The organism is Aliiroseovarius sp. S253 (assembly GCF_049800855.1).
Lineage (GTDB): Bacteria > Pseudomonadota > Alphaproteobacteria > Rhodobacterales > Rhodobacteraceae > Aliiroseovarius.
Window position 1 is genome coordinate 677,640 of sequence record NZ_JBNAFW010000001.1, and the last position, 56,651, is coordinate 734,290.

Here is a 56,651-nt window from a genome sequence, read left to right on the forward strand (position 1 = left end):
CTGGAAGCCTTGATGTGACCGTGACGCAAATTGCCAAGCGCGCTGGAGTATCCAGCGCCTTGGCGCATCACTATTTCGGTGGGAAGGATCAGATTTTTCTGGCTGCGATGCGTCACATCTTGTCGGTCTATGGTGCGCAGGTGCGCGCCGCCGTGTTGGGGGACAAGACCCCGCGCGAGCGGGTCGAGGCGATCATTCGCGCCAACTTTGAAGCGGGCAACTTTCGCCCCGAGGTGATCAGTGCGTGGCTGAATTTTTATGTAATGTCGCAAAGCAATGATGGTGCGCGGCGGCTTCTGCGCGTCTATCAGCACCGGCTGCATTCGAACCTTGTGCATGATCTGCGCCCTCTGGTGGGCGAGGATGCGCACGAGGTTGCCGACACGCTCGCTTCGATGATCGACGGGCTCTATATCCGCCACGCACTGCGCGAAGAAACCCCAAGTGGCAAACGCGCCTGTGACCGTGTTTTGGCCTGCCTTGATATCATTCTGGAGACCCACGCATGACGAACCCAAATATCCTGATCATCATGGTGGATCAGTTGAACGGGACGCTTTTCCCGGATGGGCCGGCGGATTGGCTGCATGCACCAAACTTGAAAAAACTGGCCGAACGCTCGGTTCGATTTAAGAACGCCTATACTGCCAGCCCGCTTTGCGCGCCGGGGCGGGCCAGCTTCATGTCGGGTCTGCTACCGCGCCGGACCAAGGTCTATGACAATGCGGCAGAGTTCGCGTCGGACATTCCGACCTATGCGCACCACCTGCGCCGTGCGGGCTATCAGACCGCGCTGTCGGGTAAGATGCACTTTGTCGGCCCTGACCAAATGCACGGGTTTGAAGAGCGTTTGACCACCGATATTTACCCCGCCGATTTCGGCTGGACGCCAGATTATCGCAAGCCCGGCGAGCGAATTGATTGGTGGTATCACAATATGGGCTCCGTCACTGGGGCAGGGGTCGCCGAGATCTCGAACCAGATGGAGTATGATGACGAGGTGGCGTATAACGCCTGCGCCAAGCTTTACGATCTGGCGCGCGGCCATGACGACCGCCCATGGTGCCTGACCGTCAGCTTCACCCACCCGCATGACCCCTATGTGGCACGCCGCAAGTACTGGGACCTGTACGAGGATTGCGACCACCTGCTGCCCGAGGTGCCTGCCAAAGCGTACGAGGATCACGACCCTCACGCACAGCGGATTTTTGACGCAAATGACTGGCGCAATTTCGACATCACCGAAGACGACATCCGCAAGTCCCGCCGTGCCTATTTCGCCAATATCTCGTATCTGGACGACAAGGTTGGCGAGATGTTGGATATTCTGGAAAGCACCCGCCAAGAGGCGACCATTCTGTTCGTCTCGGATCATGGCGACATGCTGGGCGAGCGCGGGTTGTGGTTCAAAATGAACTTCTATGAAGGCTCGGCGCGCGTGCCGTTGATGATCTCGGCGCCGGAGCTTGAGCCGGGCTTGGTCGAGACGCCCGTTTCGACGCTAGACGTTACCCCCACCATGGCCGATCTGGCCGGGATTTCGCTGGACGAGGTCAAGCCGTGGGTCGATGGCGAAAGCCTTGTGCCGCTGGCAAATGGCGAAGAACGCGCAAGCCCTGTGGCGATGGAATACGCAGCCGAGGCGTCCTATGCGCCGCTCGTGTCACTGCGCTATGGCAAGTGGAAATACAATCGCTGCGCACTGGACCCTGATCAGCTGTTTGATCTGGAGGCCGACCCACATGAGTTGGTGAATTTGGCTGAGGATCCAGACCATCAGGGCACGCTGAACTCGCTGCGCGCGAAATCCGAAGCGCGCTGGGATCTGGACGCCTATGACAATGAAGTGCGCGAAAGTCAGGCCCGCCGTTGGGTGGTCTACGAAGCGCTGCGCAATGGCGCCTATTTCCCGTGGGATTACCAGCCGCTGCGAAAGGCCTCCGAGCGCTATATGCGCAACCACATGAACCTCGACAATGTTGAAGAAAACGCTCGCTTCCCCCGTGGCGAGTAACCCCTGATCTGACGGAAAGACAATGCAAGCAGAATACATCATCGTTGGCGCTGGCAGCGCAGGCTGTGCAATGGCCTATCGGCTGGCTGAGGCCGGAAAACGGGTTTTGGTGATCGAACATGGCGGCACCGATGCCGGGCCGTTCATCCAGATGCCCGCGGCACTGAGCTATCCCATGAATATGAAGACCTATGATTGGGGCTTCCAGACCGAACCTGAACCGCATCTGGACAACCGCACGCTGGTGACGCCGCGCGGCAAGGTCGTTGGTGGATCCAGCTCGATCAACGGGATGGTCTATGTGCGCGGTCACGCTAAGGATTTCGACCATTGGGCGGAACAGGGCGCAGATGGCTGGTCCTATGCGGACGTGCTGCCCTATTTCAAACGGCAAGAAAGTTGGCATGACAGTGGGCATGGCGGCGACGCTGATTGGCGCGGCAAAGATGGCCCGCTGCATGTGACCCGTGGCCCGCGTAAGAACCCGTTGTTCCACGCCTTTGTCGAGGCCGGGAAGCAGGCCGGATACGAGGTGACCGACGACTATAACGGCCAGAAACAAGAGGGCTTCGGCCCGATGGAGCAGACCGTCTGGAAAGGGCGGCGTTGGTCAGCGGCCAACGCCTATATCCGTCCGGCTCTGGAACGCGAGAACTGCGAGCTAATCCGCGCCTTCGCCCGCAAGATTGTCATTGAAGACGGCCGTGCCGTCGGCGTCGAGGTTGAACGCGGCGGCAAGATCGAAGTGATCCGTGCCGAAGCGGAAGTGATCATTGCGGCCAGCTCGATCAACTCGCCCAAACTGTTGATGCTGTCGGGCATTGGTCCCGCGGCGCATCTGAACGAACACGGGATCGAGGTTGTCGCCGATCGCCCCGGCGTTGGGCAAAACCTGCAAGACCACCTTGAGGTCTATATGCAGTATGCTTCGAAGAAACCGATCACGCTGTATCGTTACTGGAACCTTATCTGGAAAGGCATTCTGGGCGCGCAGTGGCTGTTTACAAAAACCGGTCTGGGCGCGTCGAACCAGTTCGAAAGTGCGGCGTTTATCCGCTCGAAGGCGGGCGTCGAATACCCCGACATCCAGTATCACTTCTTGCCGATCGCAGTGCGCTATGACGGGCAGGCGGCGGCGGAAGGCCACGGGTTCCAAGCCCATACCGGCCCGATGCGTTCGCCGTCACGCGGAGAAATTACGCTGAAATCGGCGGACCCGAAAGATGCCCCGCGCATCTTCTTTAATTACATGTCGACCGAGCAGGATTGGGAGGACTTCCGCACCTGTATCCGCCTAACGCGCGAGATCTTCTCGCAACCCGCGTTCGAGCCGTTCGTGAAATTCGAGATCCAGCCGGGCAACGCGCTGCAAACGGATGACGAAATCGACAGCTTCATCTGTGAACACGCCGAAAGCGCTTATCATCCTTGTGGAACGTGCCGAATGGGACGCGCAGATGACCCGATGGCAGTGGTCGATCCGGAAATGCGGGTGATTGGAGTTGATGGGTTGCGTGTTGCCGACAGTTCGGTCTTCCCGCGCATCACCAATGGGAACCTGAACGGGCCGTCTATAATGGTAGGCGAAAAGGCGTCAGACCACATTCTGGGCCGTCGTCTTCCGTCTGCAAATGATGAGCCCTGGATCCACCCGGATTGGCAAAATTCGCAGCGATAAGCGCGTGACTTGATCCCTGTCAAAGCGGGGGAGGTTTGCTGGACGCAAACTTCCCCTGATTTTGAACTAAGGAGACACGCGAATGTCACATACGCCGCACGAACTGCACGAAGAATTCCCCGAATTTGCTGAGAAAATGACCGAAATGAAGCAGTCGGACGCGCATTTCTCGAAACTGGCGGACGAATATCACGATGTGAACCGTGCGATTCACCGGGCCGAGACCAATGTTGAGCCGACCGATCAGTTCAACGAAGAAGATATGCGTAAAAAACGCGCAGCTCTGAAAGACGAGATTTATCGGATGCTGTCGGCTGCTTAAGGGCACCGTTCAAGCAAAAAGAAAGGCCGGGCAATTGCCCGGCCTTTTTATTTTCCGTGGAGGTCCAGCAACCATTGCTTCAAGGGTTTCAGTGAGTTTCTCCAGACCGAGGTATGGCCCGAATTCTTGCGCGCAGCCAAGTACTTGTTCTTGGCAGGAGACAGCTTGAACAATCGTTCACCCATTCGGAAAGGAACTGTTTTGTCCTTTTTCCCATGCATGATGAATGTTGGTGCTTTGACCTTCTGTATCGCACGTTTGGACGGCCACAGGTCGTCTCGGCCCGCAACGAACGGCAGTAGGGCAGGGTTCTTAGCTGCGGTCAGATCCACTAGTGACGTATACGGTGCTTGTAGAATAACGGCAGAGGGTGGGTTGGCGCGTCCCGGCTTCCCGGCGGCAATCGCAAGTGCAACCCCTGTGCCAAGGCTTTCCCCCATCAAGACGATCTGCTTGCTGCCGGTCATTTTGGGAATGTCCCGATACAATTGGTTGGCAAGGCTTTGAATCTTCTGGCGACTGGGCCGCCCCTTGCTGCCCGCCATACCGGGATAAGCCATCGCAACGACACCATAGCCTTTGTTCAGGAACCACCGAAACTTGTGGCCCCGCGAATGAAGGTTCCCGCCTGAGCCGGGAAGATACATCACCGTGGGCTTGCCGCGTTTGGGCTTTCCGACCCAAAGAACCAAACCTTTATAGATGACCTCTTGCAGGCGCTCATCGGTTCTTGCCGGGTTGCGGCGTTTCTCGCTGAATTGATAGAAAATGCGCCGCTCCATCTGAGTCGCGAGGCTTTCGGCGCGCACGGGTTGCGGTCCCGAAGCAACCAGAAAGGTCAGGGCCAGCAGGATAGGAAGGAAGAACTTGTTCATCGTGTGATCTCGTAAGGAAGCGTTCCGCGCGAATATGGGTCGACTTGCAACTTGCGTTCAAGGGGAGGAACCGAGCGTTGGTGACACAACTGACGTTCGCAGATACGGCAAGAGATACCGATGGGTTCAAACGCGGCATCGTTCGAGACGTCCAGATCATCCGCATAGACCAGTGCACCTGCGTGTTTCACCTCGCATCCCAGTCCAATCGCATAGCGGCGCACCGGCGCATCAAAACTGCCACCGGATTTCGTGACGTTTCGGGCCAGGCAGAAGTACCGTATTCCATCCGGCGTCTGCGCCAGTTGGCGCAGGAAACGGCCAGGAGTTTCAAAGGCTTGGTGGACATTCCACAGGGGGCAGGCCCCACCAAAACGAGCGAATTGCATCCGCGTGGCCGAGTGGCGTTTGGTAATCGTGCCCGCTTGATCCACGCGCACGAAAAAGAAGGGGATGCCCTTCGATCCGGGGCGCTGCAATGTCGACAGGCGATGGGCCACTTGTTCAACCGACGCGCCGAACCGATCCGCCAGACGTTCAAGGTCGTGACGTGTCTCGTGGGCGGCGGCAAGAAACTGCTCATAAGGCAGAAGAGCAGCGCCCGCGAAGTAGTTTGCAAGCCCAAGTTTGGCGATGGCGCGCGCTTCTTCGGTTTGGAACCGCGCGAAGTCTAGCGTGGCCTCCAGCAATGCATCTTGCGTAAGAAGTGCGACCTGCATCAGCAGCTGGAATTCTTGCGTGGCACGTGGAGGTCGGGTCGACAGGGTCAGCACTCGTCGGTCGACGTCATAACTGCGCACTTTGTCGACGTCCTCGCGGTTCAAGGTGATGCCGCGGTCGTTCAGTACAGCTTCGGCCATCGCGGCCTGATCCAGACCGCGCGTCTTGCCCGTTTGTGCAAAGTGTTCGGCCGCGCGGTCCACCGCATCTATGTAGTTGTCACAATAGTGAAAGAAGTCGCGAACCTCTTCCCAAGGGCTGGCTTGGTTTGGTGTGTCGTCTGCGCCGATGTTTTGATCCATTGACGCGAGCCGCTCGTGCCCAAGCCTGTAGGCGCGATGAAGTTCCAAAAGCGCATGGGCGAGGGCAGGGGCATTCGATGCAGCAAGCCGCAAATCCGCCAAAGGGGGGATGTCTGAGAAGACAGGGTCGGCAAAAGCCTCGCGCATATCTGTGACCAGCCGTTCGGCGTCCCCGGTGGACAATTCAGCTACATCAAACCCGAATTCCTGCGCCAAAGCCAAAACCACACCCGTAGACACGGGGCGGTTGTTATTTTCCATCTGGTTGAGGTAGGGAAGGCTGACGCCCAGCTTCTCGGCGAAAGCTTTTTGGGTCAGGTTTAGGCGAGAACGAATTTCGCGCAATTTCACGCCGGCATAGAGCTTTTGTGTGGCCATCGGAGCCTCCTGACTTCGCATATTTGCAATTTGCACTAGCATACTTGCATTTAATTTGCAAATTCGCCTCTTTTTGCTTCCCGCTGCCGTCAGGGCAGGCTAGTTTGCGGCGAAATCAAGGAGTGCCGCCAAATGAAAGATATTCTCCAAGAACTTGAAAGCCGCCGCGAGAAAGCCCGTCTTGGGGGCGGTCAGCGTCGGATTGATAGCCAGCACAAAAAAGGCAAGCTGACCGCACGCGAGCGAGTCGAGCTGCTGCTGGATGAGGACTCGTTTGAAGAGTTCGACATGTTCAAAACCCATCGCTGCACCGAGTTCGGCATGGAAGCCGACAAGCCCGCGGGCGACGGTGTCATCACCGGTTGGGGTACGATCAACGGTCGTCTGGTCTATGTGTTCTCGCAGGACTTCACCGTCTTCGGTGGTTCGCTGTCGGAAACCCATGCTGAAAAGATCTGCAAGATCATGGACATGGCAATGCAAAACGGCGCGCCTGTGATCGGCATCAACGATTCTGGTGGTGCGCGTATTCAGGAAGGCGTGGCGTCGCTTGCAGGCTACGCCGAAGTATTCCAGCGCAACATCATGGCTTCGGGCGTGGTGCCGCAGATTTCGGTGATCATGGGCCCGTGCGCCGGTGGTGCCGTGTATTCGCCCGCCATGACCGACTTCATCTTCATGGTGAAAGACAGCTCGTACATGTTCGTGACCGGTCCCGACGTTGTAAAAACCGTGACCAACGAAGTGGTGACAGCCGAGGAACTTGGCGGTGCCTCGACTCACACCAAGAAGTCGTCGGTCGCTGACGGCGCGTTTGAAAACGACGTCGAAGCGCTGAGCGAAGTGCGCCGTCTGGTCGACTTCCTTCCGCTGAACAACCGCGACAAGGCACCTGTTCGTCCGTTCTTCGACGATCCGGCCCGTGTGGATGACAGCCTTGATACGCTGATCCCCGACAACCCGAACTCGCCCTATGACATGAAAGAGCTGATCACCAAGCTTGGTGATGAGGGCGACTTCTTCGAGATTCAGGAAGACTACGCCAAGAACATCATCACCGGTTATATCCGCCTGGAAGGGCAGACAGTGGGCGTTGTGGCCAACCAGCCGATGGTTCTGGCTGGCTGTTTGGACATCGACAGCTCGCGCAAAGCTGCGCGTTTCGTCCGCTTCTGTGATGCGTTTGAAATTCCGATCCTGACACTGGTCGACGTGCCGGGCTTCCTGCCGGGTACAAGCCAAGAATATGGCGGCGTTATCAAGCATGGTGCGAAACTGCTGTTCGCTTACGGCGAAGCCACGGTTCCGAAAGTCACGCTGATCACGCGTAAAGCTTACGGTGGTGCCTATGACGTTATGGCGTCCAAGCACCTGCGCGGCGACTTCAACTATGCTTGGCCGACTGCTGAGATCGCAGTTATGGGTGCAAAAGGCGCGACCGAGATCCTGTACCGTTCTGAACTGGACGATGCCGAGAAGATCGCGCAGCGTACGCAGGATTATGAAGATCGCTTTGCCAACCCGTTCGTGGCTGCCGAGCGCGGCTTCATCGACGAGGTTATCCAGCCGCGTTCGTCGCGTCGCCGCATCAGCCGTGCCTTCGCCTCGCTGCGTGGCAAGAAGCTTCAGAACCCTTGGAAGAAGCACGACAATATTCCGCTGTGATCATGGGTCGCACGGCGGGATATCTGGGCCTTCGTGGCCTGACCGGGGTGGCAGCGCATGTTGCCACCCTGGCCCTATCCCTAACCGCGCCGACGATGCTTGCAGCATCTCAGGATGACTGGTCCGAAGGCATGTCGCTTACGGTCCCGTCAGGCCAGACAGTCACTCTGCTTGAGATCAATCAGCAGGATGGCAATCAGGGGGGATCGGCAATCCATGTCCGGTTTCTGGCACCTGAGATTTCCCGCAACACGGGAAGCATAGCCTTCTCGCAAGCGGAAGAGGATATGGCCGCGATCTGTCAGGACTATGTGCTGCCGCACTTGTCCAAGATCACGGATACAGAGCCAGAGCAGATCGTGATCGTTCTGGCAGATCGTTGGGTCGAGTTCGGTGTCTCAGACATGGATGCGACCCAGTTTTTCGAAGCTTTTCGCCCCGAAGACGGGGTGTGTGTTTGGGACGGGTTCTGATGGCGCTGCCTTATATGTTGAAGCACAAAGGCTTCCCCGGACGTCTTACGGGTACGGATTTTCAGTTTACCATTCGTCGCGCCAGCAAGACCGGGGCGACGAAGCTGGCTGCGCGCGAACGCTATGCCGACCGTAGGCCGGCAGATCGACGTGCAGACACGGGCTTTATGAAAGCACTCTGGGACTATTTCGGAGATCAGCCGTTCGAACGTGGCAATCTGGATGCCGGACGCCTGTCGTGGCTGTTCGAGAGAGAGGTGCTGCCAGCGCAGGACCCATTTGATCCTGAAGACTATGAAGCGCTTTTGGTCATCGATGAAGCCCGTGCGCGGGCTGCGTTTCCGGATGCGTTCGAGGAACAATCGGCATGAATTCGCCCGCATTGTATACCAACCGGCAAAAAACAGCCCAACCGGACGGGGTGCGTCTGGCGAGGGGTTGTGATTGCTTTGGTTCATGCCAACATGCAAATCACGCAGAGAACATATCCCCGTTCTCTGCAATGGTTTGTCGAAACCATTACCCTTCCCCTTCTTCTACCCGGTTCAGCGCGTTTGCGTCTGAACCGGGCCTTTTTTCGCGCATAGATAGCTCTGCGCGCCACGCAATGCGCCGCGCATCGCGAAAAAACGCCTTGGGCAATACCCGTTATCGGGGCACAATGACTGCTAGAATAAACTCTGAAAGAGGCAGTCACACATGCAGTACAGAAAGCTTTTCGTCGGGGCGTTTGCCCTTGCCGTGCTGGCAGGATGTCAGTGGAATGACCTTCAGCGTGCCGGCGTTGGCGCAGCTACAGGCGCAGTGGTCGCAAAAGCAACCAGCGGCAACCTTCTTACCGGGGCAGTCATCGGTGCGGGCGCAGGTGCGCTGTGCGATGACGTCGGCGTCGGTATCTGCAACTAATCTGAAATTCTCTGGCTCCGCCCAAAGCGGATCCTTCACACACAATCGGCCTGCCGAGACCACCCGGTCCGGCGGGCTTTTCTATGTCAATCTGCGGGACGCTTCACGGTGTCACGCCCTCACATGAACCGAAAGGACAGGACATGTTCAACAAGATCCTGATTGCGAACCGAGGCGAGATCGCTTGCCGCGTGATCAAGACTGCCCGCAAAATGGGCATCAAAACGGTGGCGATCTATTCAGACGCCGACCGTAACGCGCTTCATGTGAAAATGGCAGACGAAGCCGTTCACATCGGCCCGCCCCCTGCCAACCAATCCTACATCGTCATCGATAAAGTGATGCAGGCGATCAAAGATTCCGGTGCCGAAGCGGTTCACCCCGGCTATGGCTTCCTGTCTGAGAACTCGAAGTTTGCTGAAGCATTGGAAGATGCAGGCGTCGCGTTTGTCGGACCGCCCAAAGGTGCGATCGTGTCGATGGGTGACAAGATCACCTCGAAGAAGATCGCTCAAGAAGCCAACGTGTCGACCGTTCCCGGCTACATGGGGTTGATCGAAGACGCGGACGAAGCCGTGAAGATCTCGAACGAGATCGGCTATCCGGTGATGATTAAAGCCTCGGCCGGTGGCGGTGGTAAAGGCATGCGGATCGCGTGGAACGACGAAGAAGCCCGCGAAGGTTTCCAGTCGTCCAAGAACGAAGCAGCCAGCAGCTTTGGTGACGACCGTATCTTCATCGAGAAGTTCGTGACCCAGCCGCGTCACATCGAAATTCAGGTTCTGTGCGATGCGCATGGCAACGGAATTTACTTGAACGAACGCGAATGCTCGATCCAGCGTCGTAACCAGAAAGTTGTTGAAGAAGCGCCGTCGCCCTTCTTGGATGAAGCCACTCGTAAAGCCATGGGCGAACAGTCGGTCGCACTGGCCAAAGCCGTGGGCTATACCTCGGCCGGTACGGTGGAGTTCATCGTCGATGGCGACAAGAACTTCTATTTCCTTGAGATGAACACCCGTCTGCAGGTGGAACACCCCGTGACCGAGCTGATCACCGGTGTTGACCTTGTCGAGCAGATGATCCGCGTCGCCAATGGCGAGCCGCTGTCGATCACTCAGGACGATGTGGGCATCAATGGCTGGTCCATCGAAAACCGTGTCTACGCGGAAGATCCCTATCGCAACTTCTTGCCCTCGATTGGTCGTCTGACCCGTTATCGCCCGCCCGCAGAGATTGCGGCTGGCCCGATGCAGGCCAACGGCAAATGGGCCGATGAAGCCATCGAAGGTTCGGACTATGCTGTTCGCAACGACACCGGCGTCTTTGAAGGCGGCGAGATCTCGATGTACTACGACCCGATGATCGCCAAGCTGTGTACTTGGGCTCCGACCCGTGACGAAGCGATCGAAGCCATGCGCAACGCGCTGGACGGGTTCGAGCTGGAGGGCATTGGCCACAACCTGCCCTTCGTGTCAGCTGTGATGGATCACCCGATCTTCATGAAAGGCGAAATGACCACCGCCTTTATCGAGGAACAGTACCCTGACGGCTTCGACGGTGTTGAGCTGGGCCATGATGCCCTGAAACGCATCGCTGCTTCGGCTGCTGCCATGTATCGCGTCGCTGAAATTCGCCGCACCCGTATCTCGGGCCGCATGGACAACCACGAGCGCAAGGTTGGCAAGAACTGGGTCGTGACGCTGCAAGGCGAAGAGTTCCCGGTCAAGATCAAAGCCGACAAGAAAGGCTCGACCATCAAGTTCGAAGACGGTTCGAAAATGCGCGTGGCCTCGGACTGGACGCCGGGCGACAGCCTTGCCACGCTGGACGTGGATGGTTCGCCGCTGGTTCTGAAGGTCGACAAGATCACCTCGGGCTTCCGTATGCGTAGCCGCGGTGCTGACCTGAAAGTGCATGTGCGCACGCCGCGTCAGGCCGAGCTGGCCCGTTTGATGCCAGAAAAACTGCCGCCGGATACCTCGAAAATGCTGCTCTGCCCGATGCCGGGTCTGGTAGTGAAAGTCGACGTAGAAGTCGGTCAGGAAGTTCAGGAAGGTCAGGCCCTGTGCACGATCGAAGCCATGAAGATGGAGAACATCCTGCGCGCCGAGAAGAAGGGCGTCGTATCGAAGATCAACGCTGGCGCAGGCGACAGCCTTGCCGTTGACGAAGTGATCATGGAGTTCGAATAACATGACCAAGGCCACCACGTTGTCCCGCTTGCCGGGGCAGCTGACATTGATGTCAGTGCTGATCAGCGTGGTGGCCTTCGCGCTTTATCAGGGTGTGGCCCTGATCCGGGCGGGTGTTTTCGAATACCCGCTCGATGACGTTTACATCCACCTTGCGGTTGCCGAACAGATCGCCGCTGGTGGTTATGGCGTAAACCCGGGCGAGTTCACCTCGGCCGCGTCATCGCCGATTTACCCCTTTTTGCTGACCGCCTTTGCTGGCACCGCCGCGCAAGCGTGGCTTCCTCTGTTCTGGAACACTCTGTCCCTGATATTGGGGGCCGTTCTTTGGGCGCGGATCGTGTTTGCAACCGGTGCGTCGCGGAATTGGATGCTGACCTTCGCGGCCCTTGGCCCCTTGGCGTTTAACTTCGCTGGTGCGGCCATGGTCGGAATGGAGCACAGCCTGCATATTCTGGCCAGCCTTGCCGTTCTGCGCGGGCTTCAGATCCAGATGGACGAAGGCCGCATCAGCTGGCTTTTGATCGCCGGGATGGTCCTCGGCCCAATGATCCGGTTCGAAGGTCTTGCCGTGACAGGTGGGGGCGCGCTTGTCCTGCTTCTGATGGGGCGCTGGACGATAGCTGTTGGCTTGTTCGCGGCTGCATCAGCACTTGTTGCTGGGTTCATGTATTTCCTGACATCGCTTGGGTTGGAGCCATTGCCCAACTCGGTCATGGCGAAACTGTCTGGCAGCGGGCATGACCGGTTCTCGCCAGCCGATCTGCCGATCAAGCTGCTGGTTCAACTGTTTTCCAACAAAGCCGTTGTGCTGTTGATCACCGTGCTTTGCGCGATCGCCCTGATGGCACGCCCCGGGATTGATCGCAGCTTGCGCCCCCTGTTGATCGCGGCCGCGTTCACCGGATTTGGTCATTTGCTTTTGGGCCAATTCGGGTGGTTCGAACGCTACGAGCTTTACGCCATGACCTTCGTTCTTGGCCTTGTGATGATGGTCGTTCTGCGCGACGAGACATTGCACACGATGCGCCTATTGCTTTTGGCGGGCTTTGGCTTTCTGGGTGCGACTTATGGCCAGTGGTTGTTGTTCAACGGAACCAACGGCCCGAATGCGATCTATTCGCAGCACGGCAATATGAGCCGCTTCGTGAAAGAGGTGTACCAGAAACCTGTTGCTGTGAATGATCTGGGATATGTGGTCTGGGCCAACGACAACCAGGTGCTCGACCTGTGGGGCCTGGCGTCTTATGACGCTTTGAAAATTCGGCTGGATGATCCCTATCCTGGCTGGGCTGCAGACCTTGTTGATGAGGCTGGGGTTGAACTGGCCATTATCTATGATCGCTGGATTGATGAGGGCATTGGTTCGGACTGGATCAAGGTTGGGACGCTGACTTTCACAGGTGGCCGGGCATTTCTTGGTGGGTATGAAGTCAGTTTTTATGCAACCAAACCAGCCGCCGCTAATGGTATTCGCCAGCAACTGAGCGAGTTTGCGCCACAGATTCAGGGCGACGCGGTGCTGTCCGTGATCGACGAGGGTGAGGGATGAACTTTCTGCGTCATATCCCCCTTGTCGCCGCCACCAGCATCACGCTTTTGTCTGGCTGCAACCTGCACAGCGAAAAAAAGCTGCGTACCAGCCTTGAGCAGTATTTCACGCTTGGGGACACCCTGTTTTTTAACAGCAAGATGACCTGCACCGCTGCCGTATTCCGCGCCGCGCTGAACGATGTGAAGCCCGAGATGCCGATGGCCGCGACCAGCCTTGAAACGCAAGAGTTTTTCCGGAGCACCGGAAAGGCCGCCGTGCGCGCCGAGGGGCAGACACCGCACGCCCTGACCGACGAGATGCTGACGACTGAGGACGGCGCGTTTGGCCGTCAGGCGCTGGCTGCTGCCGCGCTGGTCGGGAAATGCCTGTCGGATACGAACAGCCAAGATTTCCACCGCGCGCTGACACGGCCCGGTGCCACCATCGCCTATGACACTGGGGTAGGGGGCGTCATGATCCTCGATCCCGTAGAACGAAAACTCTTTTTTGCCGCCGGAGATCCTCTGTGACCCGCGGCTCGGAACCAGCCAGCGCCCACGGGCGCGCCAAGACGAAAAGGACGACAATATGAGCGACACAAAGAACTGGAAGGAATTGGCCGAGAAGGAACTTCGTGGCCGTGCCCTTGATGATTTGACTTGGAACACGCTGGAAGGCATCGACGTCAAGCCGCTCTATACGGCAGAAGACACCGCGAACCTTGACCACATGGGCACGCTGCCCGGCTTTGGCCCCTTCACCCGTGGTGTGAAGGCGACCATGTATGCGGGCCGTCCGTGGACGATCCGTCAGTATGCGGGCTTTTCCACCGCGGAAGAATCGAACGCCTTCTACCGCCGCAACCTTGCTGCGGGTCAGCAGGGTGTCTCGGTCGCGTTCGACCTTGCAACGCACCGCGGCTACGACTCGGATCACCCGCGTGTTGTAGGCGATGTTGGTAAAGCTGGTGTGGCGATCGACAGTGTCGAAGACATGAAGATCCTGTTCGACGGCATTCCGCTGGACAAGGTTTCGGTTTCGATGACCATGAACGGCGCGGTTGTGCCTATCCTTGCCAGCTTCATCGTCGCCGGCGAAGAGCAGGGCCATGACAAAGCGCTGCTAGCGGGCACCATTCAGAACGACATTCTGAAAGAGTTCATGGTCCGCAACACCTATATCTATCCGCCCGAGCCGTCGATGAAGATCATCTCGGACATCATCGAGTACACCTCGAACGAGATGCCGAAGTTCAACTCGATTTCGATTTCCGGCTATCACATGCAGGAAGCTGGCGCGAACCTGGTGCAAGAGCTTGCCTATACGCTGGCCGACGGTCGCGAATACGTGCGTGCCGCGATCGAAGCTGGCATGGACGTCGACAAGTTCGCAGGCCGCCTGAGCTTCTTCTTCGCCATCGGCATGAACTTCTTCATGGAAGCCGCAAAACTGCGCGCCGCCCGGACCCTGTGGCACCGCGTCATGACCGAGTTCGGCGCGAAGTCGGAGCGTTCGAAAATGCTGCGCACCCACTGCCAGACCTCGGGCGTTTCGTTGCAGGAACAGGATCCCTATAACAACGTGATCCGTACCGCCTACGAAGCCATGTCGGCGGCTCTTGGTGGCACCCAATCGCTGCACACCAACGCGCTGGACGAAGCCATCGCGCTGCCCACCGATTTCTCGGCCCGTATCGCACGCAACACCCAGATCATCCTGCAGGAAGAAACTGGAGTGACCAACGTGGTCGATCCGCTGGCGGGCTCCTACTATGTGGAAAGCCTGACCGACGAGCTGATCAACAAGGCTTGGGAGCTGATGGAAGAGGTCGAAAGCATGGGCGGGATGACTAAGGCTGTGGCCTCGGGTATGCCCAAGTTGCGGATCGAGGAATCTGCTGCCAAGCGTCAGGCGATGATCGACAAAGGTGACGAAGTCATCGTTGGCGTGAACAAGCACAAGCTTGATAAAGAAGACCCGATCGACATTCTTGACGTGGACAACATGGCCGTGCGTGACAGCCAGATTGCCCGCCTTGAAAACATCCGCGCAACCCGCGACGCAGCCGCTTGTGAGGCCGCACTGGCCGAGCTGACCCGCCGCGCCAAGGAAGGTGGTAACCTTCTGGAAGCCGCCGTCGAAGCCGCTCGCGCCCGCGCATCCGTAGGAGAGATCTCGATGGCTATGGAAGAAGAGTTCGGCCGTCACCGCGCCGAAGTGAAAACGCTGGCTGGCGTCTATGGCGCGGCGTACGAAGGCGACGAAGGCTTTGCAGCCATTCAGAAGTCGGTCGAAGATTTCGCCGATGCCGAAGGCCGTCGCCCGCGTATGCTGGTGGTGAAAATGGGTCAGGACGGTCACGACCGTGGTGCCAAGGTTATTGCCACGGCCTTTGCGGATATCGGCTTTGACGTGGACGTAGGTCCGCTGTTCCAGACCCCGGACGAGGCTGCTCAGGACGCCATCGACAATGACGTGCACATCGTGGGCATCAGCTCGCAGGCCGCTGGTCACAAGACATTGGCCCCTCAGTTGGTGCAGGCTTTGAAAGAGCAGGGCGCCGAGGACATCATTGTGATTTGTGGCGGTGTTATCCCGCAGCAGGACTATGATTTCCTGTATGAAAATGGCGTGAAAGCCATCTTCGGCCCGGGCACCAACATTCCCGAAGCGGCTCAGGACATCCTGAAGCTGGTGCGTGAAGCCCGCAGCTAAAGCGGAAAACACTTGAGGGCGGCGGGTTTTCCCGCCACCCTGATCCTAGACCATCAGGGGGACGAAATGGCTCTGGGAGAAGTTGACCATCTTGTGGTGTCCTCCGCGACCCTGTCAGAAGGCGTCGCGTATATCGAGGACCTGCTTGGGGTGTCCATGTCGGAGGGAGGAGACCATCCGCTCATGGGCACCCACAATGCCCTTCTATCCCTAGGACCAGCGACCTATCTGGAAGTGATTGCCGTCAATCCTGACGCCGATGCGCCCGATCACGCGCGTTGGTACGATCTGGATTACTTCACCGGCCCGGCCCGTTTGACGAACTGGGCTTTACGCGTGCCGGACCTGCATCAAGCGCTTCAACGTGCACCCGAGGGATCGGGCGATGAATTGCAGCTGTCGCGTGGTGATCTGCACTGGGATATGGCCGTACCCGCCGACGGGCGTTTGCCTTTCGCGGGGTGCGCACCGGGGCTTCTGTCTTGGAAGGACGACATGCCTGCGCCGCGATTGCCGGATCATGGGCTGCGGCTCGCCGCGCTTGAGATCACGCATCCTGAAGCCGAAGCGCTGACCGTTGCCCTACACCCGCTGGTCGAGGACAAGCGCATCTCGGTTCACACTGGCGCACCGGGGTTGGCCGCGTGGATCGACACGCCGGGCGGGTTGGTGCAGCTGTGATTGTCCGCGCGGCAAGAATGACGGACGCTTCTGCCATTCAGAAGCTGTGGAACCTTGCGATCCTTGAAACGCTGATCACGTTCAACTCTGTTCCGAAAACGCGGCTCGAGGTGGAAAAGGCCATTGAATCTGCGAAATGCATGCTGGTTGCTGAAGAGGCTGGCCAAGTGGTGGGCTATGCCAGCTTTGACCAGTTTCGGGCTGGGATCGGGTATGCCCATACCGCAGAGCATTCGATCATGATGGATCCTAGTGTACGAGGGCGTGGGGCAGGACGGTTCTTGATGGCTCAGATCGAAGACGACGCCCGAACCCAAGGGTTTCATTCGATGATCGCCGGCGTTTCCAAGTCAAACCCAATGGGTGAACCGTTCCACGCAGCAATCGGGTATCAGACTGTCGGGGTTATCCCACAGGCAGGGCGAAAGCACGATCAGTGGCATGATCTTGTGCTGATGCAGAAAATCCTGTGACCCGCTAGCGAAAGCCGCTAACACTGCCCTATGTCTATATGGTCCCGCATATCCGACGCGCTGTCCGCGCTTGCCAAGGGCGAAACCCTGTCAGATGTGTTTTCGCATCTGCGCACGCCGCCTGAACGCTCGGCCGGTTTTGCCATTGCAGTCATAGCTTTGGGTGCAAAGATGGCCAAAGCAGACGGGCAAGTCACGCGCGACGAAGTTTCGGCCTTCCGCGAGGTCTTTACCATCCCGCAATCGGAAGAGAAAAACGCAGCCCGCCTGTTCAATCTGGCCCGCACCGACGTGGCCGGGTTCGAGCTTTATGCCCAACGGGTCGCGGCGATGTTTGGCCCCGACGATCCGGCGCTTTGCGATCTGATGGAAGGCCTGTTCCACATCGCGCTTGCCGATGGCGAGTACCATCCCGGTGAAAACGCTTACTTGGAAGAGGTCGCGCGCATCTTCGGAATGCCGGATGAACGCTTTGCGGCGCTCCGTTCGCGTATGGTGCCGGATGAACACCCCGACCCCTATCGAGTGCTGGGCGTAGCCCGTGACGCCCCTATGGCCGAGATACGCAAGGTCTGGCGAAACGAAGTGCGCGAAAGCCATCCTGACCGCATGATCGCCCGTGGCGTGCCCGAAGAAGCAATCAAGCTGGCCGAGAAACGTCTAATTGCCGTTAATAGGGCATGGGAAGAAATCAACGCAGGGCAGGGGTAATGCGGATCGCGACCTATAATGTCGAATGGTTTAACAGCCTATTTGATGACGATGGCCTTCCGATCGTGGACAATGGTTGGTCCGGTCGTCAGGACGTCACCCGAGCCGCACAATGGAATGCTGTAGGCAAGGTGTTTCAAGCGTTGGATGCCGACGCCATTATGATCATCGAAGCACCGGATCAGAACCGAAAGCGAGATACAGTCCCAGCACTGGAAACCTTTGCCGAGATCTTTGGGCTTCGTGCGCGCAAGGCGATGATTGGGTTTGCCAATGACACGCAGCAGGAAATCGCCTTGCTCTATGATCCTCGTGTGATCAGCGCGCGGCATGACCCGCTGGGGGCCGAGAACGTGGAAGACGCCTATGCCGCGCCACGGTTTGACAGCAGTTTTGAACTTGATCTGGATACCGATGCTACGCCCGAGATCGTGGTGTTCTCAAAGCCGCCACTTGAGGTCGCGTTGACCCACCGTGAAAGCGGAAAAGAGCTGCGGTTGATCGGAGTACATGCCAAGTCAAAAGCCCCACATGGCGCGCGTGGCGCCGCCGAGGTCATGCGCGTCGCCATCCAAAACCGCAGAAAACAGATGGCGCAGTGTATCTGGATCCGTCGGCGCGTGGATGAACATCTGGACGTCGGAGAGCCGCTGATCGTGCTGGGAGATTTCAACGATGGTCCGGGGCTGGACGAATACGAAAAACTGTTCGGTCGCTCAGGGGTCGAGGTCGTGTTAGGCGAGGGTAAGGCCACCTGTATGTATGACCCTCATGCCCGAATGGCGCTGTTGCAACGCACGGGTGCCCGCCCAACTACCTCGCGGTTTTATATCGCCAAGGAAAAGCGGTATTTGCAGGCGCTTTTGGACTATATCATGGTGTCTCCGGACCTACTGGCGACCAAGCCAAATTGGCGCATATGGCATCCGTTTGAAGACTCGTTGTGCTATCAGGATGTTGCCCTACGTGACGCGCTGTTGACGGCCTCGGATCACTTCCCGGTGTCGATTGATTTGAAGCTCTGACCTTCAAAAACGGTTGTGATCGCCTACATGTGAACCATGAAAAAATTTGCGACAACCTCCGCCCTTGCATTGCTTCTAGCGACCGGACCTGTCTTCGCGCAGGACGATACGCCGCCTGACAACCCCGAACTTGCCGAAGGGGCCGAGCTTTTGAACCGGGGCTTTCAACTGCTTCTAGAAGGGCTCGCCAACGAAATCGAGCCAATGGCAGAAGAGTGGTCCGAAGGTTGGGCTGATCTGGTCGAGAAATTCGGCGACATGCAGGTCTATCATCCGCCTGAAGTGCTGCCTAATGGGGATATCATCATCCGCCGACGCACCCCGCTTGACACTTCTGAGCCGGGTGAGACGGATATCTAAGCCAAATTAGCGTTTCTTTTTCACGATGGGCGCGGCGTCCAGAGCGTCGGCCAGTGTTTGGAAACGTGCCTCGGCCACTTCGCCAAACAATCCGTCGGCTTCTTTCTTCAAATGTAGAACTAGTTCGCGCTTTTTAGGGAACCAGCGAAGCTCGGCCATGCGTGTCGGATCTTCGACCGAGAACATGGCCCCGAACCGCATGGCCTTGCCCAGTACCTCGGCCCGGGTCAGCATCTTGTCAGGCAAGATGTCGAAAAGCGGTTCGAAATGCGACCCGTCGCGGCTGTTTTTATAGCGATGTAGCAATGCCAGCCCAAGGAACACACGTTGTTCGTGGGTCAGCCCCCCCAGGTTGGCGCGGGTGGCGTTGTCGAAACAAACCTCGTGCCGGTAATCGGGGTGCGCGCGCCAGCTGACATCATGCAGCAGGCAAGCGGCGCGGATGATGCGCAGATCTTCGTGTTTCAGCGATTTGTAAAGCGGGGTTAGGAAGCGAAACAGCGCCTTGCCAAAGCCGGGATTGCGCGCGTCTTTGTTTTCGGCGTGATAGCATGCTTCGATCAGTGGATCGCGTTTGCGCAGCCGGTCGGGCATCTGTTCGTAAAGCAGCCCTTCACGGATCCCGTAAGAGCTGACAGCGATCTCTTTCGGCCGAAAGACACGCATCAGACGTTTCAGAACCTGAGCCGCGATGGGTACAAGCGCCATACGGGCCGAGGACGTCCCGGTATGCTGCCGCACCTCGTCCAGATCGACCTCTTCGATCCATTTCAGGGTCTTGGCCAGCGACTTTGGCGTCATCCGATATTCATGCAGAACGGTCAGGGGATAGCCGCGGCGTTCCATGTCCAGACGAGCAATGGCACGCCACGATCCGCCCACAAGGAATAGACGTTTGTGGTCGGTCCCCATTTCGTCGGCCAATTCATCCACCACGCGTGCAATCTCGGTCTTCAGACCTTTTTTGCCACCAGGCACGCCCGCCAGTTTCAGGGGGCCAAGCGGCGAGGTGACGCGTTTGCCGACTTCTCCGTCTCGGATATGGGCCAATTCCAGTGACGAACCGCCGATGTCGCACATCAGCCCCTGCGCTTCGGGCCAGCCCAACAGAACACCTTGCGCGGACAGACGAGCTTCTTCCTCGCCATCGATGACATAAAGTTCCAGCCCGGTTTCGCGCAGAACCTGTTCGCGGAAGTCTGGGCCATCTTCGGCGTCGCGCACCGCAGCGGTTGCGACAGCCGATAGCGGGCCAAGATCCATGCCATCTGCTAGTCGTTGAAAGCGTTTGATGGCCGACAGGGCGCGGGCGCGGCCTTCAGGATGCAAGTGGCCGGTTTCGGCAATACCACGTCCCAAGCCACAGAGGATCTTTTCGTTGAAGAAATAGGCAGGCGATCGGGCAGCCCCGTCAAACACCACCAAACGGACGGAGTTCGACCCTACATCCACAACGCCAACGCGGCTAAGCCTGCGGGCCGAAGGGTCATCAAACAGTGGTCGTCCAAACGGGCCCCAATCGTCCCCGGTATCGCCACGTCCGTCCATAGAATCCCCCAGTGTCAGTACGGGTACTTTAGCGACGCCTCAGACATATCTCAATCTTGTGAATGCGTTAGTTCGGGAACATCCGACGCCCCGGCGGTCCCACGACCAGACAGGGATGGGTTTTCCATGAAGAAACGGTGGCAGTTGAACGGACGTTCGATCGCGTTCAGATCCGCACGGGAGAATTTTCCGTCCGATCCCATGACCCAGCTTTGTGCCACATCGGCAAGGTTGGCTGCCATAATCTGGCTGACAATTTGGGCTTTCACGGTGGCGTTCTTAATCTCGACCAGCGTTTCAACGCGCCGGTTCAGGTTGCGCCCCATCCAGTCAGCAGATGACATGTAGACCCTTGCCTTTTTCGACGGCAAGCCATGGCCATTTCCGAAACAGACGATGCGCGAATGCTCTAGGAATCGGCCCACGATGGATTTGACCCGGATGTTTTCCGACAGGCCCTTGATGCCGGGGCGAAGTCCGCAGATCCCGCGGACTACAAGGCTGATCTTCACACCCGCTTGGCTGGCTTCGTAAAGCGCGTCAATCACGTCCGGTTCGACCAAAGAGTTCATTTTGGCCCAGATTTGTGCGGGCTTGCCCGCTTTGGCATGTTCGGCCTCGTCCTGGATGCGCTTAATCAGGGTCGATTTCAGATCCAGAGGTGAAATTGCAAGGTTTTCAAGGCTTTGCGGTTCGGCGTAACCGGACAGATAGTTGAAGACCCGCGTTGCATCGCGCCCTAGAGCGGTGTCACAGGTGAACAGGCTTAGGTCGGTGTAGATCCGCGCCGTGATCGGGTGATAGTTCCCGGTGCCATAGTGGGTATAGGTGACAAGCTCGTCCCCCTCGCGCCGCACCACAGTCGAGATTTTGGCGTGGGTTTTGTAGTTGATGAATCCATAGGTCACATGCGCGCCGGCACGCTCTAGTCGTCGGGACTGACGGATGTTGGCCGCTTCGTCAAAACGGGCCTTCAGCTCGACCAGAGCGGTGACAGATTTGCCATCCTCGGCTGCCTCACACAACGCCTTAACGATCGGGCTGTCATGGGAGGTTCGGTAAAGCGTCTGCTTGATCGCAACGACATTGGGGTCACGCGCGGCCTGATGCAGGAAGCGGACCACCATGTCGAAGGTTTCATAGGGGTGGTGCAGCAGCATGTCCTTTTGCCGGATGGCGGCGAACATATCGCCTTCGTGGTCCTGCACCCGTTCGGGTACGCGCGGGGTGAAGCTGGGCCACAGAAGGTCCGAACGCTCTTTCAGGACCAGCTCGCTCAGATCAGCCATGCCGATCATGCCCTTCACCTCGACGATTTGGTGGCCGGTGATGTTCAGCTCGCGCTTGATCATCGACAGAAGGACAGACGGTGCCCCCGATGTGATCTTTAGGCGCACGACCTCGCCGCGGCGACGGCGTTTCAGGGCGGTTTCGAATTCGCGGACCAAATCTTCGGCCTCGTCTTCCACCTCAAGATCGCTGTCGCGCAGGATGCGGAAGGCGCAATGTCCCTTTTCCACGTATCCGGGGAAGAGCTGGCCCAGATGTTCCAGCAGCAAATCTTCAAGCGGAAGGAAGCGGAATTGGCCGTCTTCGGCGGGTAGTGGGACGAAGCGGTCGATCTGATGTGGGATCGGCAACAACGCCTTCAGCTTCTGTTTGTCCTTAGCGCGTTCCAGCTGCAGAGCCAGCGAATAGCCGGTGTTTGGAATGAAGGGGAACGGGTGGGCCGGGTCGATAGCCAGCGGCGACAGAACCGGGAAAACCTGCGTTAGAAACACATGGTCCAGATGGGCGCGGTCGGCATCGGTTAGGTCATCACGCCGGGCGATGATAATGCCCTGCTTACGCATTTCGCCTGACAGGATTTCAAAGACCGATTGCTGACGTGCCATCAGAGCGCGGGCGTCGGCGTCGATCAGCTTCAACTGCTCGGCTGGGCTAAGACCATCGGAGGCCGGGGTCGACACGCCCTCGCGGACCAGCTCGCGCAGGCCGGCGACGCGTACGGTATAAAACTCGTCGAGGTTCGCCGCCGAGATCGACAGAAAGCGTAACCGCTCCAGTAGCGGAACACGATTGTTTTCAGCTTCTTCCAGCACACGCCAGTTGAACCCCAACCAGCTTAGCTCTCGATTGAAGAACCGTTTGGAACCGGCAAAATCATCCGCGGGCAAAGTCGTTGCGGGCGGGAAGTCGGCCGATAAGAAGTCGGCAAGGGGAAGCTGGGGTACTTTGGGCGTATTCATGGCGGCACTCTATCGCGGGAAAGTGTGACGGGAAGGTGACGTTATGCCCTGTTTTCCGGGTCATTGTCCAGAACGCGTGCAGCCAGTGTGCGGGTTAGGGCGCGACCTTCCGACAGCGCCGCCTGATCCAGAACCGAGACAAGGCGCGCGGCTTCCTCCAGCGAACGTTCCATTCGCGGCAATAGATAGTCGATCAGGTTGGCTGGTACCGTGATCTGACGATCGTGGAACAGTTTGACCAAGACGGCAGAAAGCAACATGTCGTCAGGTGGATCGAGGCGGGTTAGGGTTGTGCCTTCCATCCGGCTGCGCAGATCAGGCAGGTTTAGACCCCATCGGGACGGAGCCGTGCGGGCGGTGATCATAAGCGCGCCACCTTCGGCCAGTACCAGATTGTGCAGATGGAACAGGGCATTTTCCGCGTCGGAATTGCCTGCGATCTGATCAGCGTCTTCAAGCGCAACGGAATGTCCGGCCAAATCCTCGATCTTGATTTGAGGCAAGGCGGTCGCCGGAAGGATTTGCGCGCCGGACAGCCCTGCCCAAACATGGGTCAGGTGAGTTTTTCCGGTGCCGGCCTCGCCTGCTAAAACAAGCTTTCGGTTGGGCCAGTTCTGCCAGCTTTCGATCGTCGCCATAGCGTTGGCATTTGATGGCGTGACAAGGAAATCATCCAGCCCCTGCGCGGGGCGCGCGGGCAAGTCAAAGGTTAGTTGTTCGGGCATCAGTCCGCTATGTCCTCGTCCAGCGCGGCTTGTTGCCCGGCGATACCTTGGTACAGCCGCCCGGTCTGGTATTTGGCGATGAAGAAACGGGTGACAACGCCGATGACGGCGGCAACCGGTACAGCGACCAGCATGCCGACAAATCCGAACAGCGACCCGAAGACTGACAGGGCAAACATCAGCCAAACCGGGTGCAGACCAACAGAGCTGCCTACCAATTTCGGGGTCAGGATGTTGCCCTCAAAGAATTGGCCCAAAACGAAGATCACAGCAACGGCCCCAAGGCTCCACCATTCGCCCCAGAATTGGAACAGACCCAGCCCGATCGCCAAGGCACCGCCAACCAGCGCGCCCACATAGGGGATAAAGGTGATGAGCCCCGCGATGAAGCCAACGACAAGGCCGAAGTTCAGGCCAACCAGCATCAGGGCCACGGCGTAATAGGTGCCAAGCACGATGCAAACCGACCCTTGCCCGCGAATGAAGCTGGCCAAGGTACGGTCAATTTCGCTGGCGATCTGGCGAATGGCAGGGCGGTGATCCAAGGGCAAAAAACTATCGACCTTCGCGACCATCCGGTCCCAGTCGAGCAGCATATAGAAGGCCACAACCGGCGTGACCACCAAAAGGATCACGATGTTGATGACGCTCATCGCCGAGGACAACAGCGTGCCAACCAGCTCGCCCCCACGTTCTTGAATTTTCTGGCCCAAGCTTTCCAGCGACTGCCGCATGGTCGAGTTTTCGTCCATCAGCGACGGGAAGCGTTCTGTCAGGAATGCTTGTAGCTCACGCAGTAGATCAGGTGCGGCGTTGGCCAGCGCAACGGCTTGCGACACAAGGGTCGGTATCACCAAAAGGAAGCCCAAGATTACGACCAAGACCGCAATAAGCGAGATCACGACAGTTGCAAGCACGCGTGACATTCCAGCCTTTTCAAGCCGGTCGGCCACAGGGTCTAGGAAATAGGCAATCGCGCCCCCAAGAATGAAGGGCATGATCACATCGCCCAGAAACCACAGGGCAAGGGCCAAAATGGCAATGACAATCGACCAGTATTTGGCCTGCGTCTGAACGGGAAGCGGCATATCGGCTCCGGTAAATGAACTTATCTCTATGTCGCCCAAGCCAACGAGTATTTCAAGGGCAGGGCAGAATATGCGGGCAGAGGCTATCGGCAGGAATTCGCGCCACTTTTTTATATCGGCTTGCGCTTGGGCAGCCAGTAGGCGTCAATATGAGCTGTCAGACCATGAAAGGATACCCCATGAACAAGACAGCAGTTGCAGCTATTGCCATGTCACTGTTGCTTGCCGCGTGCGAGGGACACCAGTACGAACCGAAAGAGCCGGGGGTAACCGTGTCAGGAGAGGCAGGATTTGGGGTTGTCTATGAAGACGGCAAGACCAAGCCGCACACCACAACCACTTTGAATGTTAGCATGGGTGGATCAATTTGATCGCGGTTTGTGACCCTCGCTTTTAGCGTAGTTTGGGCGATTGATGCATTTGTGGTAGAATTCCCCATTTAGAATTGGGAGATTTCAAATGCGTATTACTCTTGCCTTATTGGCTCTGCTGATCGCCACGCCGACACACGCAGGTGTATTCCAGACGCCCGCAGGTGGGTGGGGCGTTACTGCGCCAGATGTGCCGTCACCTCGTCCACGCCCGAAACATCCCTAATAAATCGGATTGCGACATGTGGTCTGTTGACCCTGTCCCTCAATCTGAATTCATCAAGTCGATTGCCCCCGCGCTTCCTTTGTCATAAGTCGAAACAAAGCTTATGACACAAAGGACAGCAGATGCGCCTGACCCGCTATTTCTTGCCCGTGCTGAAAGAAACCCCAGCTGACGCCCAGATCGTTAGCCACCGTTACATGCTGCGGGCTGGCATGATCAAACAGCAAGCCGCTGGGATTTACACTTGGCTGCCGCTTGGATTTAAAGTCCTGCGCAAGATTGAAAACATCGTGCACGAGGAACAGATCCGCGCGGGTCACATTCCGATGCAGATGGCCACGATCCAGCCCGCCGACCTGTGGCGCGAAAGCGGTCGCTATGACGATTATGGCGAAGAGATGCTGCGCATCGAAGACCGCCACGGCCGCGACATGCTTTATGGTCCCACCAATGAAGAGGTCATCACCGATGTCTTCCGCTCGAACGTGTCGAGCTACAAAGACCTGCCGCTGACGCTCTACCAAATCCAATGGAAATTCCGCGATGAGATCCGTCCGCGTTTCGGCGTGATGCGTGGCCGTGAGTTCTATATGAAGGACGGCTATAACTTTGACCTGACCAAGGAAGACGCGCTGCACGCCTATAACCGTCACCTTGTCAGCTATCTGCGCACCTACGAACGTATGGGCCTGCAAGCCATTCCGATGCGCGCCGACGGTGGCCCGATTGGTGGCGACTATACGCACGAATTCCTAGTGCTGGCCGAAACTGGCGAAAGTGAAGTGTTCTATGACAGCGCCGTCACCGATCTGACCTTTGGCGATCGTGCGATCGACTATGATAGCGTTGAGCAGTGTCAGGGCGTTCTGGAAGAGTTCACGTCGAAATATGCGCGCACCGATGAAACCCATGACGAAGCCATCTTCAATGAGGTGCCGGAAGAGCGTCGCCGCGTGGCACGCGGGATCGAAGTCGGTCAGATCTTCTACTTCGGCACCAAGTATTCCGAAAGCATGGGCGCCAAGGTGATCGACAGTGAACAGAAGCAGGTGCCGGTCCACATGGGCTCGCACGGGATTGGTGTCAGCCGTCTGCTGGGCGCGATCATCGAAGCGTCGCATGATGATAACGGCATCATCTGGCCAGAGGGTGTAACCCCCTTCCACTGTGGTATCGTGAACCTGAAACAGGGTGACGAGGCTGCGGACGAGGCCTGTGAGGCGCTCTACAAGGCGCTGACCAACGCGGGTCTTGAGCCGCTTTATGATGACCGTAAAGAGCGCGCAGGCGGCAAGTTCGCCACCATGGATCTGATCGGTCTTCCGTGGCGCATCACCGTGGGCCCGCGTGGCCTGAAGAACGGCGTGGTCGAAGTGACCAGCCGCCGTACCGGTGAAAGCGAAGAGATGACGCCGGAAGCGGCCGTTGCCAAGATCATCGAGATCTACGAGCCGCACCGCGTGACTGGCCTGTAAAAAAATAGCCGACAAGATTGAAAAGCCCTCGGATCTCCGGGGGCTTTTTTCATTGCGAGCAACGGGGACCAAGCCGTGAATTAGCCCCTTTGACGGAGGAAGCTGCCCTGCGGTAGTGTTTGGGAAAACACAACACACAAGTGAGAGCAGACCATGATCCGAACTTTGGCCATGATTGGCGGCTTGGCAGGCGCCGTGGCGCTCAGCCAATTCCCCGAGTTTTCGCAGCAGTATATGCAGCGCCTGTCTGGTGCGCGGACCGAGTTGAAGGTGATAACCGCCGGGTTTGATCTGACTGCGAAAGCGGCGGGGTACACCCGTGATGAGGCGCTAGACAAGATGGGTGGATCGGACTTCCAGAATGATCTTCGCGACCAGATGCAGGACAATTTTAGTCGCTATGAGCGGTTGGATGCGTCCTATGCATCATTGAAGGGCACCGAGCCCCTGATGCGCCTGACCAAGCTTTGGCATTTCCGGGATGCAGATCTGGTAGAGCGCACTTGGAACGAATATCGCCCAGCAATCCCTGTGACCGCGGACGGTATTTTGTGTGCTGGGATCGGTTATGTGGGGGGGTGGCTGATCGTGTCCCTGCTTCTGGGCGCGTTTCTCCGCCCGTTCCGCAAACTGGCCTGAGTTGCCCTTTCAGGGCACGCTGCGTGGCTTAGAAATTATAGTTCAGACCCAGCTTCAGTGTGTGGAACAGCGGCGTTGCCAAGGTGGTGTTTCCTGCACCATCCGTCAGCTCGTCCTTGCCGAAATTGACGTATTCATATTCACCCGTCAGCGTCCAGCGGTCCGAAATTGGGCGCTCGAAGCCCACCCCAAGGATATAGCCATTGGTTGAATAGGTTTCATCGAAGGAAATCGGACCGTTCCCACCGCTTCCAGTGACTTCATAGTCAAACTCCGCGCGCGACAGCCCGACAGTCGCATAGACGAAAGAGTCAAAAATCGGCATGATCGTTCCGGCTTTGACGCGCAGAGACAACGCATGGTTCAGCTTGGTCGACGCACGGTAGTTCCCGTTTGTGATGGTATCCTCGACATAGCCGCCCTCGACGGCAAGTTCGCTGCCAACGATGAAATCCGCAAACTGCCAACGATAGCCCGCACGCAGAGACCCGTTCCAGCCACTGATGTCCAAATCTCCTAGGTTGAACGGCGCGCCTACGCTGGGTTCAATCCCGACCCTGTCGCCGCCGGGGAAGTGATAGCCAATTGTCCCACCAACATAAGCCCCTTCCCACGGGGTTAGGTCTTCATAAACTACGGCAGCGTCCACGGCTGGATCGTTCAAGGAACCGGCGTTGGAAAGTCCGGGAATGAGAAGAAATGTAACGGCGGTCAGAAAGCTGGCAGGCTTCATCATGGGACAACACTCTTGGTCAATCGTAGAAAAAGATGGACCATTTTTAGCTACAAAATGTTGCGGTGGGAAACTGTTTTTTCCCATATCTAGTGTGGGGGGGAGAGCGCGACGTGGTGGGCGCAGGCTTTGTTGGTTTCCGGTCCAGACAGGGTGCCTAAACGAAAAATGTCGCCAAAATGAAAGCCGCCCGCGATGATCGGGCGGGCGGCATCCTGAAACTGTTGAAAAAGGATTAGGCCTGGCGTGGCGTGATGCGGTTCACGTGGCCCATCTTGCGTCCGGGCTTCACCTCGGCCTTGCCATAGAGATGCAGCGAGGCATTCCCTTCGCGTGCGATCTCGGGCACCCGGTCCATGTCGTCACCGATGAGATTCTCCATCACCACGTCCGCATAGCGCGATCCGTCGCCCAGCGGCCAACCTGCTACGGCACGGATGTGCTGTTCGAACTGGTCGATGGTGCAACCCTGTTGGGTCCAGTGGCCAGAATTGTGCACGCGCGGGGCGATCTCGTTCACGATCAGCCCTTGCGGTGTGACGAACAGCTCGACCCCCATGACACCTACGTAGTCCAGCGCGTTCAGGATGTTGGCCGCTAGCAGCACAGCGTCCATCCGCTGCGAGGCGGTCAGGGTTGCGGGCACAGTCGTGGTGTCCAGAATGCCGTCCTTATGGACGTTCTCGCCGGGATCAAAGCAGGCGACGTCTCCTCCGATGCCGCGTGCGGCAATCACGCTGACCTCGTGGGTGAAGGTCACAAAGCCCTCCAGCACGGCGGGTGCGCCCTGCATATCGGCCAGCGCCACATCTGCATCCGCGTCTGATTTCAGCCGCGCCTGCCCCTTGCCGTCATAGCCAAAGCGACGGGTCTTCAGGATGGAAGGTGCGCCAATCTGTGCAACCGCCGCTGCCATATCCTCGGCGCTTTCCACATTCGCATAAGGTGCGACTTTCAGGCCCAGACCGGACAGGAAGTCCTTCTCGGTCAGGCGATCTTGGCTGACGCGCAGAGCCTCGCGACCGGGGCGAATTGGCTTGTGAGCTTCCAACGCGTCCAGCGCGGTGGTCGGGATATTTTCAAATTCATAGGTGATGACGTCGACAGAAGCGGCAAAGGCCTCAAGCGCGGCAATGTCGTCATAACCTGCAGTGGTCACGCGATCGGCGACCTGACCGGCGGGCGGGTTGGCACCCGGCTCGAAGATATGCGTTTTGAAGCCCAAACGGGACGCCGCGACCGACAACATGCGGCCTAGCTGACCACCGCCAAGAATACCAATGATGGCGCCGGTAGGAAGCATATCAGTCATCGCTTGGTTCATCCGGGATCGAGGCGGACAACGCATCGCGCCATTCATCCAGCCGTTTTGCAAGGTCCGCGTCCGATACGGCGAGAATGCCAGCGGCCATTAGGCCCGCATTAGCCGCTCCGGCTGCGCCGATGGCCATGGTCGCAACCGGGAAACCCTTGGGCATCTGAACGATGGAGTAAAGGCTGTCGACACCGGATAGGGCGCGCGTTTGCACGGGGACGCCAACGACGGGCACACGGGTTTTCGACGCCATCATGCCCGGCAGGTGGGCAGCCCCGCCCGCGCCTGCGATGATCACATGCAATCCGCGATCTGCAGCGGTCTTGCCATAATCCCACAAACGGTCCGGGGTGCGGTGCGCCGAGACGATCTTGGTCTCATAGGCAATGCCCAGCTCGTCCAAAATGGTGGCGGCTTCCTTCATCGTGGGCCAGTCCGACTGGCTGCCCATAATGATCCCGACTTTCACGTCCGTCATGTGTCCCTCGCATCCCTTGCGTCAGTTGGCGTTTCCATACAGGCTTCACGCCCCTTGATGCAATGCTGCGTTGCAGTCAGGCGATGATATCCGGGGTCAATTTGTCCTCGATCCGGGCGATTTTGTCTTTCAGGGCCAGTTTCTGCTTTTTCAAGCGGCGCAGGCGCAGCTGATCCGCCCGCCCGCTTTCCTCAAGCGCGTGGATGGCTTCGTCCAGATCCCGATGTTCGGCGCGGAAGACCTCGAGCTCCACACGGAGCACGTCGTCGGTCTTCATTTCTTTGGCATTGCTCATTTTCGAGTCGTTCTTGTTGAGTGGTCGACTGACCATAACGCCAGCCGGGGCCAATCGCCAAGTAAAAGCCGCCTTGCAACTGGTTGGAGGGACAACCATATTCAATAAATGGTCGCCTGCGGGGGTCATATGAAACGTGTCGCTTATTCAAGGACGTGTCGATGACAAAAGTAAGCTTGGGAACGCATCCCTTTTTGTTGGGTTTTGAGCAGCTGGAACGCATGGTCGAACAGGCCGCGAAATCCGGCAAAGATGGCTATCCCCCTTTCAATATCGAACAGGTTTCAGACTGGGCCTATCGGATCACGCTGGCCGTGGCGGGGTTCGCTGATGAGGATCTGTCGATCACGGTTGAAAACGCCAAGCTGGTGATCCGCGGATCACAAGGCGACACGGGCGAGGGCCGAGTGTTTCTACATCGGGGCATCGCAGGGCGCCAGTTCATGAAAAGCTTCGTGCTGGCTGAAGGGGTCGAGGTGGTTGGCGCCAAGACCGAGAACGGCCTTCTGCATATTGATCTTGAACGCGCCGAGCCGGAAACGGTGGTTCAGACCATCACGATCAACAAAGCGTAAAACCAGCGTTCGGGCGAAATCGGCCCACCGTCACGCAACATCACAGAATCATGCTATTCTTCCAAAAGTTGATTTCAGGAGGAATTTGTCATGGCCCGTGCGAATATGCGTGATCTAAGCTTTGCGACGATCAATCTTTTCAACCTGCAGGTTCCCGGTGGGATCACTTATTCCAACCGACCGCATATCGAAGATGACGCGGAAGGCCGCGCTTACTATCAGCGCAAAATCAAGTGGACTGCCGCGCGGTTGAAAGAAGTCGATGCCGAGATCATCGGGTTTCAAGAACTCTGGTCCGTTCTGGCCTTGCGCGAGTGCTTTGCCGAGGCCGGGTTAACCAACGATTATGACCTCGTGGCGCGGGATGCGCCGGGGCGGGGGCGGCCTCAGGTCGCGTTGGCAGTGCGAAAGGATCGGCACGGTGGGACACAACTGGTCGAGGGTGGCTGGCACGCCGACTTCCCACCTCAGTTCCGGTTCGACAAAGTGCGCGAGACCGCAGGCGCCGAAGAAGAGATCACCATCACCATCAACAAATTCTCTCGCCCGCTGCTAGTCGCTAAAATCCAACCGGAAGGGGATAGCCCGACCCCGCCAGAAGTCACGGTTGTGGTGGCGCATCTGAAGTCCAAAGGCCCGGCCCGCGTATCCTTCGCCCAACCACAACCGATCATCCTGCAACACCACGCCAAACACGCGAAATCCACATTGGCCCATATGCGGCGCGTGATGGAAGCGGGCGCGCTTCGGGTGCTTCTGGATGGTTGGATGAAATCGGAGGACGAAAACGACATCTCGCCCACCATCGTGATGGGGGATCTGAATGATGACACAATGTCCGTAACGAACGAACTGATCTCAGACCAACCCACCTATCGCGTCGTGCAGAAAAGCCGCGCGGGGCTGACATCCGACAAGGGGCTTTATTCGGTCGAACGCCTGCAACAATACCGCTCGATGCGGCACGTCTATTACACCCATGTCTACAAACATAAGCGCGAAAGCTTGGACCATATTCTGGTCAGCGAGGAATTCTATGATCATTCCCGCAAACGGCTTTGGTCCTTCCGCGAGATGGAAGTGATCAACGACCACTTGAACCGCGAAAGCTTCGAGGAAGAATTGGGCGCGTCCGACCACGGGATCGTTAAAGCCTATTTCGACTGGAACCCGATGCCGGATGGGCTGAGCAGCTAGCACCCCTCATTTTCTTACCCGAAATATCCTGGGGGAGTGGGAAGGCCCAGCGGGCCTTCACGCGGGGGCAAAGCCCCCCAAACAAAAAAGCCCGGCGCGATGGCCGGGCTTTTCCTTGGATGTGTTTCCGATCAGGCTTTCACCAGACCCATGCTTTCCAGTTTCAGCAAAACCTGGTGGGCGCAGTTGTCGACGTCGACGTTTTCAGTCTCGACCGACAGTTCCGGGTTGGCCGGTACGTCATAGGGATCCGAGATGCCGGTGAACTCTTTGATCTTGCCTTCGCGGGCCAGCTTATACAGGCCCTTGCGATCACGGCGTTCGCACTCCTCGATCGAGGTTGCGACGTGCACCTCGACGAAGGCACCGAAGGACTCGATGTCTTCACGCACGGCACGACGCGTTGTCGCATATGGCGCGATAGGCGCACAGATCGCGATACCACCGTTCTTGGTGATCTCTGAAGCGACATAGCCGATGCGGCGGATGTTCAGGTCGCGGTGCTCTTTCGAGAAGCCAAGCTCGCTCGACAGGTTTTTACGAACAATATCACCATCCAGCAGCGTCACGGGGCGACCGCCCTGTTCCATCAGCTTCACCATCAGTGCGTTGGCGATGGTCGACTTGCCCGAGCCCGAGAAGCCGGTGAAGAACACAGTGAAACCTTGCTTGGCGCGTGGCGGCTTGGTGCGGCGCAGCTCTTTGACCACTTCCGGGAACGAGAACCACTCGGGGATCTCAAGGCCTTCCGACAAGCGGCGGCGAAGTTCGGTGCCCGAGATGTTCAGGATGGTAACGTCGTCACGATCCTTGATTTCGTCATTGGGTTCGTATTGAGCGCGTTCCTGCACGTACACCATGTGCTTGAAGTCGACCATTTCACAGCCGATCTCTGACTGGTTGGTACGGTACAATTCTTGTGCGTCATACGGGCCATAGAAGTCGTCACCAGCCGAGTTTTTGCCGGGTCCAGCGTGGTCGCGACCAACGATGAAGTGGGTGCAGCCGTGGTTGGCGCGGATCAGGCCGTGCCATACTGCTTCACGCGGTCCTGCCATGCGCATGGCGAGGTTCAGAAGGCTCATCGAGGTGGTCGATGCCGGGTATTTGTCCAGAACGGCCTCGTAGCAGCGTACGCGGGTGAAGTGGTCCACATCGCCCGGCTTGGTCATGCCGACAACTGGGTGGATCAGCAGGTTGGCCTGTGCCTCTTTCGCGGCGCGGAAGGTCAGTTCCTGGTGCGCGCGGTGCAGCGGGTTACGCGTCTGGAAGGCCACAACCTTGCGCCAGCCCAGCTTACGGAAATAGGCGCGCAGCTCGTTCGGGGTGTCGCGGCGACCGCGGAAGTCATAGTGAACAGGCTGTTGGATACCAACAACTGGACCACCCAGATAGATTTTGCCAGCTTGGTTGTGCAGATAGTTCACAGCCGGGTGGGCGTCGTCGTCAGCGCCAAAGACCTTTTCGGCTTCGCGGGCCTTGTTGGGCTCCCAGCGGTCGGTCACGGTCATGGTCGCCAGAATAACGCCTTCCTGATCGCGCAGGGCGATGTCCTGACCCAGTTCAATGGACTGGGCGAAGTCTTCCGACACGTCCAGCGTGATCGGCATCGGCCACAGAGACCCGTCTGCCAAGCGCATGTTTTCTACGACACCGTCATAGTCTTCCTCGGTCAGGAAGCCTTTCAGCGGGTTGAAGCCGCCATTCATCAGAAGTTCAAGGTCACAGATCTGGCGCGGGGTCAGGTCATGGCTGGTCAGGTCAGCAGCTTCGACTTTCAGCTTCTGTGCGCTTTCGTGGCTGACATAAAGCTCGGGAATAGGAGCGAGGTTGTGTTCCATAAGATTGGTCCTGTGTTTAAGCGGAACCAGGCCGCTGGTTGTACCGGTTAGTTCCGCGTGCAATGCGTCATATTCTGCAAGCTTGCGGTTCAAAAAAATGTCTGTGAGCCGCACTTTCTCGGAAGCTCCGCGCGCAGTCAGCGAATAGGCAAACCGCTGGCGTTTGTCCGGGCCACCCCGTTCGCTGATAGTGATCAGCCCGGCATCGACCGCGGCGCGTAGCAGAGCATTCAACCGACCCAGTGAAATCCCGATGGCCGAAGCCGTCGCGCGTTGCGATGCTTCGGGCGCCGTATCCAGCTGGCGCAGGAGGCGGAAAAGCTGATCCTCTTCCTCGGGGCTAGGTTTTGTCTCGGTTGACGACATATCACGCGACTCAAAGTGTGTTCACGCGTGAACGCATTGCATGAATTGGCCGCTGGGCAAAGGGATATTTCGGCAGAATTCTAATTTGCGGGGAATGTCGTTCAATCTGTGGGGATTGGGAAACAGTGTTTCGCAATAGAGTGTGATGACAGGACATTCGCGCAGTGCGAAGCATTAAAAAAAGGCGGCCAAATGGCCGCCTTTGTGATTTGCTTAGCGATAGCCGCCGTTTATTCGTTCTCAGACAGGAAATGCTCGGCTTCCAGCGCGGCCATGCAGCCCATCCCGGCCGAGGTCACGGCCTGGCGGTATTTGTGGTCTGTTAGGTCGCCCGCAGCAAAGACGCCGGGAACGGAGGTTGCGGTCGAGTCCGGTTTGGTCACGACATAGCCACCCATGTGAGTCTCAAGCGTGTCCTTCACCAGTTCGTTGGCAGGTGCGTGGCCGATGGCGATGAAAACACCTTTGGCCGGGATCTCGGTGATCTCTCCGGTGTCCACGTGTTTGGCTCGCACGCCAGTGACGCCCAGCGGATTTTCGTCGCCCACGACCTCTTCCAGCGTGTGATCCCACAGGGGTACGATCTTTTCGTTCTTCATCAGACGGTCGATCAGGATTTTTTCCGCGCGCAGCGTGTCGCGGCGGTGGATCAGCGTCACTTTCGAGGCAAACTTGGTCAGGAATAGCGCTTCTTCCACAGCAGTGTTGCCGCCGCCGACCACAACGATTTCCTCGCCGCGATAGAAGAATCCATCACAGGTCGCGCAGGCCGAAACGCCGAAGCCCTTGAACTTCTCTTCGCTCTCCAGCCCCAGCCATTTGGCGCGTGCGCCGGTGGCCAGAATGACGGCATCGGCGGTATAGGTCGTGCCGCTGTCGCCCTTGGCAGTGAAAGGGCGTTTTGAGATTTCCAGATCCACGATGATATCGCCAATCACCTCGGTTCCCATCGCGCGTGCGTGCTCTTCCATCTTCATCATCAGCTCGGGGCCTTGGATGTCGACGAAGCTGGGATAGTTCTCGACCTCGGTCGTGGTGGTCAGCTGGCCACCCGGCTCCATCCCTTGCACAAGGATCGGGTCCAGCAGTGCGCGCGAGGCGTAAACCCCTGCGGTGTAACCAGCGGGGCCGGAGCCGATGATCAGAACTTTGGTGTGGCGGGTCTCGGACATGGAGTATTCCTTGAGCAATCTGGTTTCGTGACGCATATAAGCGAGCCGGGTCTGTATTGAAAGGCCCCAGCCAGTTGGTATCACCGCCCTGTGACCGCATAGGCGACGATCCTTCAAGAAATGATGTTGCGCGAGTGCGAAAGATTGTTGCGCAATGCATCATGTAGATGTAATCTCTGCGCAATTTCCGATCGAATGTCGCCCATCGGCGCGCCGCCGGATGCTCATCAGAAGGCAATTCAATGTCCGCAAGCAAACTTGACCCTATCGACCGTATGATTCTGGCCGAACTTCAGGCCGATGGTCGCATGACCAACGTGGAACTGGCCAAACGTGTCGGGATTTCCGCGCCGCCCTGTCTGCGGCGCGTGCGTACGCTGGAAGAACATGGGTTGATCCGGGGCTATCATGCCGATGTTGACGCCCGTGCGCTGGGCTTCGAGGTGCAGGTTTTTGCAATGGTTGGGCTGGTCAGTCAGGCCGAGGTCGATCTGTCCGCGTTCGAAGAGCAGTGCCGCGACTGGCCACTGGTTCGCGAATGCCACATGCTGAACGGCGAGGTGGACTTCATCCTGAAATGCGTCGCGCCCGATCTGTCGACTTTCCAAAGTTTCCTGACCGAGCAACTGACCTCGGCCGAGAATGTGGCGTCGGTGAAGACCTCGCTGGTCATTCGTGGGGCCAAGGACGAACCGGGCGTGCCGTTTGACGTGCTGGAAGCGCGGATGGAAGATACGCCGTAAGCACTTCGATTTTGTCGAGAGATGGAATGCCGCCCACATCGTTGGCGGCATTTTTGTTTGGCGCGTTACAGTCGGATGGCCGAGATCAGCCGCCCGTAATCCGGCTCGCTCCGGTGGCAAGTGCGGCGATAGGAATAGAAGCGATCAGGATCGGAATAAGTGCAATGCCCGGTCCATTCTGCATGTTTGATTCCGGCGGCGTTCAGGCGATGCAAGCCAAAGCTGGGCAGATCGAACATGGCGCGGTCGCCCTTACCATCGGTGAAGAAGCGGTCATAGCTGTTGTCGTGGCCAATGAACTCTTCGCGGAACTCGGGGCCGACCTCATAGGCGTCAGGACTGATCGTTGGGCCAATCACGGCGGTGATGTTGGCGCGCGTCGCGCCAAGCGCCTCCATGGCGTCCAGCGTGGCTTCCAAGACGCCACCAATTGCGCCTTTCCAGCCTGCATGGGCCGCGCCGATTACGCCGGCTTCGGGGTCCGAGAATAGGACCGGCTGGCAATCGGCCGTGAGGATCGACAGGGCAAGCCCGGGCGTGGCGGTCACGACCGCGTCCGCGTGGGGTTTGTCACCGGTCATGGGACCGTCTGCGACAACGACATCGGGTGAATGCACCTGATAGACGCCGCACAGATGGCTTGGGGCCACGTCCAGCGCCTGCGCCACGCGGTCCTTGTTGATCTGCACCAGCTCGGCCTGATCCTTGCTTCCGCTGCCGCAATTCAGCCCCGCATAAACGCCCGAGGAAGCACCGCCCTTGCGGGTGAAGAATCCGTGCCGCGTTTGGCGAAGGGCATCAGAGGTCAGGATCTCAAGTGTCATCCGGATGGGCCTGCGTCTGGTTGCGTTGAAGGCCGGGAAGATCGGGCGCATCGGCGCGAGTCAGTCCCAGCACTTTGAAGAGCGTCCCCATTTCGTCCGGGTGCGTCAAGCGGCGGTGTGCAGCAATGTGGCTGTCCAGCGCGTCCCCGCTGAGCTTTCCGGCCAAGGCTTGTGCGCGGGCGGTGATCCCCAGCCGCTCTAGATACACGCCTTGCGGGGTGAGTTGATGTGGAGACAAAGGGGCGGCGGCGTGTGCCAGTGCTTCGAAATCGACATGGGCGGTCAGGTCCGCATCGCCGGGCGTTTCTAGCGGCGATACGGGCGCGTGATCCTTCAATGCTTGAAATGTATCCCCGATGGAACGCCAATCGCCGTAGTCGATGATCAAGGCCGCGCCGCCGTGTGTATCGATGAAACCCGCCAGCTTGGCCATGACGCCTTGGGCCGGGGCGCAGATCTCGACCACGTCGCCGTCTTGCGTGTCACCCAGACGGTGATCCAGCGCAGGGACGGGCAGGGGGGCGGTCAGCCCCATGGCGAGCGCATCGCTATCGAGCCCCACCTGACACTCTCGCCAACCGTCACCATCGCGCTGGTATTGACAGATGGGGAGCGCGTCGAAGAACTCGTTCGCTACAAGGAACAGCGGTGCGTCGGGCAGGGTGCCGATGCTGTCGTGATGGGTGACAGAGGTCGGGGCAAGGCGCTCGATCTGGCGGGTGCGCAATACGGGCGAGGCTTCGACCAGATGCACCTGAGCGGCGGCGTGAAACCCTGTCACGCCTTTGGTGGCGCGCAGGATGTCGGCCATCAGCGTGCCGCGTCCCGGCCCAAGCTCGGCCAGCGTGAACGGCGTGGGTGCGCCCTGATCCATCCATGCTTGCGCCAGTGCAAGTCCCAGCATTTCGCCAAACATCTGGCTGATCTCGGGCGCCGTGGTGAAATCGCCTTTTGCGCCGAACGGGTCGCGGGTTGCGTAATAGCCGTGCTCGGGGTGCAACAGGCATTCGGTCATATAGTCGGCTACAGAAATCGGTCCAGCTTTCGAAATGCGACCAATTAGTTTCTTTTCAAGAGTGCTCATTCCTGCGTCCGCCGGTTGGCCCAGATCATCGTTGCAATGCCAATCGCGATCATCGGCAAGGTCAGTGTTTGGCCCATGGTGATACCCACATCACCCAGACGGATCACATGGCCCCACGGGTTGTCGGGCGTGATGAATTGTGCGTCGGCCTGACGGAAGAACTCGACCACGAAGCGGGACAGCCCATAGCCCAGGAAAAACAGGCCGGTCAGGCGGCCCGGTGTTTTCAGCCAGCCGCGGCGATAGGCCAGATAAAGAAGCGCGATGGCCAGGACGGCCCCTTCCAGCAGAGCTTCGTAAAGCTGGCTGGGATGGCGGGCACAGGCGCCAAGGGCTGTGTCCCAACCGGGGCAGTGCTGCGCGTATTCGCCGGGGAAGATCACGCCCCACGGGGCAGTGGTCGGACGGCCCCAAAGCTCGGCATTGATGAAGTTTGTTACCCGGACAAGGCCGATGCCGATTGGCGCTGCGATGGCCAGCAGGTCGGCGATGGAGGCGGTCAGCAGCCCTTTGCGGCGGCTAAACAGCCACACGGCCACGATCACGCCCAGGAACCCGCCATGGAAGGACATGCCGCCCTCCCATATCTTGGGGATGTCCAGAGGGTTCGCGAGGTAGTACTCGGGCTGATAGAAGGCGACAAAGCCCAAGCGGCCGCCAGCAATAATGCCGATGATGATCCACGTGGCCAGATCCTCGAGCTGCGCCTTTGTCATCGGCGGCTCGCCCCGCCACAGCGCCGGACGGGCCAGCGCGCGGGCGATGATCCACCAACCAATCGCAATGCCCACAAGATAGCCCATCGCGTACCAGCGCAGGGCAAAGGTGAAGCTGCCCAGCTCGATCGAAAAGATCTCGGGCCCGACATTGGGGAAAGGGATCGCCATAAACATGGGTCGTTGTTGAACCTCTTCTTTGGGGCAAGTCAACCTTGTCTCTGCCCGCGCAAAGCCCCATATAGAGTGCAGCTCAAGCGAGGAGAAGCAGATGCAGACGCGCAACAAGGTTTTTGACGACATTTCCCAGCTGATGACCAACGCCATGGGCGTGGCGCAGGGCGCGAAGGATGAAGCCGAAACCGCGATGAAAAGCTGGATGGACCGCTGGCTGGCAGATCGTGATTTCGTCACCCGCGAAGAGTTCGACGCCGTGCGCGCGATGGCTCAGAAAGCGCGTGAGGAAAATGAAGCGCTGAAGGCGCGCCTGGACGCGCTGGAAGCCAAAAAGTGATCTAAAGGCCGAAGGGCGAGCGCGTCGTTTGATCGAGGCGTCGCCAAGGTTCTTTATGCGGCAGGATCAATGTCACGTTGTTTTGACATTAGATTGCCACTTTTCTCCCATACAGATCAGTACACGAATCTGGAAACACGGCTAATGCCGGGGGCGTTTCTGGTGAGGGAAGGGCGCGGGTTACCTGCGCCCTTTTTCTTTTGAACTAAAGAATTCTGAAGGCCAGTTGGTCTTCGGATCACTTCAGGATCGGCGGCTTTTCGGGGTTCGAGCCGGGCGCAACTGGGGCAAGTGCTTGGGGTGCTTCAGGGGCCGGCAAGTCAAAACGCAGACCGATTGCTGTGAGTTTCTGCGCGATTTCATCAGCCTCGGCAAAGAACCCCACATCCAGCTCTCCCACATCGATGCCCGAGAAGGTAAGCGCTTCGTTCGCAGCCCCTGCCAATGCGCGTTCGGCACCCTCGGCTGGATTGATAAACGCCAGAAGGTGTCCGCGGCGTCCATCCGCGTGGCCAACACCTGCCAGACAGGCATATTGGGCCAGCCCACCAGCCGAGCCCAGTTTCTCGGCCAGCGCTGACAGCAACACTTCGGGCGCAGAAGGGGGCAGGATCTCGGTGATCTGCGCTTCGACTTCGTCGGGGGCGCTGGAAAGTGTCTGGGCCAGCCAGTCCATCGCTTCGGCTGGGATCAGGATGGACGAGGGAGCGACCCCCAGATTGACGCCAAGACCAATGCCTTGATCAGACAGCATTCCTGCGATGATGCGTCCCGGAAGGGCAGCATAAGGGGCAGGGACCCCCACGAACTCGGCCAGCCGATCTTCGCGGTCGAAAACCAGCACATATTTTTCGGCCTCCAGCTCGAACAGTTCGGGTTCGATGTCCTCACCCTGCGGTTCGCTCGACAGAAGCAGAAACAGCTCACGATCTGCCAATCGTTCATAAAACCGCATCCGGGCTGCGTCGTCGTTCAGGTCTGCCTGCATGGCAGCGTGGGCGTGGTCCAGTGGCGTCAGCTCGCTCATCGAGATCTCCGGCTATGAGGTCAGCGCAAGGGCGACCTGCTTTTGTAGTTCGGGCAGAAGTTCGGCCTCGAACCACGGGTTTTTCTTCAGCCAACCCGTATTGCGCCAAGACGGATGAGGCAAGGGGAACAGCCGCGGCGCATGGGCGCGCCAACCCGCCACTGTGGCGGTGACGCCCTTGCCGCGACCAAGGTGGCGGGCTTGTGCATAGCCTCCGACCACTAAGGTCAGGGGGATGTGGCCCAACATCTGATCCACTTGGTCAGCCCATGTTTCGGCGCAAATTTTAGGGGGCGGCAGGTCTGACCCTTTGGCGTCATACCCGGGAAAGCAAAACCCCATCGGTGTGATTGCGATGCGTGCGCGGTCATAGAAAGTATCCCGATCCACACCCATCCATTGCCGCAGCCGATCGCCTGACGGATCGTCAAAGGGCATGCCCGATTTATGCACCCGCATCCCCGGTGCCTGCCCAATGATCCTGATCCGCGTGCCGGGTTGGAACCACACCACGGGGCGTGGGGCATGGGCGGTTTCGGTTTGCGCGAAACGGGTGGCGCACAAAGTACAGGAACTGATGGCGTCGTGCAGGGCTTTCATGAGGGGAGCGTAGAGTGGACGTGTTGAGACTTCAATATTTCGAGCTTTGTCGAAATAAGTCTTGCGCCATGGTTATATTTCGATATTTCTAGAAATATGAAACACGAATCTCATTCCCCCGAAGACGTTGATGTCTTTGCCTCGCAGTTTGCGGCCCTTGGGTCGGAACATCGCCTAAGCGTGCTGCGCACTTTGGTGCGTGCAGGCCCCGAAGGGCTGTCCATCGGCGCGCTGGGCGAACGCTGCGGGATTACCGGGTCAACCTTGACCCACCACATGAAGATCCTTGCCGCTGCAGGTTTGGTTACACAGGAAAAACAAGGCCGCTCGATCATCTGTGCAGCGGCTGAAATGGACGTGATGCGGGCGCTTTCGGACTATCTTTTGTCTGAATGCTGCGCGGATTGTTCGACAGAGAAGGACGCCACAAATGGCTGATATATCTGGGGTCCAGCCCCCACCGAAACGTTGGAAGATTGATAAGGCGGTGGCGGTGATCGTGCTGATCCCGATCGTGTTGGCGATCTTTGATCCGGGCCAGATCGAGCCGACGATTCGCTTTGCAACAGGCGCGTTTCTGAACACGCTGCCCTTTATCCTGTTTGCCATTCTCGCCGTCGCCTACATGAAAGCGACCGGGGCTGAGAACTTGTTGTCGGGCGCGTTTCAAGGGCGCGAGGTGCGGATGATCGTGCTGGCCGCTCTGGTCGGCGGGTTGTCCCCCTTCTGCTCATGCCAAGTTATTCCCTTTATCGCGGCGCTTTTGGCGATGGGTGCGCCCTTGTCGGCGGTTATGGCGTTCTGGCTGTCATCGCCTCTGATGGATCCTGCGATGTTTTCGATCACCGCGGGCACGCTTGGGATTGGCTTTGCCACGGCTAAACTTGGTTTCGCAGTTGCGATCGGGCTGTTGGGTGGATTCACCGTGCGGGCATTCGCGTCCAGTGCCCTATTTGCCAACCCGCTAAAGAAGGCACAGGTGAAATCCTGCTGTTCGTCCAGCTGTGGCGCGGATGAGGACACCTTCTCGGGGGGCGTGGCGTGGAAGTTCTGGGGCGAGGCACATCGTCGCGCCACCTTCCGTGAGGCTGCGCTTGAGAACCTGTTCTTCCTCGGTAAATGGCTGGCTTTGGCCTATATGATCGAGGCGCTGATGCTGCGCTATATCCCGGCCGAGCTGATCGCACAGGTGCTTGGTGGAACCGGGGTCGGTCCGATCCTATTGGGGGCCATCGTTGGTGCGCCAGCCTATCTGAATGGCTATGCTGCTGTGCCTTTGGTTGATGCATTGTTGGAGCAAGGCATGTCGAATGGCGCCGCCATGGCCTTTGTCATCGCAGGTGGTATCAGCTCAATCCCCGCAGCGGTCGCCGTCTGGGCTTTGGTCAAGCCGCGGGTCTTCGCGGCCTATCTGGGCATCGCGGTCGTGGGCGCTGTGCTGGCCGGCATCGGCTGGAACGCTATCGCGTGAACGTGAACATAGGGGTCAGCAGACAAGCAGAGATTTGCTGACCTCCTGTTGTCGTTTGACGCCGATTAGATTATTTCCAAATGTAACAACATGCGGTCGCATCCCGGCGTTACAGCCGGGGTGCGGCTGTTTGCAAGAACAGGACAAGGACAGGGATTGCCATGTATCGTGTGTGGAATTTCATCACCACCTATTCAGTACTTCTTATCAGTGGTGCTTTGATTGCGTTGGTTTGGGCAAATATTGATCCCCACTCTTATCACCATTTTGTCGAGTATCCGATTTGGTTTAACGGCTGGATCGGCATCGACATCGGGTACTGGGAAAAGGCCTATGGCGAGGCATCGCACCACTTTGAATATGGCGATGTCGAGAAGGTTCTGACCTTCCACTATCTGATCAACGACGTGTTGATGGCGCTGTTCTTTGCCATTGCCGGTAAAGAGGTTTGGGAAGCTGTAATCCTGAAAAACGGTAGCTTGCGCGGCAAAAAAGCGGCGACGCCGCTGGTCGCGACGGCAGGAGGAATGCTTGGACCGATCGCGGTTTATCTGGGGATCGCTTATTTCCTCGGCTCCAGTACGTTTGACGCTGTTGCGCGTGGTTGGGCTATTCCAACTGCGACCGACATCGCCTTCAGCTATCTTGTTGGCCGACTTGTCTTCGGTGCGGGCCACCCGGCCGTGCGCTTCTTGCTACTCTTGGCCATCGCTGACGATGCTGCGGGTCTGATCATTCTGGCGATTTTCTATCCGTCGGGCGAGTTGGCCCCCGAATGGCTGCTTCTGTCTGTCGCGGCTTCCGTCATCGCTTTCGTGCTGTTCAACTGGTTGCCGCGCCGCAAGGACCGGGGCGATCAGCTGCGTCGGTACTCGACCTTTGTACGTAAGCGGCTGGGTTGGATTCCTTACGCCATCGCGGGCTGTCTCAGCTGGTATGGCTTTGCGCAGGCGGGTATTCACCCGGCGCTGGGTCTGCTTCCGGTAATTCCGGCCATTCCACACGCAGACCGCGCGTTTGGCATCTTCGCGGAAGCTGAAAAGTACCTGACTGACACATTGAACCAGATGGAGCATTCGCTGGCCGTTCCGGTCGATATCGTGCTGTTCTTCTTCGGCCTTCTAAACGCGGGCGTTGAGTTCGGAGCGATTGGCGAAGCTACGTGGCTGGTGCTGGCTGGTCTGATTATTGGCAAGCCTGTTGGGGTCTTCATCATGGGATGGATCGCGGTGGGGCCGATGCGCTTGGGCCTTCCGGCTGGGATGCGATTGGTCGACCTGATCGTGATCGGCTTCGTGGCGGCCATCGGGTTTACCGTCTCTTTGTTCGTGGCTTCGGTCGCTTTCCCACCCGGACCGGTACAGGACGCCGCCAAGATGGGCGCGCTGTTCAGCTTCGGGGCCGTGGCCCTGTCTTTCATCGCGGGCAAGCTTCTGCGGGTAGAAAAACAGCACGGCTGATCCCGACTTATACCCCTTGTGCACAGGGGAGTTTCAGGAAACTCAAGGAAAGCGTCAGAAGTTCTGGCGCTTTCCCCTTTGTTTCGCGGCTTTGAGCGTTAGATAGTTAGGGGAAACAGACATATTTTCGCCGAATTGGCGACCTATAGCTCTTAGTTAAGAAAATAGGCCTAAGAGTAGTGGGACCACATCAGGTATCGGAGCACGAATGCTCGAATTCAGGAATGTCAGCAAGTCCTTCTGGACCGGGAAACAGCGTAAGGTCATTCTAGACCAAGCGTCCTTCCGGGTTGAGCTTGGCAATTCGCTTGGCATTCTTGCCCCGAATGGCACGGGAAAAACTACGCTGATCAACATGATGGCAGGGCTTGAAAAACCCGACGAAGGTGAGATTTTCCGCGGCTGTCGCGTTTCGTTTCCGTTGGGATTTATGGGCGGCGTTGTGAACAAACTGTCAGCCCGTGACAATGCACGCCATATTGCGCGGCTTTATGGGCTCGATCCCGATTACCTTGAAGCGTTTACCCGCTGGCTGTGTAATCTTGATGAATACTATGATTTTCCGGTCGCGACTTACAGTTCTGGGATGCGTGCGCGGTTCACGTTCTCGTTGCTGTTGGCGATGGAATTTGACATCTACTTGATTGACGAAGGCATGCCTCAGACGACGGATGCTGAGTTTAACCGCAGGGCGGGCACCGTGTTGCAGGATCGTTTGAAAGATTCCACGGTGATCGTGGTCTCGCATCAGGCGAAGACTTTGGAAAAATTGTGCAGCTCGGCCGCTGTTCTGACCAACGGCCAGTTTTATCAGTTCGAGACTTTGGAAGAAGCGAAGCAGCTCTATGACTACCAGACCCAAGGCTAATCGTTATCGCATTCGGCGTGGCTCCGGGGCTGCTGCGAACGCAGAGCAGACCACCCCGCAAGAGGCATCGGCGCCACAGGATGAAAGTGGTGTTGCACCCGATCAGGCCGATCAGGCCGTGGCCAACACTGTTGGCAACGAGGCTGAACCGGAAGCGGGCACGCCGTCTGCCTCGGCAAACCCGCTTGAACAGATGGCCTCCGAACCGCAAGAGGATGGCTTGCCCCCTTTGGGTGGCAAGGCGAAGGTCGAAGTGCAGCGCCATTCGAAAGTGTCAGAAGCTGACGAGGCTGCCGAGATCGATAAGGTCCACAAGGAAGGTCTGACAGGTCGCCAGCTGCGCATGGCGCGACGCGTGGCGCAAAAGCACGGCATTCACGCTGAAACTGATCAGGAAGCCGTCTATCGGTTGCGACGGGCGGGAATTGACCCCTTCAAGCGGGCCAACATGCTTGAGCTGGTCGAAGGCGAAGATGACCGCAAACCTTCCAATCTGCCGCAACCTTCTGCACCACCCGGTGTTCCCGCACCAGGTGTGATTGATGCAGCAGAACGCGCGCGTTCGGTTGTGGATATCCAGAAAGACATCGCACGCCGCCGTCGTCGCAATCTGCGAATGCTGCTGTTGCGCCTGGCCTTTTTCGTGGTGCTGCCGACCATCGTCGCAGGGTATTACTATCTCAATGTTGCGACCCCGATGTATGCGACCAAGTCCGAATTTGTCATCCAGCAGGCCGACGGAAACGGAGGAGGCGGGGCCGCAGGATTGTTCGCCGGGACGGGTCTTGCTTCAAGTCAGGACAGCATTGGTGTGCAGGGGTATCTGACCTCGCGCGAGGCGATGTTGCGTTTGGATAGCGATGTGGGCTTTAAAGCGCATTTCAGTGATCCATCGATTGATGTCGTGCAGCGCCTTGATACTGATGCCAGCAACGAAACCGCCTATAAGGTCTACCGTAAACGCGTGAAAATCGGGTTCGACCCGACTGAGGGCATCATCAAGATGGAGGTGATCGCCGCCTCGCCTGAGGTCAGCGAACAATACTCGAAATCGTTGATCGCCTATGCCGAAGAGCGTGTGGACAACCTGACACAGCGCAAGCGCGAAGATCAGATGCAGGGGGCTCTGGACAGCTATGAAGAGGCCGAAATCGAGATGTTGGCCGCTCAGGATCGTGTGCTGAACCTGCAAGAAAACGTAGGCGTGTTCGATGCGACTTCGGACGCCTCATCCCTGATGTCACAGATCAACACGTTTGAGCTTCAATTGCAGGACAAAAAACTGCGGTTGGATCAGTTGCTGGACAACGCTAGCCCCAACCAGGCCCGCGTCGATGGCGTCAGGGGGGATATAGCTCGGCTTGAGACACTGATCGGTGAATTGCGTGGAAAGCTGACCGATACAGGCGGCGAGAACGGGTCTTTGGCGTCGATCAGTGGTCAGTTGCGGATTGCACAAATCAACCTCGAAACACGAACGCTTCTGATGCAGCAAGCCCTGCAACAGCTAGAGGTCGCCCGGATCGAGGCCAACAAGCAGACACGCTATCTGTCGACAAATGTGAGCCCAGTGGCGCCGGATCAGCCCACCTATCCGAAGGCGTTTGAAAACACACTTCTGGCATTCCTGATTTTCTCAGGCATCTATCTGATGCTGTCGTTAACCGCGTCGATCCTGCGCGAACAGATCTCGTCCTGATATGAGCGAGGTAGCGATCGGTTCTGTTCGATTTGGCAATCATCTGCCCTTGTCGGTGATCGCAGGCCCGTGCCAGTTGGAAACGCTGGACCATGCGTTGTTTCTGGCAGAGCGGATGCAACGCGCTTGCGACGATGTGGGGATCGGTTTTGTTTTCAAGGCCTCTTTCGACAAGGCCAACCGCACTTCGGCACGGGGTGTGCGCGGGCCGGGGCTTGAAGCCGGGCTGGACATGTTGGTAGCGGTGAAAGCTGAAACTGGGGTTCCGGTTATGACGGATGTGCATTTGCCCGATCAATGCGCCGCAGTGGCCGAGGTCGCAGATTCGCTGCAAATCCCTGCGTTTCTGTGTCGGCAGACCGATCTTCTGGTGGCGGCTGCGCAGGCCGGAAAACCCGTGAATGTGAAAAAGGGGCAGTTTCTAGCTCCGTGGGATATGAGCCACGTCGCAGATAAACTGGTTTCAGCGGGCAACTCGCAAATACTTCTGACTGAACGAGGGACCAGCTTTGGGTACAACACCCTCGTCACTGATATGCGCGGACTGCCACAGATGGCGGCCCTTGGGTATCCGGTGATCATGGATGCCACTCATGCCGTTCAAATGCCGGGGGGGCAGGGCGCTTCTTCGGGTGGAGAGCGAGCCTTTGCACCGGTGTTGGCGCGGGCTGCGGTTGCTGTCGGTGTTGCGGGCGTGTTCATCGAGACTCATCAAGACCCCGACAACGCGCCGTCGGACGGTCCCAACATGATCCCGATTGAACAGATGCCCGGCTTGCTGGCGGATTTGGCTGCACTGGACGCCGTAGCCAAAGCACGTCCCGTTGGTGGTGGAACGGCCTGACCATGCGCATCTGCCCTTCAGGTTTTCGCGAATATGATGTGCGCTGGCGCTATCCAGATCAGATCGACCTTGAAGGGGTGCAGGCGTTGGGAATGTCGCTTGGCGCCCAGCTTTTGCGCCGGAACCTTGGCAACCAGATCGTCGTTGGGCATGACTACAGAAGCTATGCGCCCACGGTGAAAGATGCGCTGGTGTCGGGGCTGGTCGCCTCGGGTGCGCATGTTCTGGATATCGGTCTGTGCCTGTCGCCCACAGCCTATTTCGCTCAGTTTCACCTGGACGTTCCGGCTGTGGCCATGGTGACAGCCAGTCACAACCCCAATGGTTGGACAGGGGTGAAGATGGGATTTGACCGGCCTTGCACCCACGGTCCTACGGATGTTCTCGAGTTGCGAGGCATCGTGGAACAAAGCTCTGGGCGCGCGCGCGCGGGTGGGCGTGCGGAACAGGTGTCTGGCGTGCAAGAGGCCTATCTGAAGGATCTATCGCAGGGCGGCCCGCTTTCGCGCCCGCTGCGTGCGGTAGTGGCCACCGGGAATGGCACGGCAGGGCTGTTTGCCCCTGAGCTACTTCGGCGTATCGGCGTCGATGTGATCGAGCTTCACTGCAATCTTGATCACAGCTTTCCGAACTACAACCCAAACCCCGAGGCCGTTGAAATGCAGCGCGATATGGCGCGCGCCGTTCTGGAAACCGGTGCGGATCTTGCGTTTGGGTTCGACGGCGACGGGGATCGTTGCGGTGTCGTCGACGGCAAGGGGCAGGCAGTGTCATCCGACAAGTTGGGGCTGTTGCTGGCTCGGGCGATGGTCGCGGATCATCCGGGCGCACGTTTTCTGGCTGATGTGAAATCCACGGCACTGTTTGCCACGGATCCAGTTTTGAAGGCCGCGGGCGCGCATGTGGAGTACTGGAAAACCGGACACAGCCATATGAAGCGCCGATTACGTGACACCAACGGCTTGGCGGCGTTCGAGAAATCTGGGCATCACTTTCTAGCGCCTCCCATTGGGCGTGGATATGATTGCGGCTTGCGTGTCGCTGTAGAACTGTGTCGTGCCTTGACTATGGCTGATACGGTGTCCTTGGCGGACGAAATCTTGGGGCTGGGCCAAAGCTGGATCTCGCCCACCATGTCGCCTCACTGTGATGATGCCGTTAAATACCAAGTGGTCGAGCGGCTTGCAGATTCCTTCCATGTGATGAAAGAGGCCGGTCATCCTTTGGCCGGTCGCAGAATCTCTGACATCCTGACAGTGAACGGTGTGCGGGTGCAGTTAGAGGACGGAAGTTGGGCACTTGTGCGTGCGTCTTCGAATACGTCGAATCTTGTTGTGGTCTGTGAAAGCCTGATTAGCGAAGCCGATTTAAAGCGATTGTTTAAGGATTTCGACGAGGTGCTTTACAGCGCACCCGAGATCGGTCCCTATGATCAACGCCTATAGAAAGCCCGTCTTCACACAGGTCCAGGGTAGTCGCGAATGCGCGGTTTTAGCGCCGTATGTTGACCTGCCGAAATTCCTGCACGAACCGAATTTTTAGGGTTGCACCTCGTTTCGGCTTTGGCTAGTTAATCGCGCACGGTTGGGGTGTAGCCAAGTGGTAAGGCAACTGTTTTTGGTACAGTGTACCGTAGGTTCGAATCCTACCACCCCAGCCAATAAATCCGGTTTCAGTTCTCTCCCACGCGCTTCTTGCGATTTTGTCGCGAGATTTACGTGCGTTGCGGCGTTGGGTTTTCCTGCGCGCTCCAATCCAGCGGTAGGAACGACCTAACCAGAGGTTCCAATGTAAGTTCCACCGGCTGGGTGCCGTCCAGTATGGCAGTTTGAATGCCGGGCGAGAGAAAGGCTAGTGGCGTGATCCTCCGAATATAGCGCTCCGTCTTTCCGACACGTGCTGCGACCTGTTTTAGTGTCCCGCCATGACTAAGTTCTCCCTTTTCCGCTACTTTAAGACGAGCCGCGATATCATCCGCCTTGCGGTGATGTTGTATGTCCGGTTTTGCCGTCGCTATGAAATGTGAAAGAACTGTTGCATGAGCGCGGGACCGAAGTGAGCCACGAAACCATCCGTCTCTGGTGGAACCGGTTTGGTCCGTTGTTTGCCTCTGAAATCCGAAGAAAACGGGTTTAGCAGCTTCAAGCTTACTTGCGTTGGCAGTAGGTACCTGGAGGAGGTGTTCGTGAAGATAAATGGAGAACGGCACTACTTGTGGCGCGCCATGGATCACGAGGGGGAAGTCCTGGAAAGCTACGTCGCGAAGCGCCGAGATAAGCGCTGCCCTGAATTTTGAAGAAAGCAATGAAACGATACAGCCCGCCAGAGCTTGTCGACACAGACCGTCTCAGATCATATGGGGCAGAAATGCGAGAAATCAGATATGTCGAAAAGCAATCAACTGGCCGCTACCTGAACAACCGGATCGAGAACTCGCATCTACCATTTCGTCGACGAGAGCGTGCCATGTCACGGTTTCGAAGGATGCTAAATTTGCATAAGTTTGTCGCCGTACACACCTCAGTTTTCAACCACTTCGATCATGAGCGCAGCCTGTCAAAATATAGATCAATTCAAGCTCAACCGCGCCGCTGCTCTCACCGAGTGGCGCGGTCTCTGCGCTGAATAAAGAGCAGTCATGCTGTTCTAGCTGAGACTGGTTCGAACTAGTCTGACAGCACACGCTCAAGAGCTGTCGAAGACGGGCGCCTCGGCTGCCTGAGCGAACGGTTATTTCGCTTACATTGCCATTCCTCACCAAGGCCCAGAGCTGGGATTAGCGCAGCGCGAAAGCCAGCAGCGCCAAAAATAAGATGACGTTTAGCCCCCAGATCACGAAGGACAACCGACGCCGCGAGTTCATGCTGTGCTTCGGATCAGTCATAGTCAAACCGCTCTGTCAGGATGTGACTTGAAGGAGCGCCCCGGCTGATCAGGTAACCTTCAACGATGTCCATCATCTTGACAGGCCCACAGATCACGAACACCCACTGCTTGATCTCCTTATCGGAAAAGACGTGATCAAGCAGTGCCGGAGTAACTAGGCCCGTTTCGCCGTCCCAGTTTTCGGGCGGCTCGGATAGAACATAGCGCACGTCCTCGGCATCAAGTTCATCGCGATGGACAATTTGCTCAATGCTTCGGTTGCCATAGATAACCTTTACCGCGCGCGGATCGCCGGAGAGACGCATTTGTCTGAGGATACCCAGTAGCGGTGCTATGCCAACACCGCCGGCGATCATGGCAACCCCGGGTTCGTTGCGGCCGTCGACCGATAGACTTCCATATGCTCCATCAAGATAGGCAACGGCCCCCGGCTTAATTTGGCCAACGGTCCGCGTGAAATCTCCAAGTTCTTTAATTAAGAAGGAAACTTTTTCTCCGGACGCCGGTGCCGAGGAAATCGAAAACGGGTTCTCATGGAGCGAAAACGGGCTATGGCCAACATTGATCCAGGCGAACTGTCCAGCCGAGTAATCAAGACCCGCCCCATTGTCAGGCGCGACTGTCAGTTCCCACTGCCTTGGCGATAGCTGGATGACGCTGCTTACGCGCCATGCATTCGCCTTCTTGACGAATGGCATCATCAGGTAAACGTAGAACAGCGATGCGACGGCCAGGCCGGTCAATATCAGCCAAACCCATGTCATAATAGGTTGCGATCCGTACCGGCCCGCATACACGGTGTGGTGGAGCAAAAGAAGCGCAATCAAGACTACGCCAAGGCCATGGAGCAGGCGCCAACTCTCATATTTCCAATCTAGCTGTTTGCGGAATACCGCAAACAGCACAACGCTTGGTAACAGCACGAATGCCGCAATCCCGGATGAAAGATAGATTAAGTCTGTGGTGAGCGTGAGTTGACGCGTTGGGTCCCATGGTCGCTGGCCGCCTGAAGGTGTAGCAACATACAGAAAGGGGTGCAGCAGCGCAAAGAGCAACGCCGTACGCGCCATCACCTGATGGAACCTCATGGTCACATCCATGCCAACGCCGTTGGAAACACGCTTGAAACGACCAGAAAGGACGAACTCCACAAGAATGATCGAATACGCCAGTATGCCAAGACCTGAAGCAAGCTCTTGATGCAACGGACGCGGAGGCCCCCCGACAAGCCAAGAGACGACCAGCGGCAGGAGGACAGCTACGAGATAGGAGAGTATCAACAATGACGATTTCACAAGCTTAGATTGACCCATATCTGCAACCGATGCAATCGGCCGTGGACTTAGCTGAGCGTAATTGAATCAGAATTGGCCGCTGCCTGAATAGTACTTCACGCGGATGTTTGCTGTGATCCGGTGTGGAGTAGTTGAGGTAACGACACATTGGGGCTTTTCGTGGTCGTCCTATGCACCATAGCCACAATCGGATCTCGGCCTGAAGGCACCGAGGTGCGGTTCCATGCAACCCTTGATGATCGTTGCGGCAAGCGGCGGATTGTCCCGCATAGTACGCATTAAAGATAACTGCAGCGAATGACCGCTCGCCCTTCCTTCTGGAAATATCTCTGTTCGCACCCAGCCCTTTCCGGCCCTTATTCGATCACTAGGTTGGCAGTGGCGTGACCGACCAATGTAGCCGTACCGCACAGACGCAAGAGACTAGATTCTTGGAAGGTTAGATGGCAGGTTCTCCGACTTTTCAGTCTTGGCCGAACAATACCCATCGAACGTTTCTAGCGGCCATCGCAAACCACCTCAACTTGCCGTGGCGTCGTGGCAATATCTTCTGGCTTGTGACCGGATTGTTCCCTTCATTTACCTTTCGTTTCCTGACTATCGAGGCAGACGACTTCAGTCGGGAGCGCCAGTTTTTCTTGTCGAGACAGCATGACCGTGCTTGGTTGAAGGGTAGGAAGTTGGTGGATTGTCCATGTCTGTATTTAGAAAATTATTTTCGCTGCCAAATAAACTAGCCTCATTCATTAGTGGCACATTGGTTGATCGAAAATCCGGCGCATTTGGATTTGTAACGGCGGCTATCGGTGTCTCGGCAGATCTCGGTACGCCATGGGTAAATCTACTGGGGCTAATCTGTTTGGGTGTGTTGGCACTTGTCGCACTGCTCGCATTTCTTGCCGCATCTTGTCGGCTTTCGAAGGCCGAGAAAGGGCCGTTAGCGTTCCTAAGAAGAGTGTCTGCCAAAGGCCTTGCTTATAGCATTATGGCGCTCTTAATAATCGCGCCGTTCTATGGTCTGCAGCGCTACATGGGCGGCGATAATGGCGTCATTGCTGAATACGTGACACCCGCAGCAGAGTTGCAAGCATATCTGGACCCAAAGTTTGACCGCCTAGAACGTGCGATCGACGTCCTGACGGAAAACCTCGAAGATCAAAACTCGGCGATGGAAGACCTGAACGAAGGGATTGAAGCCCAGACCGAGGCGGTCACCGGTCTTTCGGACACCATCGAGGAGCAATCTGCAGCGGTCGATGACTTGTCAATTTCCATCGATGCGCAAACAGGTGCGGTCGAAGGGCTTTCCGACCAGGTCGAGGATCAAACTGGCATTGTCACAGATATCCAGGAAACCATGACGTTTTCGGTCGCAATGAATATTATGGATCGAATTCGAGCCGCCCGAGATGGATCGAACCAGGGGCAATCTCTTGCGATGAGGACACTTCTTGCGAGTGGGTTTGATTTCGTAGGGACTGACTATTCCGGAGTTTCGTTTCGTGGTGTTGTGCTGGATGGGGCAAATTTCTCAGAGGCGCGGCTTCATTTTGTCGATCTTCGCGGAACATCTGCTAGAAATGCATCCTTTGCCGATAGCGGTCTGCGATTGGCGCAGGCCGACAACACAACCAACTTTGAAGGTGCCGACCTTTCGGGTGTGTATGCTCCGCTATTTGAAGCTCCGGAAGCGTCATTTATAGGAGCAAACCTGTCAGGAGCAAACTTTCACGCCAGCGATCTTCGTGGGGCAGATTTTTCCAACGCAAACTTAACTGGAGCGTCCTTCGTATTTGCAGATCTTCGAGGTGCGAACCTAAGCGGCGCAGTTTTAGATGGGGCACATTTTGTCGGGTCCCTGCTAACCGATGCGAACATTGAAACTGCGCGTTTCTCGGAAACCAATCTTCTAGGTGCTGCGCTTGACCCTGATCTGTTGAGCGAAGAGCAGCGGGCAGGCGCATGTCGGCACCAAGCACATATACGCGATAGCCGCATAAAGATGATGGAAATATGGGAAAGCAACAAATACGATTCTGGCTACGAATACGATCCAATCAATGAATACGACCAATATGTCCCAGCTGGGCCAGTTGACGATGTCAGCTTGAGGTTATGCAAAAGCGCTTCAGACAGCGCGGTGGATTTCGACGCAACATATCCGCTTGACGCGTCGTTTGTTCTTCACCGCTACTACCTTGATCGGGCCGGTCGCGAGGCAAGGGCCAGATCACGTTTCAAAGCAATGAGAGAGCGGCTTGAAATTGGCAGAGTTGATGCGGTTTTCTTCACAGGGGACGGCTATTACAGACAGCAATGGATACAGGAACTTGAGGCCAATGCCAGCGTGGTGACACCCGTCGGACCATCGTATGTCGATAGCGATCTCACGCTGGTCGTCCTACTTAGTATCGGTGCTGTAAGTGAAGCTGACGTCGACTGGGATTTCGCTTTTAGGCGTCGCCTGTTGCTTGAACGGAAGATTTGGACGTCATTTGATGGCGAATTTGCACGCGTAAGCCACTGGGGCCCCTTCTTTCCCCGCGACGTCCAGCAGGGGGATATGCCAAATGAAGCATTCAACCTTTTCCGCGACTGGACGTTGATGCGAGCCAGCTCTTTTGGAAAAGAGATCACACTGCGACCTGCAACAGTTATAGTGGAGGGCGCCAGTGGCAACACTGAGCTAAGCTTTAAAACAGGCTATATGCGTCAAACGCCCGAAGGAATGGTCGCGTCAAGTTCCTGGCCGTCACACAGCTTGGCGGAACAAGCAGCTGAAGCAGCTGGTGGCGCTGATAACCTTCATTTCGCGCCAGCCACCACGCATTCATACGGGATCAGTTTGCTGCTATATGCATTTCCAAAACCGCTCGAAAGTTACGAGTTGCGCGCGCGAACTAAGATTGATGGCCTGAAAGAGATCGTTCCGGATGTGGATCTGACTGCCCAGATTGACGGATGGAAAACCATTCAAGGCTATCGAGGAAACGTAACATTGCTCCGGATTTCGCCCGTGTCCGCAAGGGTTCATGAAGATGGGAAACTTCAAAGTAGAAAGAGCTTTGAGTTGGATTTCTAAGATCGCAGATCTCTTACATGACGAAGTAACAGTTTTCAGAGTTGAGGTGTGGCCATGATCCCTAACCTGTGGCGCAAGGGCAGTGTCAGACTAACTCAGGTTGAAGCGGGCAGGGCGCTGACTTAGCACCCCGCCATGACCAAACGCGACCCATTCAAGTATTTCAAAACCAGCCCCGAAACGTCGGCCTCAAGGTGATGTTGTATGTTAGGTTTCCACGTTCTCTGTGGAATGTGTAGGATTTGCTGCACAAGCGCGGGATCGAGGTGAGCCACGAACCCATCCGTTTTTGGTAGAAACAATTTGGTCCGTTGTTCGCATCGGAGATCCGACGAAAGCGAGTTCAGCAACTTCGGGCTTTTTCTTGCTGGCAATGGCATCTGGATGAGTCTTTGTGAAAATCAACGGCGAGCGACATTATTTATGGCGAGCTGTGGATCACGAAGGTGAAGTCTTGGAAAGCTATGTTGCCAAGCGCCGAAATAAGCGCGCTGCCCTTAAATTTTTAAGGAAGCAATGAAACGATACGGCTTGCCAGAGCGCGCCGTGACTGACCATCTCAAATCATATAGGGCAGCAATGCGAGAAATCGGAAATGCGGACAAATAAGCGACCGGCCGTAACTTGAACAACCGGATCGAAAACTCACATCTCTCGTTTCAACGACGAGAACGTGCCATGTCTCGCTTCCGACGAATGCGAAGTTTGCCGAAATTCGTCGCCGTGCACGCTTCCGTGTTTAACCACTTTAACCAGGATCGCAGTCTTTCGAAACGTGATCATTTCAAACTCATCAGAACCGCCGCTCTGACCGAGCGGCGTGGTCTCTGCGCGGCACAAAGGACAGCTACACTGGCCTAGCTGAGACGAGTTAGAATTTGTCTGAAAGCACAGCCAATAAATCCCATCTCAGTTCTCCCCCACGCGCTTCTTACTAAACGGTCGCGAGGAGTTGGCTCGTCTATCGGTGCGCCAATCTCTGAGGCCGGTTTCCTGAATTGTAGGACTTGGGGCTTATCAGAAAGAACAGAGAAGACTCAGAGAAGATTAGCGGGGGCTTAAGGAAACCGTCGCTTACTGTGCAAGGTGCCGTCTCTGAACCGCTTTCGGGACTGTTCTGACGAATTATACGGTCTTGTCGTCAATAAGCGGGCTTGGGCGCGCGAAGCTTTCCAAGTCAGGCTGGTTGGTGATTGTGATCTTGCTACCGTCCACCTGCACCCCATAAGGCTGAAGAGATTTGAAGGCGCGGCTCAAATTCTCTGGTGTCATATTCAAATAGGACGCGAGCCGCTTTTTCTCGGTCTGCAGCTCAAACTCCGGCCCACCGCCTTCGCGTGTCTGTTGGCGCAGCAGATAGTTTGCCAGACGTTCAAGCGACGTACGCAGTTTAAGATCTTTGGTTTTCTTAATCGACGCGCGATAGCCCGAGGCAAGCTCGCACACAATGGCCCGTGCGAAATTGTTATCGGCACTGAAGATTCGGCGCACATCTTCGCTTGGGATCAGGACGACGCGGCTTTTTTCTAGCGTGCGCGCGGACATCAGATTTGGCGCATTGCGCAACGTGGCCGCCAGAATAAAGGTCGAGATCGGTCGAATGATTGCCACGCTGGTTTCGCGGTTATTCCAACGGGCGAAAAGCTCGACCGAGCCGTCAACGACGACGTGCAGGAAGTCGCTGGCATCGCCTTCGGTGATCAGTTCGATCTGAGGCGGGAAGGTCTGAAGATAAGACACATGCATCAGCGACTGGAAGTTCTCCTCGGACATTTCCGAGAACAAATCGAGCTTGCGAATATTTGGTCGATGCGATTCGAGCATGGTGGTCTTTAAGGCTTCTTCAGTTTGAAAAATTCTTAGCGCTGACGATTGATAAAAGTCAAACCTTCGTTTGTTTTCTTTGTCGCTTCAACTTGCGGTTCAGCTGAGGGTGACATGAAGAAATTTGGTAAGTGGTTTATTTAAAACGACAAAATACTATTTTTGACTTGGATCAAAACAAACTGCGCAGACCTCGCTGACGTTGTCCCCATGGAAAACGACCGCACCGCTACCTTGGAAGGGTCGGTGCTGAAGGTCGAAAAGGGGACATGAGATATGGAAATTCAGAATAAGGCCACAAGCCTTTGGAGTAACTTCTTCAACGTCCGAATGGTGCAAATCAGAACCTTCCACATGACGTGGTTTGCGTTCTTTTCCTGCTTCTTTGCATGGTTCG

The 56,651-nt window shown here is 57.2% G+C and carries 53 protein-coding genes, 1 tRNA gene and 2 pseudogenes (2 of these 56 cut by a window edge); 37 read left to right on the forward strand and 19 right to left on the reverse strand.

Annotation, left to right across the window (positions count from 1 at the left end; translation table 11 throughout):
* The 4 genes from betI to ACP15F_RS03430 form a co-directional block, all read left to right on the forward strand.
* Positions 1–509, forward strand: the 3' portion of a protein-coding gene (gene betI / locus ACP15F_RS03415; protein ID WP_424939440.1) for a choline-binding transcriptional repressor BetI. The gene continues 73 nt to the left of window position 1, outside the view; 509 of the gene's 582 nt are visible here — the last part of the coding sequence; its start codon lies beyond the left edge, outside the window; it ends in the stop codon at positions 507–509.
* Positions 506–2,014, forward strand: coding sequence for a choline-sulfatase (betC, locus tag ACP15F_RS03420; protein WP_424939441.1), 1,509 nt, complete (start codon positions 506–508; stop codon positions 2,012–2,014). Before betI ends, betC begins: the two co-directional genes overlap by 4 nt.
* 22 nt (positions 2,015–2,036) lie before the next feature.
* On the forward strand, positions 2,037–3,692 hold the full coding sequence (gene betA, locus ACP15F_RS03425; protein WP_424939442.1) for a choline dehydrogenase: 1,656 nt from the start codon (positions 2,037–2,039) through the stop codon (positions 3,690–3,692).
* A gap of 82 nt (positions 3,693–3,774) precedes the next feature.
* Positions 3,775–4,014, forward strand: coding sequence for a YdcH family protein (locus ACP15F_RS03430; RefSeq protein ID WP_424939443.1), 240 nt, complete (start codon positions 3,775–3,777; stop codon positions 4,012–4,014).
* Positions 4,015–4,061: 47 nt separating this feature from the next.
* Here ACP15F_RS03430 and ACP15F_RS03435 read toward each other — a convergent pair whose 3' ends face one another.
* Together ACP15F_RS03435 and ACP15F_RS03440 are read right to left on the reverse strand one after the other, a co-directional pair.
* On the reverse strand, positions 4,062–4,889 hold the full coding sequence (locus ACP15F_RS03435; protein ID WP_424939444.1) for an alpha/beta hydrolase: 828 nt from the start codon (positions 4,887–4,889) through the stop codon (positions 4,062–4,064).
* The gene (locus tag ACP15F_RS03440; RefSeq protein WP_424939445.1) at positions 4,886–6,289 is read right to left on the reverse strand and encodes a helix-turn-helix domain-containing protein; all 1,404 of its coding nucleotides are present in this window, start codon (positions 6,287–6,289) and stop codon (positions 4,886–4,888) included. The genes ACP15F_RS03435 and ACP15F_RS03440 overlap by 4 nt, the downstream gene beginning before the upstream one ends.
* A gap of 132 nt (positions 6,290–6,421) precedes the next feature.
* Between ACP15F_RS03440 and ACP15F_RS03445 the strand changes: the two genes are divergently transcribed.
* The 13 genes from ACP15F_RS03445 to ACP15F_RS03505 all read left to right on the forward strand — a co-directional run bounded on the left by ACP15F_RS03445 (position 6,422) and on the right by ACP15F_RS03505 (position 19,024).
* Complete coding sequence (locus ACP15F_RS03445; RefSeq protein ID WP_163037089.1) at positions 6,422–7,954, forward strand: acyl-CoA carboxylase subunit beta; 1,533 nt, start codon at positions 6,422–6,424, stop codon at positions 7,952–7,954.
* Positions 7,924–8,427 carry a DUF6497 family protein gene (locus ACP15F_RS03450; RefSeq protein ID WP_424939446.1) on the forward strand — a complete coding sequence of 168 codons (504 nt, stop codon included), beginning with the start codon at positions 7,924–7,926 and terminating at the stop codon, positions 8,425–8,427. The genes ACP15F_RS03445 and ACP15F_RS03450 overlap by 31 nt, the downstream gene beginning before the upstream one ends.
* Before the next feature lie 14 nt (positions 8,428–8,441).
* Complete coding sequence (locus ACP15F_RS03455) at positions 8,442–8,798, forward strand: hypothetical protein (protein WP_424940933.1); 357 nt, start codon at positions 8,442–8,444, stop codon at positions 8,796–8,798.
* 328 nt (positions 8,799–9,126) lie between these two features.
* Complete coding sequence (locus ACP15F_RS03460; RefSeq protein WP_108855749.1) at positions 9,127–9,333, forward strand: lipoprotein; 207 nt, start codon at positions 9,127–9,129, stop codon at positions 9,331–9,333.
* 143 nt (positions 9,334–9,476) lie between these two features.
* Positions 9,477–11,525, forward strand: coding sequence for an acetyl-CoA carboxylase biotin carboxylase subunit (locus ACP15F_RS03465; protein WP_424939447.1), 2,049 nt, complete (start codon positions 9,477–9,479; stop codon positions 11,523–11,525).
* A 1-nt stretch (position 11,526) separates the two neighbouring features.
* Complete coding sequence (locus tag ACP15F_RS03470; protein ID WP_424939448.1) at positions 11,527–13,077, forward strand: hypothetical protein; 1,551 nt, start codon at positions 11,527–11,529, stop codon at positions 13,075–13,077.
* Positions 13,074–13,589 (forward strand): hypothetical protein, encoded by a 516-nt coding sequence (locus ACP15F_RS03475; RefSeq protein WP_424939449.1) that lies wholly within the window; start codon positions 13,074–13,076, stop codon positions 13,587–13,589. Before ACP15F_RS03470 ends, ACP15F_RS03475 begins: the two co-directional genes overlap by 4 nt.
* Before the next feature lie 58 nt (positions 13,590–13,647).
* Positions 13,648–15,774 (forward strand): methylmalonyl-CoA mutase, encoded by a 2,127-nt coding sequence (scpA, locus tag ACP15F_RS03480; protein WP_424939450.1) that lies wholly within the window; start codon positions 13,648–13,650, stop codon positions 15,772–15,774.
* 66 nt (positions 15,775–15,840) lie between these two features.
* Positions 15,841–16,455 carry a VOC family protein gene (locus ACP15F_RS03485; protein ID WP_424939451.1) on the forward strand — a complete coding sequence of 205 codons (615 nt, stop codon included), beginning with the start codon at positions 15,841–15,843 and terminating at the stop codon, positions 16,453–16,455.
* A gap of 17 nt (positions 16,456–16,472) precedes the next feature.
* On the forward strand, positions 16,473–16,928 hold the full coding sequence (locus tag ACP15F_RS03490) for an N-acetyltransferase family protein (protein ID WP_424939452.1): 456 nt from the start codon (positions 16,473–16,475) through the stop codon (positions 16,926–16,928).
* Positions 16,929–16,958: 30 nt separating this feature from the next.
* Positions 16,959–17,639: a TerB family tellurite resistance protein gene (locus ACP15F_RS03495; protein ID WP_424939453.1), complete on the forward strand. Its 681-nt coding sequence runs from the start codon at positions 16,959–16,961 to the stop codon at positions 17,637–17,639.
* Entirely contained in the window at positions 17,639–18,664 is a 1,026-nt protein-coding gene (locus ACP15F_RS03500) for an endonuclease/exonuclease/phosphatase family protein (RefSeq protein WP_424939454.1), read from the forward strand. The genes ACP15F_RS03495 and ACP15F_RS03500 overlap by 1 nt, the downstream gene beginning before the upstream one ends.
* A gap of 36 nt (positions 18,665–18,700) precedes the next feature.
* The gene (locus ACP15F_RS03505) at positions 18,701–19,024 is read left to right on the forward strand and encodes a hypothetical protein (RefSeq protein WP_424939455.1); all 324 of its coding nucleotides are present in this window, start codon (positions 18,701–18,703) and stop codon (positions 19,022–19,024) included.
* A 6-nt stretch (positions 19,025–19,030) separates the two neighbouring features.
* Here the strand turns inward: ACP15F_RS03505 and ACP15F_RS03510 are convergent, their stop codons facing one another.
* Genes ACP15F_RS03510 through ACP15F_RS03525 form a run of 4 tightly spaced genes read right to left on the reverse strand, consistent with a single transcriptional unit; the run spans position 19,031 to position 24,634 of the window.
* The gene (locus tag ACP15F_RS03510; protein ID WP_424939456.1) at positions 19,031–20,572 is read right to left on the reverse strand and encodes a Ppx/GppA family phosphatase; all 1,542 of its coding nucleotides are present in this window, start codon (positions 20,570–20,572) and stop codon (positions 19,031–19,033) included.
* 50 nt (positions 20,573–20,622) lie between these two features.
* Entirely contained in the window at positions 20,623–22,821 is a 2,199-nt protein-coding gene (locus ACP15F_RS03515; RefSeq protein WP_424939457.1) for an RNA degradosome polyphosphate kinase, read from the reverse strand.
* Positions 22,822–22,862: 41 nt separating this feature from the next.
* A complete protein-coding gene (locus ACP15F_RS03520; protein ID WP_424939458.1) occupies positions 22,863–23,546 on the reverse strand; it encodes an HdaA/DnaA family protein in 684 nt (227 codons plus the stop codon).
* Positions 23,546–24,634 (reverse strand): AI-2E family transporter, encoded by a 1,089-nt coding sequence (locus ACP15F_RS03525; protein ID WP_424939459.1) that lies wholly within the window; start codon positions 24,632–24,634, stop codon positions 23,546–23,548. The genes ACP15F_RS03520 and ACP15F_RS03525 overlap by 1 nt, the downstream gene beginning before the upstream one ends.
* Positions 24,635–24,813: 179 nt before the next feature.
* Here ACP15F_RS03525 and ACP15F_RS03530 point away from each other — a divergent pair, with 179 nt between their 5' ends.
* The 4 genes from ACP15F_RS03530 (at position 24,814) to ACP15F_RS03545 (ending at position 27,345) form a co-directional block, all read left to right on the forward strand.
* Positions 24,814–25,005 (forward strand): hypothetical protein, encoded by a 192-nt coding sequence (locus tag ACP15F_RS03530; RefSeq protein WP_424939460.1) that lies wholly within the window; start codon positions 24,814–24,816, stop codon positions 25,003–25,005.
* Positions 25,006–25,093: 88 nt separating this feature from the next.
* Positions 25,094–25,231: a hypothetical protein gene (locus ACP15F_RS03535; RefSeq protein WP_424939461.1), complete on the forward strand. Its 138-nt coding sequence runs from the start codon at positions 25,094–25,096 to the stop codon at positions 25,229–25,231.
* 122 nt (positions 25,232–25,353) lie between these two features.
* Positions 25,354–26,706: a proline--tRNA ligase gene (gene proS, locus ACP15F_RS03540; protein ID WP_424939462.1), complete on the forward strand. Its 1,353-nt coding sequence runs from the start codon at positions 25,354–25,356 to the stop codon at positions 26,704–26,706.
* A 153-nt stretch (positions 26,707–26,859) separates the two neighbouring features.
* Entirely contained in the window at positions 26,860–27,345 is a 486-nt protein-coding gene (locus ACP15F_RS03545) for a DUF2937 family protein (protein WP_424939463.1), read from the forward strand.
* 28 nt (positions 27,346–27,373) lie between these two features.
* Here ACP15F_RS03545 and ACP15F_RS03550 read toward each other — a convergent pair whose 3' ends face one another.
* From ACP15F_RS03550 to ACP15F_RS03565, 4 genes are all read right to left on the reverse strand, one after another.
* Positions 27,374–28,081 carry an outer membrane protein gene (locus ACP15F_RS03550; RefSeq protein ID WP_424939464.1) on the reverse strand — a complete coding sequence of 236 codons (708 nt, stop codon included), beginning with the start codon at positions 28,079–28,081 and terminating at the stop codon, positions 27,374–27,376.
* Between the two features lie 232 nt (positions 28,082–28,313).
* Positions 28,314–29,390 (reverse strand): 5-(carboxyamino)imidazole ribonucleotide synthase, encoded by a 1,077-nt coding sequence (locus ACP15F_RS03555; protein ID WP_424939465.1) that lies wholly within the window; start codon positions 29,388–29,390, stop codon positions 28,314–28,316.
* Positions 29,383–29,871: a 5-(carboxyamino)imidazole ribonucleotide mutase gene (gene purE, locus ACP15F_RS03560; RefSeq protein ID WP_424939466.1), complete on the reverse strand. Its 489-nt coding sequence runs from the start codon at positions 29,869–29,871 to the stop codon at positions 29,383–29,385. The genes ACP15F_RS03555 and purE overlap by 8 nt, the downstream gene beginning before the upstream one ends.
* Positions 29,872–29,947: 76 nt before the next feature.
* The gene (locus ACP15F_RS03565; RefSeq protein WP_108855770.1) at positions 29,948–30,166 is read right to left on the reverse strand and encodes a YdcH family protein; all 219 of its coding nucleotides are present in this window, start codon (positions 30,164–30,166) and stop codon (positions 29,948–29,950) included.
* Positions 30,167–30,327: 161 nt separating this feature from the next.
* Here ACP15F_RS03565 and ACP15F_RS03570 point away from each other — a divergent pair, with 161 nt between their 5' ends.
* Positions 30,328–30,741, forward strand: coding sequence for an Hsp20 family protein (locus ACP15F_RS03570; protein ID WP_424939467.1), 414 nt, complete (start codon positions 30,328–30,330; stop codon positions 30,739–30,741).
* A 90-nt stretch (positions 30,742–30,831) separates the two neighbouring features.
* Positions 30,832–31,938, forward strand: coding sequence for an endonuclease/exonuclease/phosphatase family protein (locus ACP15F_RS03575; protein WP_424939468.1), 1,107 nt, complete (start codon positions 30,832–30,834; stop codon positions 31,936–31,938).
* Between the two features lie 131 nt (positions 31,939–32,069).
* On the opposite strand, the gene ACP15F_RS03580 is transcribed toward ACP15F_RS03575, so the two are convergent.
* Positions 32,070–34,145, reverse strand: a complete 2,076-nt coding sequence (locus tag ACP15F_RS03580) for a bifunctional sulfate adenylyltransferase/adenylylsulfate kinase (RefSeq protein ID WP_424939469.1) — start codon at positions 34,143–34,145, stop codon at positions 32,070–32,072.
* Positions 34,146–34,375: 230 nt separating this feature from the next.
* Complete coding sequence (gene trxB, locus ACP15F_RS03585) at positions 34,376–35,317, reverse strand: thioredoxin-disulfide reductase (RefSeq protein WP_424939470.1); 942 nt, start codon at positions 35,315–35,317, stop codon at positions 34,376–34,378.
* 242 nt (positions 35,318–35,559) lie between these two features.
* Here trxB and ACP15F_RS03590 point away from each other — a divergent pair, with 242 nt between their 5' ends.
* Positions 35,560–36,060 (forward strand): Lrp/AsnC family transcriptional regulator, encoded by a 501-nt coding sequence (locus ACP15F_RS03590; protein WP_163037037.1) that lies wholly within the window; start codon positions 35,560–35,562, stop codon positions 36,058–36,060.
* Positions 36,061–36,125: 65 nt separating this feature from the next.
* Here ACP15F_RS03590 and pgeF read toward each other — a convergent pair whose 3' ends face one another.
* The 3 genes from pgeF to lgt are packed head-to-tail and all read right to left on the reverse strand — an operon-like array spanning position 36,126 to position 38,861.
* Positions 36,126–36,884: a peptidoglycan editing factor PgeF gene (gene pgeF / locus ACP15F_RS03595; protein ID WP_424939471.1), complete on the reverse strand. Its 759-nt coding sequence runs from the start codon at positions 36,882–36,884 to the stop codon at positions 36,126–36,128.
* The gene (locus ACP15F_RS03600; protein WP_424939472.1) at positions 36,874–37,968 is read right to left on the reverse strand and encodes a class I SAM-dependent methyltransferase; all 1,095 of its coding nucleotides are present in this window, start codon (positions 37,966–37,968) and stop codon (positions 36,874–36,876) included. Before ACP15F_RS03600 ends, pgeF begins: the two co-directional genes overlap by 11 nt.
* Entirely contained in the window at positions 37,965–38,861 is an 897-nt protein-coding gene (lgt, locus tag ACP15F_RS03605) for a prolipoprotein diacylglyceryl transferase (RefSeq protein ID WP_424939473.1), read from the reverse strand. Before lgt ends, ACP15F_RS03600 begins: the two co-directional genes overlap by 4 nt.
* Before the next feature lie 94 nt (positions 38,862–38,955).
* On the opposite strand from lgt, the gene ACP15F_RS03610 reads away from it, so the two are divergent.
* A complete protein-coding gene (locus ACP15F_RS03610; protein WP_133487168.1) occupies positions 38,956–39,198 on the forward strand; it encodes an accessory factor UbiK family protein in 243 nt (80 codons plus the stop codon).
* 238 nt (positions 39,199–39,436) lie between these two features.
* Here ACP15F_RS03610 and ACP15F_RS03615 read toward each other — a convergent pair whose 3' ends face one another.
* Together ACP15F_RS03615 and ACP15F_RS03620 are read right to left on the reverse strand one after the other, a co-directional pair.
* Positions 39,437–40,225: an SseB family protein gene (locus tag ACP15F_RS03615; protein ID WP_424939474.1), complete on the reverse strand. Its 789-nt coding sequence runs from the start codon at positions 40,223–40,225 to the stop codon at positions 39,437–39,439.
* A 12-nt stretch (positions 40,226–40,237) separates the two neighbouring features.
* A complete protein-coding gene (locus ACP15F_RS03620) occupies positions 40,238–40,825 on the reverse strand; it encodes a uracil-DNA glycosylase family protein (protein ID WP_424939475.1) in 588 nt (195 codons plus the stop codon).
* A gap of 96 nt (positions 40,826–40,921) precedes the next feature.
* Here ACP15F_RS03620 and ACP15F_RS03625 point away from each other — a divergent pair, with 96 nt between their 5' ends.
* The 9 genes and pseudogenes from ACP15F_RS03625 to ACP15F_RS03665 all read left to right on the forward strand — a co-directional run bounded on the left by ACP15F_RS03625 (position 40,922) and on the right by ACP15F_RS03665 (position 49,796).
* On the forward strand, positions 40,922–41,263 hold the full coding sequence (locus tag ACP15F_RS03625) for an ArsR/SmtB family transcription factor (protein ID WP_424939476.1): 342 nt from the start codon (positions 40,922–40,924) through the stop codon (positions 41,261–41,263).
* The gene (locus ACP15F_RS03630; RefSeq protein ID WP_424939477.1) at positions 41,256–42,296 is read left to right on the forward strand and encodes a permease; all 1,041 of its coding nucleotides are present in this window, start codon (positions 41,256–41,258) and stop codon (positions 42,294–42,296) included. The genes ACP15F_RS03625 and ACP15F_RS03630 overlap by 8 nt, the downstream gene beginning before the upstream one ends.
* 161 nt (positions 42,297–42,457) lie before the next feature.
* Positions 42,458–43,756, forward strand: a complete 1,299-nt coding sequence (locus ACP15F_RS03635; RefSeq protein WP_424939478.1) for a Na+/H+ antiporter NhaA — start codon at positions 42,458–42,460, stop codon at positions 43,754–43,756.
* A gap of 208 nt (positions 43,757–43,964) precedes the next feature.
* The gene (locus ACP15F_RS03640; protein ID WP_424939479.1) at positions 43,965–44,624 is read left to right on the forward strand and encodes an ABC transporter ATP-binding protein; all 660 of its coding nucleotides are present in this window, start codon (positions 43,965–43,967) and stop codon (positions 44,622–44,624) included.
* On the forward strand, positions 44,602–46,323 hold the full coding sequence (locus tag ACP15F_RS03645; RefSeq protein ID WP_424939480.1) for a capsule biosynthesis protein: 1,722 nt from the start codon (positions 44,602–44,604) through the stop codon (positions 46,321–46,323). The genes ACP15F_RS03640 and ACP15F_RS03645 overlap by 23 nt, the downstream gene beginning before the upstream one ends.
* Position 46,324: 1 nt before the next feature.
* The gene (gene kdsA, locus ACP15F_RS03650; protein ID WP_424939481.1) at positions 46,325–47,167 is read left to right on the forward strand and encodes a 3-deoxy-8-phosphooctulonate synthase; all 843 of its coding nucleotides are present in this window, start codon (positions 46,325–46,327) and stop codon (positions 47,165–47,167) included.
* 2 nt (positions 47,168–47,169) lie between these two features.
* Positions 47,170–48,612, forward strand: coding sequence for a phosphomannomutase/phosphoglucomutase (locus ACP15F_RS03655; RefSeq protein WP_424939482.1), 1,443 nt, complete (start codon positions 47,170–47,172; stop codon positions 48,610–48,612).
* Positions 48,613–48,752: 140 nt separating this feature from the next.
* Positions 48,753–48,827, forward strand: a tRNA-Gln gene (locus tag ACP15F_RS03660).
* A gap of 264 nt (positions 48,828–49,091) precedes the next feature.
* Positions 49,092–49,796 (forward strand): annotated as a pseudogene (locus tag ACP15F_RS03665) (IS6 family transposase).
* Positions 49,797–50,043: 247 nt separating this feature from the next.
* Here the strand turns inward: ACP15F_RS03665 and ACP15F_RS03670 are convergent.
* A complete protein-coding gene (locus ACP15F_RS03670; RefSeq protein ID WP_424939483.1) occupies positions 50,044–51,366 on the reverse strand; it encodes a ferredoxin reductase family protein in 1,323 nt (440 codons plus the stop codon).
* Positions 51,367–52,042: 676 nt separating this feature from the next.
* Here ACP15F_RS03670 and ACP15F_RS03675 point away from each other — a divergent pair.
* Both ACP15F_RS03675 and ACP15F_RS03680 read left to right on the forward strand, forming a co-directional pair.
* Positions 52,043–54,430 carry a pentapeptide repeat-containing protein gene (locus ACP15F_RS03675; RefSeq protein WP_424939484.1) on the forward strand — a complete coding sequence of 796 codons (2,388 nt, stop codon included), beginning with the start codon at positions 52,043–52,045 and terminating at the stop codon, positions 54,428–54,430.
* A gap of 135 nt (positions 54,431–54,565) precedes the next feature.
* Positions 54,566–55,291, forward strand: a pseudogene (locus ACP15F_RS03680) (IS6 family transposase).
* 264 nt (positions 55,292–55,555) lie between these two features.
* On the opposite strand, the gene ACP15F_RS03685 reads toward ACP15F_RS03680, so the two are convergent.
* Positions 55,556–56,254 (reverse strand): helix-turn-helix domain-containing protein, encoded by a 699-nt coding sequence (locus tag ACP15F_RS03685; protein ID WP_424939485.1) that lies wholly within the window; start codon positions 56,252–56,254, stop codon positions 55,556–55,558.
* Positions 56,255–56,530: 276 nt separating this feature from the next.
* Between ACP15F_RS03685 and ACP15F_RS03690 the strand changes: the two genes are divergently transcribed.
* Positions 56,531–56,651, forward strand: partial view of an MFS transporter gene (locus ACP15F_RS03690; RefSeq protein WP_424939486.1) — the 5' portion only. Its footprint extends 1,292 nt past the window's final position; only the first 121 of its 1,413 coding nucleotides appear in the window; its start codon is at positions 56,531–56,533; the stop codon falls past the right edge of the window.

Coding starts and splice junctions, on each gene's coding strand:
- pgeF (WP_424939471.1), bottom strand. CDS start 36,884: ATGACACTTGAGATCCTGACCTCTGATGCCCTTCGCCAAACGCGGCAC.
- ACP15F_RS03620 (WP_424939475.1), bottom strand. CDS start 40,825: ATGAAAGCCCTGCACGACGCCATCAGTTCCTGTACTTTGTGCGCCACC.
- ACP15F_RS03485 (WP_424939451.1), top strand. CDS start 15,841: ATGGCTCTGGGAGAAGTTGACCATCTTGTGGTGTCCTCCGCGACCCTG.
- ACP15F_RS03570 (WP_424939467.1), top strand. CDS start 30,328: ATGACAAAAGTAAGCTTGGGAACGCATCCCTTTTTGTTGGGTTTTGAG.
- ACP15F_RS03550 (WP_424939464.1), bottom strand. CDS start 28,081: ATGATGAAGCCTGCCAGCTTTCTGACCGCCGTTACATTTCTTCTCATT.
- ACP15F_RS03470 (WP_424939448.1), top strand. CDS start 11,527: ATGACCAAGGCCACCACGTTGTCCCGCTTGCCGGGGCAGCTGACATTG.
- ACP15F_RS03630 (WP_424939477.1), top strand. CDS start 41,256: ATGGCTGATATATCTGGGGTCCAGCCCCCACCGAAACGTTGGAAGATT.
- ACP15F_RS03520 (WP_424939458.1), bottom strand. CDS start 23,546: ATGCCCGAACAACTAACCTTTGACTTGCCCGCGCGCCCCGCGCAGGGG.
- ACP15F_RS03670 (WP_424939483.1), bottom strand. CDS start 51,366: ATGGGTCAATCTAAGCTTGTGAAATCGTCATTGTTGATACTCTCCTAT.
- kdsA (WP_424939481.1), top strand. CDS start 46,325: ATGAGCGAGGTAGCGATCGGTTCTGTTCGATTTGGCAATCATCTGCCC.
- ACP15F_RS03645 (WP_424939480.1), top strand. CDS start 44,602: ATGACTACCAGACCCAAGGCTAATCGTTATCGCATTCGGCGTGGCTCC.
- ACP15F_RS03500 (WP_424939454.1), top strand. CDS start 17,639: ATGCGGATCGCGACCTATAATGTCGAATGGTTTAACAGCCTATTTGAT.
- betA (WP_424939442.1), top strand. CDS start 2,037: ATGCAAGCAGAATACATCATCGTTGGCGCTGGCAGCGCAGGCTGTGCA.
- ACP15F_RS03430 (WP_424939443.1), top strand. CDS start 3,775: ATGTCACATACGCCGCACGAACTGCACGAAGAATTCCCCGAATTTGCT.
- ACP15F_RS03600 (WP_424939472.1), bottom strand. CDS start 37,968: ATGAGCACTCTTGAAAAGAAACTAATTGGTCGCATTTCGAAAGCTGGA.
- ACP15F_RS03515 (WP_424939457.1), bottom strand. CDS start 22,821: ATGAATACGCCCAAAGTACCCCAGCTTCCCCTTGCCGACTTCTTATCG.
- ACP15F_RS03505 (WP_424939455.1), top strand. CDS start 18,701: ATGAAAAAATTTGCGACAACCTCCGCCCTTGCATTGCTTCTAGCGACC.
- ACP15F_RS03590 (WP_163037037.1), top strand. CDS start 35,560: ATGTCCGCAAGCAAACTTGACCCTATCGACCGTATGATTCTGGCCGAA.
- ACP15F_RS03615 (WP_424939474.1), bottom strand. CDS start 40,225: ATGAGCGAGCTGACGCCACTGGACCACGCCCACGCTGCCATGCAGGCA.
- ACP15F_RS03440 (WP_424939445.1), bottom strand. CDS start 6,289: ATGGCCACACAAAAGCTCTATGCCGGCGTGAAATTGCGCGAAATTCGT.
- betC (WP_424939441.1), top strand. CDS start 506: ATGACGAACCCAAATATCCTGATCATCATGGTGGATCAGTTGAACGGG.
- ACP15F_RS03610 (WP_133487168.1), top strand. CDS start 38,956: ATGCAGACGCGCAACAAGGTTTTTGACGACATTTCCCAGCTGATGACC.
- ACP15F_RS03565 (WP_108855770.1), bottom strand. CDS start 30,166: ATGAGCAATGCCAAAGAAATGAAGACCGACGACGTGCTCCGTGTGGAG.
- ACP15F_RS03545 (WP_424939463.1), top strand. CDS start 26,860: ATGATCCGAACTTTGGCCATGATTGGCGGCTTGGCAGGCGCCGTGGCG.
- ACP15F_RS03675 (WP_424939484.1), top strand. CDS start 52,043: ATGTCTGTATTTAGAAAATTATTTTCGCTGCCAAATAAACTAGCCTCA.
- ACP15F_RS03625 (WP_424939476.1), top strand. CDS start 40,922: ATGAAACACGAATCTCATTCCCCCGAAGACGTTGATGTCTTTGCCTCG.
- ACP15F_RS03535 (WP_424939461.1), top strand. CDS start 25,094: ATGCGTATTACTCTTGCCTTATTGGCTCTGCTGATCGCCACGCCGACA.
- ACP15F_RS03435 (WP_424939444.1), bottom strand. CDS start 4,889: ATGAACAAGTTCTTCCTTCCTATCCTGCTGGCCCTGACCTTTCTGGTT.
- trxB (WP_424939470.1), bottom strand. CDS start 35,317: ATGTCCGAGACCCGCCACACCAAAGTTCTGATCATCGGCTCCGGCCCC.
- proS (WP_424939462.1), top strand. CDS start 25,354: ATGCGCCTGACCCGCTATTTCTTGCCCGTGCTGAAAGAAACCCCAGCT.
- lgt (WP_424939473.1), bottom strand. CDS start 38,861: ATGTTTATGGCGATCCCTTTCCCCAATGTCGGGCCCGAGATCTTTTCG.
- ACP15F_RS03510 (WP_424939456.1), bottom strand. CDS start 20,572: ATGGACGGACGTGGCGATACCGGGGACGATTGGGGCCCGTTTGGACGA.
- ACP15F_RS03555 (WP_424939465.1), bottom strand. CDS start 29,390: ATGACTGATATGCTTCCTACCGGCGCCATCATTGGTATTCTTGGCGGT.
- ACP15F_RS03525 (WP_424939459.1), bottom strand. CDS start 24,634: ATGCCGCTTCCCGTTCAGACGCAGGCCAAATACTGGTCGATTGTCATT.
- ACP15F_RS03635 (WP_424939478.1), top strand. CDS start 42,458: ATGTATCGTGTGTGGAATTTCATCACCACCTATTCAGTACTTCTTATC.
- ACP15F_RS03655 (WP_424939482.1), top strand. CDS start 47,170: ATGCGCATCTGCCCTTCAGGTTTTCGCGAATATGATGTGCGCTGGCGC.
- ACP15F_RS03575 (WP_424939468.1), top strand. CDS start 30,832: ATGGCCCGTGCGAATATGCGTGATCTAAGCTTTGCGACGATCAATCTT.
- ACP15F_RS03490 (WP_424939452.1), top strand. CDS start 16,473: ATGACGGACGCTTCTGCCATTCAGAAGCTGTGGAACCTTGCGATCCTT.
- ACP15F_RS03530 (WP_424939460.1), top strand. CDS start 24,814: ATGAACAAGACAGCAGTTGCAGCTATTGCCATGTCACTGTTGCTTGCC.
- ACP15F_RS03460 (WP_108855749.1), top strand. CDS start 9,127: ATGCAGTACAGAAAGCTTTTCGTCGGGGCGTTTGCCCTTGCCGTGCTG.
- ACP15F_RS03455 (WP_424940933.1), top strand. CDS start 8,442: ATGTTGAAGCACAAAGGCTTCCCCGGACGTCTTACGGGTACGGATTTT.
- scpA (WP_424939450.1), top strand. CDS start 13,648: ATGAGCGACACAAAGAACTGGAAGGAATTGGCCGAGAAGGAACTTCGT.
- ACP15F_RS03475 (WP_424939449.1), top strand. CDS start 13,074: ATGAACTTTCTGCGTCATATCCCCCTTGTCGCCGCCACCAGCATCACG.
- purE (WP_424939466.1), bottom strand. CDS start 29,871: ATGACGGACGTGAAAGTCGGGATCATTATGGGCAGCCAGTCGGACTGG.
- ACP15F_RS03580 (WP_424939469.1), bottom strand. CDS start 34,145: ATGTCGTCAACCGAGACAAAACCTAGCCCCGAGGAAGAGGATCAGCTT.
- ACP15F_RS03640 (WP_424939479.1), top strand. CDS start 43,965: ATGCTCGAATTCAGGAATGTCAGCAAGTCCTTCTGGACCGGGAAACAG.
- ACP15F_RS03495 (WP_424939453.1), top strand. CDS start 16,959: ATGTCTATATGGTCCCGCATATCCGACGCGCTGTCCGCGCTTGCCAAG.
- ACP15F_RS03445 (WP_163037089.1), top strand. CDS start 6,422: ATGAAAGATATTCTCCAAGAACTTGAAAGCCGCCGCGAGAAAGCCCGT.
- ACP15F_RS03685 (WP_424939485.1), bottom strand. CDS start 56,254: ATGCTCGAATCGCATCGACCAAATATTCGCAAGCTCGATTTGTTCTCG.
- ACP15F_RS03465 (WP_424939447.1), top strand. CDS start 9,477: ATGTTCAACAAGATCCTGATTGCGAACCGAGGCGAGATCGCTTGCCGC.